A 57671-nucleotide genomic window follows, 5' to 3' on the forward strand; every position below is an offset into this window, starting at 1 on the left:
GCAAGAACAACTGCAGACGGTCTTCAAAACACAGCTATTTCGAATAATACAGCTGCAATTTCAGCAGAAACTTCTGGCAGAACTTCTGCTGACACTGCTCACGATAACGCCATCGCTGCCAATGCAACTGCGATTTCTGCAGAAGCTACAACCGCAAGAGCTGCTGAGTTAGCCAATACCAATGCAATTTCAACAGAAAGCACAACTAGAGCCACTGTTGACACTGCTCACGATAACGCCATCGCTGCCAATGCAACTGCAATTTCAGCAGAAGCAACAACCGCAAGAGCTGCTGAGTTGACTAATGCAACTGCAATTTCAACAGAAGCTACAGCTAGAACAAGTGGAGATGCAACCAATGCAGCTTCAATTTCAGCAGAGACATCTGCTAGAATAACTGGAGATGGTCTTCAAAACACAGCTATTTCGAATAATACAGCTGCAATTTCAGCAGAAGCTACAATCGCGAGAGCTGCTGAGTTAACCAATGCCAATGCAATTTCAACAGAAAGCACAACTAGAGCCACTGCTGACACTGCTCACGATAACGCCATCGCTGCCAATGCAACTGCAATTTCAGCAGAAGCTACAACTGCGAGAGCTGCTGAGTTAGCTAATGCCAATGCAATTTCAACAGAAAGCACAACTAGAGCCACTGCTGACACTGCTCACGATAACGCCATCGCTGCCAATGTAACTGCAATATCTGCAGAAGCTACAATCGCGAGAGCTGCTGAGTTAACCAATGCCAATGCAATTTCAACAGAAAGCACAACTAGAGCCACTGCTGACACTGCTCACGATAACGCCATCGCTGCCAATGCAACTGCAATTTCAGCAGAAGCTACAATCGCGAGAGCTGCTGAGTTAACCAATGCCAATGCAATTTCAACAGAAAGCACAACTAGAGCCACTGCTGACACTGCTCACGATAATGCCATTGCTTCCAATGCAACTGCAATTTCAGCAGAAGCTACAACTGCGAGAGCTGCTGAGTTAGCTAATGCCAATGCAATTTCAACAGAAAGCACAACTAGAGCCACTGCTGACACTGCTCACGATAACGCCATCGCTGCCAATGCAACTGCAATTTCAGCAGAAGCTACAATCGCGAGAGCTGCTGAGTTAACCAATGCCAATGCAATTTCAACAGAAAGCACAACTAGAGCCACTGCTGACACTGCTCACGATAACGCCATCGCTTCCAATGCAACTGCGATTTCTGCAGAAGCTACAACCGCAAGAGCTGCTGAATTGGCCAATGCAACTGCAATTTCAGCAGAAGCAACAACCGCAAGAGCTGCTGAGTTGGCTAATGCAGCTGCAATTTCAGCAGAAGCAACAACGGCAAGAGCTGCTGAGTTGACTAATGCAACTGCAATTTCAACAGAAGGCACAACTAGAGCCACTGCTGACACTGCTCACGATAACGCCATCGCTTCCAATGCAACTGCGATTTCTGCAGAAGCTACAACCGCAAGAGCTGCTGAATTGGCCAATGCAACTGCAATTTCAGCAGAAGCTACAACTGCGAGAGCTGCTGAGTTAGCTAATGCCAATGCAATTTCAACAGAAAGCACAACTAGAGCCACTGCTGACACTGCTCACGATAATGCCCTCGCTTCCAATGCAACTGCAATTTCAGCAGAAGCTACAACTGCGAGAGCTGCTGAGTTAGCCAATGCCAATGCAATTTCAACAGAAAGCACAACTAGAGCCACTGTTGACACTGCTCACGATAACGCCATCGCTGCCAATGCAACTGCGATTTCTGCAGAAGCTACAACCGCAAGAGCTGCTGAATTAGCCAATGCCAATGCAATTTCAACAGAAAGCACAACTAGAGCCACTGCTGACACTGCTCACGATAACGCCATCGCTTCCAATGCAACTGCAATTTCAGCAGAAGCTTTAGCTAGAACAAATGGAGACGCTACCAATGCAGCTGCAATAGCAACAGAAACATCAGCTAGAACAACTGCCGATGGTCTTCAAAATACAGCTATTGGTGCAAACGCTACAGCTATATCAGCAGAAACATCAGCTAGAGCAGCTGCAATTTCAGCAGAAGCTACAGCTAGAACAAATGGAGACGCTACCAATGCAGCTTCAATTTCAGCAGAGACATCAGCTAGAACAGCAGGAGACGCTACCAATGCATCCGCAATTTCAACACTTCAATCAGAGCAAACGACTCAGAATAGTGCCATTGCTTTGAATACTGCTAAAGTTGGAATTTCTCCAGCACAAGAAGCAACAATTGCAGCTACAACAGGAACCAACACGGGTGATAACTCCGCAAACACCACTTATGCAAATGATTATCGCGTTGCTAATTTTGTAGCGGGAACAAATTACTTAGAACCGACTGGTAGTGCAGCTTCTTTAACTTCGTTTCCAACTTTAAATCAAAACACTACGGGTACTGCAGTCAATGTTACAGGTACAGTTGCTGTGGCTAATGGTGGTACAGGATCTACTACGAAAAATTTCGTTGATTTAACAACCACTCAAACAGTTGCTGGAAATAAAACATTAACAGGAAATACAGCTTTAGGTTCTACAAGGTTTACAAATGGTAAAGTAATAGTTAATAGAGGAGCGCCAATAGGTACTAATACAACCGCTTCAGTATCTGATATTTTAGATATTGGTATATTTACTGCTTCTGGAAATAATAATAGTGTAACTATTACAATGCCAACTGCGGCTGCCTTAATTACAGCAATACCAAATGCAACAGTTGGTGATACATTTACATTTTTAATTGTTACTGGTGCAGGAAATACAAGTACTTCAGTTACTCTTTCAGTAAGTACAAGTACAGGCGTTTCATTTTTTGGCGGTACAATTTCAGTAAGCAGTCAAAATGTTAGTAGAGTAGTTTATGGTAGAATTGCAACTGGCTCTACAATCATTTTATATTAATTCAATTTAAATTGTTTAGGTAATATTTAAAATTTAAAAAGATGAAATATATAAAAATAATATTCCTATTAGCCTTATTACCAAAGCTGATGAGTGCCAAAAGCATTATAGATGCCAAAGTGTATATTGAGGCTGGTACGGATGTGTATTTTGAGGACAACAGCCTTACTATTGGAGCCAATGGTATATTGAACTCCAATGGCAAATACAATTAAAAACCATAAACACAACAAATAAGTGATTTAAAAAAATGATACAATGAAAAATATAATCATATTATTTGCAATACTGACCATTGTCAGTAATGCAAATGCGCAAACCATCAGTCGTAAGGTCGTCTCCAATGCCGGAGGGACCTTAACGGGAGGTAGCAGTCAAATCACTTTTAGTATTGGTGAAACGATTATCCCTTCGCTGAATACTGCTACTGTCATGATCACACAAGGGTTTCAACAACCAGGTGAGCAAATTAGGACGGGTAGCGTGCCTACTTCAATATGTGTTGGAAGCAGTTTTAATCTTCAGTATGCCGCCATTGATATTGGCGGAGGCAATACTTTTACGGCGCAATTAAGTAACTCCGCGGGAAGTTTTGCAAGTCCGGTAAACATTGGTACACTGTCTGGCAATGCTTCTGCAGCTGTGATTATTGTAACGATTCCATCCAATGTGATTACTGGTAACGGATACAGGATACGCATAACAAGTAGTTCACCAGCTTTTATTGGTACTAATAACGGTGCTAATATTACCATTAACCCAGCTCCAATAGCGAGCATAAGTTATAGTGGCAGCTCTTATTGCGCAAGTGGTACCGCTTCAGTAACAAGGTCTGGGCAATCGGGAGGTACTTATTCCTCTTCTGCAGGATTGAGTATTAATAGCTTAACTGGGGACATTAATCTTGCAGCTAGTGCAGCAGGTACATATAGTGTAACCTACACTTTCAGCAATGGTACTTGTTCCGGTACAGCAACTGCCAATGTAACTATTGGGATTCCAGCAGTACCTGTTGTGGCAGCACAAAACTTATGCAATTCAGCAACCGTAGCTTTACTACCCAATGATGGTGGGGCATATAAATGGTACACTAAAGCAAAAAACGGCACGGCACTTACCAGTTCTACTGTAATAAGCACGGGGACCTACTATGTAAGCAGTACATTGGGTAGTTGTGAAAGTGAAAGAGTAGCAGTAAGTGTAACAATTAGTCCAAATGTTACAGCAGGAACAGTAAGTGGTACTGCTTCGCTTTGCAAAGGAGCAACAGCAAACTACACAAATAACGGTACTACAGGTGGAAGCTGGAGTAGTACGAATACATCTGTAGCAACGGTGAATGCAAGTACAGGACTTGTAACTGCAGTGAATGCAGGAAATGCACTTATCAGATATACTGTAACTACAGGTTGTGGTAGTCCTGTTACGTCATCATCTGGAACTTTAACGGTAAATGCATTACCGACAGCAAGCATCAGTTATAATGGTAGTCCGTTCTGTAAATCAGGTTCAGTAAATGTAATTAGAATGGGTCAGGCAGGCGGTACATATTCCTCTTCTGCGGGATTGATTATTAATAGTTTGACAGGAAGTATCAATCTTGAAGCCAGTTCAACGGGAACATATTCGGTGACCTACAGTTTCAGTAATGGTACTTGCTCTGGTATAACCACCACCACACTAAAGATTAATAAATGTAATAATAATAGTCGCATAGTAGATGATGTTAATGCTATTACTCAGAATTCATCTTTAGAGGTAACAGTTGGTAAATTTGATGTTATTGCTTATCCTAATCCATCAAGTTATCAATTTACTTTGATGGTTGAAGGGGGCAGTGATGAAAAAGTGGAAGTATTAATTTATGATTCACTTGGAAAAATGGTGAAACACATTGATACTAGTAATGGCAAACAAATTAAGTTTGGAGATGAACTTCCATCAGGTGCTTACATTGCGATAGTCAATCAGGGTATTAACCAAAAAATAATCAGATTGATAAAAGAATAGAGGTTATTTATAAACAAGTTTTAAAAACTCCATTTCAATTTTTATTGGAATGGAGTTTTTTCATTTAGTAACCAATTTTTTGAGAATTCAATTTTGTGAAAAGTAATTATTATAGCTGTCGGGAATGGGATAATCAAATGAAATGTAACCTGATTAGTATTTATTTAAGCAATGATTTAGCATTGAGAGTGTAATAATATAGGGTACTTGCATATATGTAGAAGTTCAAAATAGAAATAATTCGTATCGAAGATAATTCGAATTTGTTTTTGAAGTACCACATCTAAATTATTTTAAAACAGGATAGAATGCAATCATTATTATTGAGAGTTTTCGCAAATAAGGAGTTTGCTAGATCTATTTAAGGAAGATAAAGTAGAGAAAAAGTATTGGATATTCTGCAAAAAAAAACACCCTGAAAACTAATTTTCAGAGTGCCTTAATTTATTTATAAAAAGGTATATTATAAGTATTCTCCGTGTTGAGAAATATCTAAACCTAATTCTTCTTTTTCTTCAGAAACTCTTAAAGGAGTAATTTTATTTACAATAAAGAAAAGGAAATACGATACTGAGAATGCAAATATAGAAACAAGAACAAGCGCTTTTAATTGAATTAAAAATAAAGTAGCGTCACCAAAAATTAAACCTTGGTTATCTCCTACAATCGCATTTACAGATTTTGATGCAAATACACCTGTTAAAAGCATACCTACCATCCCTCCAACACCGTGACAAGCAAATACATCTAAAGCATCATCAATTTTACCTTTAGGAAATTTGCTTACAACAAGATTACTTACAATACTTGCAATAAGACCAATTGCCATTGCATGAGGAATGCTTACGAATCCTGCAGCTGGTGTAATAGCAACCAAACCTACAACAGCCCCGATACAAGCTCCCATTGCAGAAAGTTTGTGTCCAAGAATTTTGTCAAGAAATACCCAACCCATTGCAGCAGCAGCAGCAGCAACTGTTGTAGTTCCTAAAGCTTGAGCAGCAAGACTTCCAGCTCCAACAGCAGATCCAGCATTGAAACCGAACCAACCGAACCATAATAAACCGGTTCCTAATAATACATAAGTAATACGAGCAGGATTTGCTTTTTGTACTTTTCTTTTTCCTAAGAACATAGCTCCGGCAAGAGCAGCCCAACCTGCACTCATATGAACAACTGTTCCTCCGGCAAAATCTAATACTCCCCATCCGAATAATAATCCATCAGGATGCCATGTCATGTGACATAAAGGAGAGTAAACGAATAATATGAATAAAACCATAAATAATAAGTAAGCCCAGAAACGAACACGTTCTGCAAAAGCTCCAGTTATTAAGGCTGGTGTAATAATTGCAAATTTTGCTTGAAATAAAGCGAACAAGATCATTGGAATGGTTGGAGCCAGTTCCCAAGCAGTGTTAGCACTTACCCCTTGAAAAAATAAGTTTGACACAGGATTTCCTATAAATCCACCTATTGATGGTCCAAAACATAATCCAAATCCAACAACAACCCATAGAACAGTTACTATAACCATAGCCATAAAGCTTTGTAGTACTGTACTAATAACATTCTTTTTACCTACCATTCCACCGTAAAAGAATCCAAGTCCTGGAGTCATTAATAATACGAGAGCTGTGGCAACTATCATCCAAGCCGTATCTCCCGTATCTAATTTTAATTCAACAATGTGTGCACCTAATGTTGTAGATTCAACAAAAAGATGAATTGAAAAAATGGATAATACTAGAATTGTGATCATTATCACACTTAAAATAATCTTTCGCATAGTTTTTAGTTTTAAATTTCGATAAAAATATAAAATGATTTCAAACCCCCTATTAAAAAAGAATATAATATTTTATTTTTATTGATTTTTCAGTTTACCCCCCTATATTTTGTGGGTATGTGATAATTCAACATTAAATTTAATAATTTATTAATGTTGTTTTCCTGAAAAACGACCGTTTCTATAAACTATTAAATTTATCATAATATATTAGTAGTCTTTTAATATTATATGGATTATTCGATAATTACATGCAATTATAAACAATTATACCGAGAATTTATCAAAATTAGGAGCAAAAAAAAACACCTTATACTTTTATTGTATCAGGTGTTTCTTTTAACTTTTAAAAATTATTATTTTAAAAGGTGTTGACTTAAAATTTTGTAAACTTCATTGATATTGTTTCCTCCCTTTCCAAATTGTTTAGAGATGGGAGTATCTTCACTTTTTAACCAAATCTTTAATTCAGCATCCATGTCCATAATTCCAGCACTTTCTTTAGAGAACTTTTGGATGCTTGAATAAGGAATTGACATATAATCTACTTTGGTTCCAACCAATTGCTTTTCGACTAAGATTAATCTTTTATTAGTAAATATGAACATATCACGAATAAGCTTATATGCTTTTTCGATTATCTCCCCATCGATTAAAATAGGTTCAAATTCTTTTGAAACATTTTCAATGTTTACCTCTGATGCATTGCCTAAAATGGCATTGAATATTCCCATAATTATTTTTTCTAGTTTGTAAAATTCAAAATTAAATTAAATACTGTGTTATTAGTGCCAATATTTTACTAATTTACGTACAAAATTAAAATGCCTGTTAAATTAAAATATTCTTGAAAACTATAGAAATTATAGTTTGATAGTATTTTTAATGTTTATCGAAAAGGTTTAATAATTATTTTTTATGGAAGAAAAGGTTAAAATAAAATGGGGAATTATAGGTTTAGGCAACATTGCGCAACAATTTGCAGATGATTTAATGTTAGTTCATGATGCTAAAATTGTTGCTGTAGCTTCGCGAAATCCTGAAAAAGCACAACAATTTTCAGAAAAGTATAATTGTGATAAAGCCTATGCAACTTATGACGAAATTTTTGCCGATGATGAAGTAGATATTTTATATATAGCAACACCCCACAATTCCCATGCGGTATTAACAATGAAAGCATTACAAAGCAATAAACATGTGCTTTGTGAAAAGCCCATTGCATTATCTTATAATGATGCTTTTCAGATGATTGAAGCTTCAAAAAAAAGCAATAAATTTTTTATGGAAGCCTTCTGGACCAGGTTTAATCCTGCTGTTCGGGAAGCTTTTCATAAAATTAAAAACGGTGAAATAGGAGACGTCAAATATATAAATGCAGACTTTGCATTTCAAGCTAAAGAACTGGAAGGGAATAGAATGGCGGATTTAAAATTAGGAGGAGGTGCACTTTTAGATATTGGCGTATACCCTCTTTTTTTGTCGTATCTAATATTGGGAGTTCCTGACGAAATTGTTGCCAAAGCTAATTTTCATGATTCGGGAGCAGATTTACAAACGACAATGATTTTGCAATATGATAATGCTCAGGCAGTTTTGCATTCCAGTTTTCTTTCTTCGTCAAATATGAAAGCAACGATTAGTGGCACTAAAGGTAGAATTAATTTGAATTCACCTTGGTTTATGACAGAATCATATACTTTGATTAATGAGAATGAAAAAGTAAAATATAAATTACCTACCAAAGGTAAAGGCTTTACCTATGAAATTGAAGAATGCCATAAATGTATTAAAGAAAACAAAATTGAAAGTACCCTTTGGTCGCATCAAAATAGTTTAGAGCTTATAAAAATAGTTGATAAAGTCAGAAACGAAATAGGATTAGTATATCCTTCTGAAAAAATATAATTAGAAGTTTTAAATGACAGTTGATTTTTTACCTGGATTTTTTAGAATTAATACTTTTTACATTTAAACAAAACAATTTGATATGCTAGTTAAAGTTTTTGGAAGTGCCGTTTTTGGAGTCGAGGCCACAACGATTACCGTCGAAGTAAATATTGATAAAGGTATTGGATATCATTTGGTAGGATTGCCTGATAATGCCATCAAAGAGAGTAGTTATAGAATTGCTGCCGCACTCAAAAATAATGGATATGCAATGCCGGGCAAAAAAATCACAATCAATATGGCTCCGGCTGATTTGCGTAAAGAGGGGTCCGCTTATGATTTGACTTTAACTATTGGAATTCTTGTTGCTTCGGGACAAATTAAAGCAGATGATATTGACAAATACATTATCATGGGAGAGCTTTCTCTTGATGGAGGTTTACAACCCATCCGTGGGGCTTTACCAATAGCAATAAAAGCAAAAGAAGAAGGGTTTAAAGGTTTTTTTCTTCCAAAGCAAAATGTAAAAGAAGCGGCAATTGTTGCCGGTTTAGAGGTTTATGGAGTAGAAAACATACAAGAAGTTATTGATTTTTTGGAAGGGAAAGGCACATTACAACCTACAATCATTGATACCAGAGCAGAGTTTTATAAAGATTTAGATTTCCCAGAATTTGATTTCTCGGATGTTAAGGGACAAGAAAGTATAAAACGGTGTATGGAAATTGCCGCTGCCGGGGGACATAATATTATTTTGATTGGTCCGCCAGGGGCAGGAAAAACAATGCTTGCCAAACGATTGCCCAGTATTTTACCACCGATGACTTTGCGTGAAGCATTAGAAACTACAAAAATCCATAGTGTTGCCGGAAAACTGAAGGAAGTGGGTCTAATGAATCAAAGACCGTTTCGCAGTCCACATCATACTATTTCCAATGTGGCGTTAGTAGGAGGAGGAAGTTACCCGCAACCGGGTGAAATTTCTATGGCGCATAACGGTGTTTTATTCTTGGATGAATTACCGGAATTTAAAAGAGATGTCCTGGAAGTAATGCGCCAACCGTTAGAAGACAGGGAAGTGACTATTTCAAGAGCTAAGTTTACGGTTACTTATCCGTCGTCTTTTATGTTGGTGGCAAGTATGAATCCTAGTCCAAGTGGTTTTTTTAATGATCCCGATTCGCCGCAAACTTCTTCGCCACACGAAATGCAACGGTATTTGAGTAAAATTTCGGGGCCTTTATTAGACCGAATTGACATTCACATTGAAGTTACTCCGGTTCCTTTTGAAAAATTATCAGATGACAGGAAAGCTGAAAGTAGTGTTGATATTCGAAAAAGAGTGACTGCAGCGCGAGAAATTCAAACGGAACGCTTTGAGCAAATGGAGAATATACATTACAATGCACAAATGAATACCAAACACATTAGAGAACACTGCGCGCTGGATGATGTTTCCAAACAATTATTAAAAACCGCTATGGAACGCTTGAATTTATCAGCTAGGGCCTACGATCGTATTTTGAAAGTAGCCAGAACAATAGCTGATTTGGACGCTGCTCCAAAAGTTATTTCCGGACATATTGCAGAAGCCATTCAGTATAGAAGTTTGGATCGTGATGGTTGGTTGGGGTGAATTAGATTTCAGATTTTTGATTAACGATTTTTGATTACAGCTATTTAACCTCTGCAAAATCGATAAGCGGAGAAAAAATAAAAGTATAGAAATAAATAAGTCAAAAAAGAGATTTCGATAGAAATCTCTTTTATTTTTGCCAAATGTTAGAAATTCTGTACCAAGACGAATATATTATTGCAATTAATAAACCAAGTGGCTTATTAGTTCACAAATCATTTTATGCGCGCGATGCAAAAGTTTTTGCTATTCAAGAATTGAGAAATCAAATAGGAGGGCAACACGTTTATCCTATTCATCGGTTAGATCGCAAAACATCAGGTGTCTTGTTATTTGCGTTGGATGCAGCCGTTTTAAAAATTATGAATGATCGTTTTGCCACACGCGAAGTTGAAAAAAAATATTTAGCAATTTTACGGGGTTGGTCACCCGAAGAACTAACGATTGATTATGATTTAACCAATGATGATGGCATTATACAAAATGCAATAACCTACTTTCATCGCTTGCAAAGTACCGAAATTGAGTTAGAATTTAACAATAAACCAACGTCACGATATTGTTTGGTAGAAGCGATTCCTGAAACTGGACGCATGCATCAATTACGAAAACATTTCAAACATATTTTTCATCCCATTTTAGGAAGTCGCCCACATGGTTGTAACAAACAAAATAAATTATGGTTGGAGAATTTTGAACTGAAAGGAATGATGCTTCATGCACATCAGTTAATTTTTAATCATCCAATAACAAATGAACAACTTATTGTGAATGCAAAGATTAACGAAGAGTTTAGCAGAGTAGGTACTATTCTTAAGCTAGATTTGAATGAGTATGAATAAAATACTAGTTTGTAAAGTAATGCTTTAAATTATTTGTTGTATTTGGAAACAACAGTTTTCAATATAAAATGGAGCAGATTTGAGATTTCAGATTTTTGATCAATTCTTGAGACATTTACGAAAAAAGTCGGGAGACTTTTATATCGTTTGCGATTTTTAAGAATATTTAAATTAAAAGCTCAAAGTCTTGAGACTTTGCGGAGCGGGTTTTGTTTTTCAAATGTTTGAATTTTAAGGTCAGTCGGAGACTGAAAAATACATGCTCAAAGTCGGAGACTTTGCGTAGCGGGGTTAATTAATATTTCATATCCATATTTAAGATTTTTTTCGATTACACAAATTGTTGCTGATGGAGTTTTAATTCTTTCTTTCTTTTTAATTGCATTATTACCTAATGCCTTAGCTTTTCTTTTTCAGAGAATATTTGATGTAATCAAAGTTAAACCAAACGGTAAAGAAGAAATAAAAGAGGAAAATAAAAAAAGAGATGTCAGAAATGCTTTTATAATTTTTATTTTAATATTTGTATTTGGAGTCATTTACTTTTTATTCAATATAGCATTAAGAAATAAAGTTGGGGATTTAAATTTTAGTGTATTAGTTGGAGTATTTACTGTTTATTGTATGAATGTAATTTTAAATTTTTGTTACAATGCAAGTAATTTTATAGGTAAAGAATTATTTAAGTTTTGTAACATTTTTTTATTTTTATTTTACATACTAATAGGCATTTATTTTTGCAAACAAATTCATAATACTTTTTTACTTACTGACAATTTAGATAACATAAAAAATATTGAAAATATTCTTGAAGAAAAATATCCAACATCACAACGTGAAATTTTATATTTCAATGATAAATATATTTTTATTAAGATTTATGATAAATCTAAAATTGATTTGGAAACAAAAAAGCCGATAGGAAAAATTCATATTATGGAATTAGAAAAGCTATTTAACGATTAAATAAAATTAAGCTATTCATTTCTAACTAAACCGTCCACTCTGATTTGAACTAAACACATCGAGTTGGATAGCGCAGTTTTGCAAACTATGCCCATAAACGAGAGCAACTTTGTTTTTTCAAAGATTGAAATACAAAGGTCTTTATAAAAGAAATAGTGGTTTATAGCCCCGATAGAAACGAAAATCCTTGTGAGGCTGGCGTTTAGCCCTCACAAGGATTGCAGTGTATAGCGGGAGGTGACTTCCTTAAAAAACGAAATCATACTGCTCCTAAAAGAAGAAAACGTATTTTCTTAGTTGTTATCTATTAGAACGTCGGTCATTATTTTGACTTGGACGTCTTGGACCAAAACTATTATTGCTGGTGCGGTTTGTAGTATCTGTTTTTGGTTTCTTAGGAGTCGAATTCCGTTGTTGTCTTCCTTGCCCTTGCTTAATTGGCTCCGTTGACGCATTAGGATCTGGCTCAAAACCTTTAATGTTTTCTTTGGGTAATTTCAAGCCAACCAATTTCTCTATATCACGTAAAAAAGTGGTTTCGTCCGGACTAACTAACGAAATGGCTTCTCCACTTGCTCCAGCTCTTCCGGTTCTACCTATTCGGTGTACGTAATCTTCGGGGATATTAGGCAATTCAAAATTAATAACATGCGGTAATAATGGAATATCCAAACCTCGAGCGGCAATATCTGTGGCGACCAAAGCAGTTAGGCTTCCGTTTTTAAAACCAGCTAAGGCTTTAGTTCGTGCGCCTTGACCTTTGTTTCCGTGAATAGCTGCTGCTTTAATACCGGCACTAATCATGCTCTCCGTCAACTTATTGGCACCTTGTTTGGTACGCGTAAATACCAAAATCTGTTTCCAGTTGCCTTCCGTAATCAGTTTAATGATCAATTCCGTTTTTTTCTCTTTGGCAACAGGATATACTTTTTGAATAATAGCATCTACCGTCGTGTTTTCCGGTGTCGCTTCAACCTGAACAGGATGGTGCAAAATACCCATTGCCAATTTCTTGATATCTTTTGAAAAGGTTGCCGAAAACAGCAAGTTTTGCCTTTTGGAAGGTAATACTTTCATGATACGTTCAATATCACGTAAAAAACCCATATCGAGCATGCGGTCTGCTTCATCTAAAACCAAGATTTCAACTTTAGACAGCGATACTAAACCTTGATTTTGCAAATCGATTAATCGACCGGGAGTTGCTACCAAAATATCAAGACCCTGACGCAATTGAGCAACTTGTGGATTTTGGTTTACACCTCCAAAAATTACGGCGCTGCGCAAATCCAAAAACTCACTGTATTCTTTTATATTAGCTAATATTTGAGCCGCCAATTCTCGTGTTGGAGTTAATATCAAGGCACGAATAGGTCTGTGACTTAAGTGTTTCCCTTGCGATAATATTTGTAATATGGGTAGCGTGAAACCGGCTGTTTTTCCTGTTCCTGTTTGTGCGGATGCTAATACATCGTGACCCTCTAAAATTGGTGGAATTGCTTTTTGTTGTATTGGAGAAGGTGTTGAATATCCTTTTTTGCTGATCGCTTTTAATAAAGCATCAGATAAGCCTAATGAGTTAAATGACATAAATTGTGTTTATGAAGTAAACACTATTTTTTTAGAGTACTTCTTTAAGTTGGCGCAAAGATACTGCTAATTTTTTCGATGTGCCTTTGATTGCTTGACTTTGCTTAAATAAAAGATAGTACTTCGGTTTAATCCGTTACAAACAATAGTCGAGACGTTAATAATTATGGTAAATTCAAAAGGAGGAGATAGTATCGTTATTCCTTTATAATCAATGAAATATCAATGTTACTTTCTTAACCCATTTTTCAGAACTCTTAAATAGTTCTAAAATCTGCTTATAATGAAGTTTTATAATTAGAATAGCCAGAACAATAGCTGATTTAGATGCTACTCCAAAAGTTATTTCCGGACATATTGCAGAAGCCATTCAGTATGGAAGTTTGGATCGTGATGGTTGGTTGGGATAATTTAGATTTCAGGTAATAGGATAAATTTTCAAGTTTGCACAAAAAAAATCGGGCTTTGTTCCCGATTTTTTTTATCTAATAATAGCTAGAAATGTTTTAATACATGTCTTTGAAAGTATCACCTTGTTTTATATCACCAGTTTCGTATCCTTTTTTAAACCAATACATTCTTTGTTCAGAAGTTCCATGAGTAAATGAATCAGGAACAATTTGTCCTTGCATTTTTGATTGAATTGCATCATCGCCTACAGCATTGGCAGCACTAAGCGCTTCTTCGATATCACCATCTTCCAGGATATTATTTCCTTTTTGATAATGTGCTAATATACCAGCATAAAAATCAGCTTGTAATTCTAGTGCTACTGATAATTTATTGGCTTTAGCTTCACTTTTTCCTTCCTGGGCCTGTCTCATTTTATCTGAAGTTCCTAAAAGATTTTGTACATGGTGTCCTATTTCATGCGCAATTACGTAAGAAATAGCAAAATCACCACCTTCTGCACCAAATTTTGATTTTAATTCTTCAAAAAAATCTAAATCCATATATACTTTTTGATCACTAGGACAATAAAATGGACCTGATGCTGATGAAGCGCCTCCACAAGCGGTTTCTACTGAACCTTTGAATAAAACTAGTTTTGGGTTTATATATTCCTTACCATTTTCAGCAAAAATTTTGCCCCATATGTCTTCATTGTCGGCTAAATTCACTTTAACAAAATTACCCAGTTCTTCCTCTTCTTTGGTTAAAGGAATCCCAGATTCAGTTTGTGTGGATTGATTGCCTTGCAATTGCTCCAAAACAGGAGTTAACAGCTGCGCATTTTCTCCCCCGAAAACATTCAGTAATAAAATTATAATTCCTATTATTCCACCACCAACTGCTACTTTTCCACCGGATAATGTTCTGCGATCTTCTACATTCTCACTTTGTCTTCTGCCTATCCATTTCATAATTTAGAATATTTAATTTTTGTTTTTCAATAGTTGTACTAAATTAAATTATTTTTTAATGCAGTATTGATTTCCAGTATTATTAATCCTTATAAATTGAGGTTGTCCATTTAGAAAGTATTTCTTCAATAATCCCTTTTATTATTGGTTTTGATATGTAATCGTTCATTCCAGCCTCTATGCATTTGTCTTTTTCTTCTTTTTCAGTACCCGCAGTTATTGCAATAATAGGAATATTTAGACCATTTTTTAAATTACGAATTTCTTTCGTTGCTTCATATCCATTCATTATTGGCATTTGGATGTCCATAAAAATAATATCAGGATTTAGAACTTCAAATTGATCAACAGCATCTTTCCCATTAAAAATTTCAGAAATAGTTGCATTTAAATATGAACTTTTAAGAATTGTTTTAAGTAATAACATGTTGATTTTATTGTCTTCAACAATCATTATTTTTATTTTTTTATCGTCTTTTAGAGGTGTTGTTTTTTTATCAAAAGGAGTGTTAATTAGAACTGTATTTCCGGATGTTTGATCACTAATCTCTAAATCTAAATCAAAATAAAAAGTACTACCTACATTAATTTTACTATCCAGTAGTAAATGGCTATTCATTAAACCCAATAATTGGTTTGAAATCGTTAAACCTAAACCTGTTCCACCAAATTTTCTGGTTGTTGAGCTGTCTTCCTGAGAAAAAGCCCTAAAAATTTTCTTTTTATTTTCTTCTAATATTCCCATTCCGGTATCTTTCACTGCAAAGCGAATTTTGGCTCTGGAACCATCCGGTTTTTCAATAACAGAAACATCTAATTTTATAATACCTTTTTCTGTGAATTTTACTGCATTTGCTAAAAGATTTATCAAAATTTGCTTTAATCGAACACTATCAATCCAAAAATATTTAGGAACATCCTTGGCTATATTTAATTCTAAATTTAACTTTTTTTGATTGGATTCATATAATATCAAATCAATGATTTGACTCAATATTTCCTTAGCATCATATTTTTCAATATACAAATCGAGTTTTCCTGCTTCTATTTTTGAGAAATCAAGAATGTCATTTACGATATCTAATAATGAATGTGCGGATTGATTTACGGTAACCATGTACTTTTCCTGAGTTCTTCCAAGATTTGTTTTCATTAATAAATCAGTAAAACCTATTATTCCATTCAAAGGTGTTCTGATTTCATGGCTCATATTAGCAAGAAATTCTGATTTTGCTTTGTTGGCAGCCTCAGCTAATTCTTTTGCTTTTATTACGCTTTCAGTTTGTTTTCTTTCGGTAATATCAATGAAAATACCTTCAATAAATGCAATTTTACCATCTTTATAAATAACATCTCCAAATTCTTCAATCCATACAATTTCTTTATTTTTATGAAGAATTCTATAGCTTAAATGAATTTGACTTCCGTTTTGGATGGCTTGCTGTTGTTTTTGTAACGTTTGTTCTTTATCCTCGGGATAGATTAAGTCTATAAATGACAATCGATTAGTAAGAAAGTCTGATTTTGGGTATCCCGTAAGTTTTTCAATTTCATCATTGATATAAATTTTAGTGGCGTATTTATCATATTTAGATAAATAAACAGTTCCGGGAATGTTATTAGCTAATAATCTAAATTTTTCTTCACTTTCATATATTGCCGTTTCATTAGTAATTCGTTCTATAGAGGCAGCAATGTTTCTTGCCAGAGTTTGTAAAATATTGATTTCATCTTCATTCCAAATTCTTTCATTTTGAGTGTCATCAAACCCTAAAAATCCATGAAATTTGTTTTTTACAAAAATTGGAAAAAGAATTAATGAAGTAACATCTACATGGGATAATTTATTTCTTAAAGATTCATTTTTAATGCTAGGAACTGTGGCTTCAAAAATTTGGTTATTTAAAAGCGGAGTTAGTAATTCTTCAAAAAAATCATGAGGTAAATTTTGAAGCTTTATGTTGTTTTCAGTTAATTTAATATTGTTGATTAGCCATCGATATTTTTGGCTAATTAATCCAGAATTTTGATCATTTTCATAGTAATACGCTCTATGTGATTTTGTAGCTTTCCCCATGATTATAAGAACATCCGAAAAAATAGCATTGATATCTTTACTATTTAAGAATTTTTCGGTGCAAAGCGCCATAGCGGATAATAGTTCACTTTTATATTCTAATTTTTTATCTACTTCAGATCGCATTTGTGATGCAATTGCCAATGATATAATGTCTGATATTGTGCGTGCAAAATTGATGTCTTCATTATCCCAATTTCTCTGGATTCCGGTAGTTTCAAAGCATAAAATACCAATTAAGTCACCATTTGTAAAAATAGGAATATCTAGAGTTGATCTAATGTTATTTTTCGAATAATAGTTTTCGATAAATTCAGATATTTCCCATTTATTATAAATATCTGGGGCTACAATTTGTTTTTTTGTTTTTATAGATTCAAAATAGATTGGAAATTTTTTCTCTTCTAAAATATTTCCGGAACCAAATTCATTGGTGTCCAATAAGTATAAATTTTCGCAACAAATGGTATCTTCAGTATATTTCCAAAAACTGACCCGATTACACTTAGAACTTTTTGCAGCAGCTTCTAATATTAACTTTATGCTAATTTCAAAATTCTCAAAATTGCTAAAATTAGTTGTGGATAATTTTTTAATGATTTTGTTATATTCTTCATTTTTTTCTTGGCGTATTCTATTTTCAGCTTCGATGTTTTTTAAAATAGTTATATCTCTACCTATACCGGAATAGCCAATTATTTTGTTTAAATCATTTCTGCGAATAATTACTTTTTGAGATATCCATACTATTTCGCCATTCTTTTTTAATAATGGGATTTCGATAGTTGGAAAATCAAATTCGTTTTCTTCTAGATTTTGATAAAAATGCATCATTTCAGCAATATAATCTTCTCTTATAAATTCTGAATAATTTCTCGTAAGGATATCTTTCACTTGATAGCCTAAAATTTTAATCGTAAAATCATTGATAAATGTAAAATTACCATCGTCATCTACTTCAAAAATAATATCCGTAGCTGTTTGAATTAAGTTTTTATATTGATTTTGAATCTGAATTTCATTAGTTATATCTTGACCAATTCCTATGATTAAATCTTCTGAAAATTTTGTATCCTTCCATTGAATGTATTTATATTCCCCATTTTTACATTTTAATTTTCTAACATATAATTTTTCGTCAACATAATTTTCGTGATATTTTCCGTTAATATATTCTGGATCTTCAGTAAGTTTCCAAAACTCCAATCCCATTACTTCTTTTGGACTATATCCTAAAATTTCATAAATATTTTCACTACAAAATATAATTTCTCCCTTTTTATTGCTCGCCATTGAGAGTGAATTTCCTTTGTTTACAATTTCATTCGTAAAGCTAAATTTATCTTTTATGTTTAATAAATACAGGTGTCTTATGTAATTAATAACCGTAATTATCAAAGCGTAATTAAATACCATAATAGCGGTATTCAGAGGTACTAATTCAAAAATAAAAATGATAATTAAATAAGTGAAAACAGATACAACGAAAAACCAATACAATTTTATTGATTTTAGAATACTGTAGGAAAAGAAAAAAGTTATTATTAAAGCAATAGCTGGTAAAATATCAGGAGAAGAAAAAATCAAATTCCTACATATAAAACCAAAAGAAATAAAAAAAAGTATCTTGAAAATTAGTTCTAGGTTTCGGAATATATAAGATGATTTTTTACTAATAAAATATATAGTTAAAAAGAACGCACCTAAAGTACAATTTACGATTAATAAACTTTTGTGCCTTACTTTGAAAATTTCAAAAGTGATTTCGAAAAGAGGAATTATAATCCCTAAAAATAAAAGATAAAGTTGGTATTCTTCACTTTTCGACTGCACTGTAGAATAGTTTTCTATATGCTTATTATATAAAATAGATTTAATTCTTGAAAATTTATAAATCGATAAAAAAATTAACAAAAATAAAAATGGAGTAATAATTCTAAATAAATTATTACTTATAGCCGATTTATCAATTAATAAAAAAAGATTGGAAATAATACAATTATTGAACAAGCTTAATAAAGCTATGTCAGGTTTAAAGAATAGTAAAGAACTACAGTATGATACCATAGGGAATTTTTGCTTAGGTTTGAAAGATTGATTTGGGGTCTAGCTTTATAATTTCGAAATATATGAATTTTTTTAAAAAAACACACAACTAAAAATACTTTAATTGTGTTTTTTAAAAGCAATGTTATTTAGCACAATTTATTCAAACTCATTTTCAGAATTGATCCCTATAATTGCAACATAAATGGCATAATACATAGAATACATAAAAGGTATTGTGAAAAATACTCCAATGCAACATCCTATAAACCCAACCATCGATGCTATTGCTGATACAATGATTAATCCCAAAAGTACGAATGGCTGTTTTGATATAATTATGACGCTTGATTTGATGGCCTCAATAGCTTTTAAATTACCAAAAATAATAAAGGGAATTGTTAAAAAAGTAAAAAATGAAATTGTCATTGCAATTAATGATCCAACTATTTTAATTCCTGCATAATCAAGCAATGATGATATGCCTGACGTTACTATCGAAATTAGAATTGTAGAAACTACAAGTTCCTTAAAATAAGGGGCTTTATAATATTCTAAAATTGTAGAAACATGAAATTCTTCATCCTTTTCACCGCAATAGGCCATTTTAATTAATCCGGCAGGGAAAGGACTTAAAAGACAAGATAACACTATTGCTCCAACTACATAAACTAACATGTAAACACCTGAAAAGTTTTCGTTTTTTAAATTTTCTAATGATTTTTCATTTAATATGGATACTCCAAAAGTAAAAATTATTGCCCCAAATATAAGAATAGCTATTAAAACAGAGAAAACAAAAATTATTAAACCGGCATACAGTGCAATTTTTTTATAGTTTTCAAATGCATGATTAAATACATTTCCAAAATCTAATTGGTATCCATTGATTTTAATTTCTTCTATCTTTTCTTTAGTAGTTTTCATCATTTAGTGTATTTGTTTTATTTGTGAATTGAATGTTTAGAGTTTAAAATAGACTTCTTCGAAAGGAATCCTAAAACGGTCTCCATAAATGCCCTTTTCCTCCCGAAGACCACATCCTATAATCATATTTATTTCGGATGAAGGAGGTAAATGTAATATTTTTTTTATTCTTAGCGAATCAAAACCTTCCATAGGGCAAGTATCATAGTTAATTGCTGCCATACTTATCATAAAATTTTGTGCAGCAAGTCCAGCACTTTTATGAGCAACAATGCGCATATCACTTTGTCTTGCTTCTCTGTAAATAGGTTTGAATAATCCGATGATTTTAAAAATAATAAATTTTAGTATTCCAATAATCCCCAGAAAATCAAAGTAAAGCGTTGGAATAATTTTTTGATAATAATTCAATGCAAATTTTTCTCTTTTTGAATAAGAGGATTCTGGTTTATTTCCATATAGCGATATTAAATAATCAATATTTGACTGTACTCTTTTTCTCCATAAATCTTTTCGTGCAACAACTATAACCATTTCTTGTGCTGTTTTTGCTGCATTTTGTCCGAAACTTGCTCCTGCAATTTTTTGTATAATTTCAGGAGAAACGACATGATAAAATTCCCAAAGTTGCATATTACTGCTCGTAGCTGCCAGTGTTGCCAATTGAATGCATTCTTTTACTTTTTGTGTATCAATGGGATCGTTTTTAAAAACCCGAACGGACCGTCTGTATTTAATGGCCTCACTTACCGATTTTTCATTGGTTACAACCATTTTAATAATTTTTTAATTGTTTTTAATTTATCATGGTATGGTGCATAACGCATCGGTAAATCCAACCAGTTTGCTTTTTTTACGATTCCCTTTTCATGCGAAAAAGTGTCAAAACTTAAACTGCCATGATATGCGCCTATTCCGCTATGGCCAACACCTCCAAAAGGTAATCTTTTGTTAGAAAAATGAATTACAGTATCATTGATGCAGCCACCTCCAAAAGAATATTTATGTATGATTTTTTGTGCAAACGAATGATTTTCAGTAAAAATATATAAGGCTAAAGGTTTCTCGTACTTAGAAATTATAGCATTTATTTCGGTCTCATTTTCATACGAAAGAATAGGAAGCAAAGGACCAAAAATCTCTTCTTTCATAATCAGACTGTCCACACTCGATTCATCAATAAGCGTAGGGGAGATGTAACAATTTTCAATTTCAGTTTGACCCCCAAAAACCACTTTGTCCTCCTCAATCATATTGACCAATCGAAGCCAGTTTTTTTGATTTATAATTCGGGCATAATCAGGTGATAGTTTAGGATTTTCGCTGTATGCTTTGGTGATTTCTTCTTTCATGAATTCCAAAAAATGGCTTTTCATGTTTTTTTGAATCAAAATATAATCGGGTGCAATACAGGTTTGACCAGCGTTTATAAATTTTCCCCAAACAATTCTTTTAGCTGCGAGTTTTAAATTGGCAGTTTCATCAATAATACAAGGGTTTTTTCCGCCAAGTTCCAGTGTTACGGGAGTTAAGTTTTCGGCAGCAGCTTTTGCCACAATTTTGCCAACCGGAACGCTTCCTGTAAAAAAGATATAATCCCAGCGTTGAGAAAGCAAATTCTGAGTAATTTCAACTCCGCCTTCTACAACTTCGACATGACTGATTTGGAATGTTTTTGCAATAATTTTTGCAATTATTTCAGCTGTTTTTGGAGTGAGTTCAGAAGGTTTTAAAACTACTTGATTTCCTGCAGCGACAGCTGAAATCAAAGGACAAAGAGCCAGTTGAAACGGATAGTTCCAAGGCGCTATAATTAATACTTTGCCGTAAGGTTCTTTGTAAATATAATCAGTGGAAGGGAAATTGAGAATGGAAGGAAATACTTTTTTTGGTTTAGCCCATTTATATAAATTCTTTATAGTGTCTTTTAATTCAGAAATAACATAATTGGTTTCTGTGAGTACCGCTTCAAAAGCCGGTTTTCTGAAATCATCGTATAAAGCCTGAATAATTTCATTTTCATGAGTAATAATCACATCCAGTAACTTTGTTAAAGTTTCCTTTCTAAATCCTATAGTAGTTTTATAATTCATTAGGCATGCACAATTTATTTAGTGCTATGCAAGTTAATTTTTATAATTTACATAAAGAATTATTCTTTAAAAAAAAAATCATAGTGCGTCCCATATGGAATCAGATGGAGTAGGAGCAGTTATGTTTAAGGCTTCTTTTGTAACAGGATGAATGAATGTTAATTTCCTGGCGTGTAAATGAATGCCGCCATCAGGATTACTGCGGTCAAAACCGTATTTTAAATCCCCTTTTATAGGTGAACCTATAGCAGAAAGTTGGGCTCGGATTTGATGATGCCTACCTGTATGAAGATTAATTTCTAATGCAAAATAATTATTGAGTTCCTTGAATATTTTATAATCTAGACTGGCTAATTTACTTTCAGGAACTTCTTTAATATGCGCTTTGGAAGTATTATTTTTTTCGTTTCTTTTTATATAATGAACGAGATTATCTTCCTCTTTTGAAGGTTTGTTTTTTACGATTGCCCAATACGTTTTTTGAGTTTCTCGATTGCTAAATAATTCATTCATTCGGGTTAAAGCCTTACTTGTTCTGGCAAAAACGACTATTCCAGTTGTTGGTCTATCTAAACGATGGACTACCCCCAGGAAAACTTCACCAGGTTTGTTGAATTTATCTTTGATATATTCTTTGACAACCTCACTCAAAGGTTTATCCCCGGTTTTATCCCCTTGCACAATATCTCCTACACGCTTATTGACCACAATAAGATGGTTGTCTTCGTGAAGAATTTGGAGGTTGTTTTTGTTTGAAATTATTTTGGTAGACACTTTTTATGTTATTTTTTGGAAACTAAATACTGCGGTTGAATACTAATATTGCTCATTAGCATTAGGAAAATCACTCGATTTCACATCAGTAACGTATTGACTGATTGCAGTTGTCATCCCTTCATATAAATTCATGTATCTTCTCAAGAAACGAGGACTGAATTCATTATTCATTCCAAGCATATCGTGAATAACCAAAACTTGTCCATCAACACCGCCACCAGCACCAATACCAATAACTGGAATTGAAATACTTTTGGCTACTTGTTCTGCTAAATAGGCTGGAATTTTTTCAACAACCAAGGCAAAACAGCCTAATTTTTCAAGCAATTTAGCATCTTCCATTAATTTATGCGCTTCTTCTTCTTCCTTGGCACGAACGGTATAGGTTCCAAATTTATAGATGGATTGTGGGGTTAAACCCAAATGTCCCATAACTGGAATTCCAGCATTAAGTATTTTCTTGATAGAATCTTTAATTTCTTTTCCACCTTCCAATTTTACGGCATGTCCACCACTTTCTTTCATGATTCTGATGGCAGAACGCAATGCTTCTTTAGGGTCTGATTGGTAACTTCCAAAAGGTAAATCAACCACAACCAAAGCTCTTTCTATGGCTCTAACTACAGAGGAAGCGTGGTATATCATTTGGTCCAAAGTAATAGGTAAAGTCGTTTCATGTCCAGCCATTACATTCGAAGCCGAATCACCAACAAGGATTACATCGATTCCAGCAGTATCAACAATTTTAGCCATGGTATAATCATAAGCGGTCAGCATGGAAATTTTCTCTCCATTAGCTTTCATTTCAATTAATGACTTTGTTGTAATTCTTTTGTAATCTTTTTTTGCTACAGACATGGATTGTTACTTTTTGCCACAATTTCAAGTGACAGGTTATAAAATGTAAAAGTAGTAAAACAAATTCTTTAGAAACAAAAAAATGGGTCCGAAAAATCGAACCCATTTTTGAGTAATTCTTATAATTTGTATACTAATGCTTCAAATCAGTGAATTCTGAGTCAGCAGCAAACGCTGAATTTGTTTTTTCAACAATTTTTTCTTTTGCTAAAGTAAAATTTGCAGTTTGCTTAATATTTAATGATGACGTTCCAATTGCTACTTTATAAGAACCTGCTTCGGCAATCCAAGCATTTTTGTTTGGAATAAATGAAGCCAAATCTTTTGAATTTAATGTCAATACAATTGTTTGACTTTCTCCAGGTTGTAATAAATTAGTTTTACCAAAAGCTTTTAGTTCTTCTGTAGGTTTGTCAATTGTTTTTGCAGGAGCAGAAAGATATAATTCCACGACTTCTTTACCTGCTATTTTACCGGTATTTTTTACAGTTATGGTAACGTTCATTTTGTCTGCAAATGCGCTTGAACTCAATTTTAAATTAGATACATCAAATGTAGTATAAGATAATCCGTATCCAAATTCATATGATGGTTTTACATGGAATGTATTGAAATAACGGTATCCTACATAAATTCCTTCTTCATAAGTTACACTAGTAGGATTTTCAGCAGGTGTTCCAATCCAGTTTTTAGCGGATGGTGTATCTTCATATTTTACTGGGAAAGTCATTGTTAATTTTCCAGAAGGAGTTACTTTTCCAGAGAAAACATCCGCAACAGAATTTCCACCTTCTTGACCCGGTTGCCAAGGTAAAAGGATAGCATCTACTTTATCTTTCCAGCTTGCTGTTTCGATCACACCACCAATGTTTAAAACTACCACCACTTTTTTGCCTTGAGCATGAAAAGCTGCTGAAACCGTATTGATTAAGTTGATTTCATCTTGAGCCAAATTAAAATCTTCATCTACTTTACGGTCATCACCTTCACCAGCATTTCTTCCAATTGTGATTAATGCCAATTCAGATGTGTTCGCTTTATTTTTAACAATTTCTTGGTTTAATTCTAATTCAGGAAGTCTTTTTGGAGTTGCCAATAAACCTTCTTTTTCACGTCTTTTTGTTTCAATCTCTTTTTGAGTAGCCATAAAAGGTTTGTATAATCCTTCTAATTCTTTGTCAATAGAAAATCCGGAGTTTGTTAAACCGTCAATTAATGAAACAGAATAGGCTTCATTAACATCACCACTACCAGTTCCACCAGAAATAAAATCATAAGAGGTTACACCAAAAACGGCTAATGGAGCTGATTTTAAAGTGAAAGGCAATACATTGTTATTGTTTTTTAATAAAACAACCCCTTCCGCAGCAGCTTGTCTTGTAACTTCTGCATTTTCTTTTAAGTTTGGTTTGTTAGAATATTTGTAATTGCTCATTGCCGGAGATCTCATAACCAATTCTAATACTCTTCTTAAATTGATATTGATTGCTTCTTTAGATAATTTCCCGCTTTTTATATCTTCAGCTATTACTTTTTGTTGCGCAGGTAAACCCGGCATCAATAAATCATTTCCTGCTGTAAGTTGTTTCGCAACATCACTAACAACGTTTTTATCCATAATAGCTCCAAATCCATTGTAACCTCCAAACCAGTCTGTCATCACTAATCCTTTGAATCCCCATTCGTCACGAAGTACAGTAGTCAATAGATCTTTGCGTGCTGATGTGTAAGTACCATTCAGTAAGTTATAAGATGACATTACCGTCCATGGTTGTGATTCTTTAACTGTAATTTCAAATCCTTTTAGGTATATTTCGCGTAACGCTCTTTCGCTGACATGTGCATTAACACCCATTCTGTTTCTTTCCTGATTATTGGCAGCAAAGTGTTTTATTGAAGTTCCTACACCATTAGATTGTATACCATTTACCATTGCAGCTGCAATTTTTCCGGCTATTAATGGATCTTCAGAATAGTATTCAAAATTTCTTCCACACAATGGGTTTCTGTGAATATTCATTCCTGGACCTAATAAAACATCTACTCCGTATTCTTTTACCTCATTACCCATTGCTTTACCAACAGTATTGATAAGTGCTACATTCCAAGTAGAAGCTAGTGCTGTTCCCACAGGGAATGCGGTAGCATAATACGTATTCGAATCCTCATCTCTAATGGATTTAATACGCAAACCTGCAGGACCGTCAGATACAATTACGGAAGGAATTCCTAAACGAGAAATGGCTGTTGTTCCTCCAGCAGAACCAGGAACTTTAGCAGTGTCTTTTTCAGTGGAAAACTGCATTTTAGCCCAGTCAAAACCAGGCATGCCAATTCCAATAAGCATACTCGCTTTTTCGTCATCAGTCATTTGGTTGATTAAATCTTGAATTCGGTCTTGAGTTGAAAGACGGTAATCTTCGTATCGGTCTAACTTTCCATTTTTATTTAAATCAGAAAAGGTAAATCCGTTAACAGTTATTATAGGATTGGGTTTAGTCTCTTTTATTTCTGGGTTTTTTGCCCAAGAAATTCCAGAAATGACAAGCGCTGAAAGAAGCGAAGTCTTTGCGATTTTCGAAATTGAATTGTTCTTCATTTGGTTTTTTTGTAAATAGATTTTTTTATTGCTTCATTATGAAGCAATATTAATTATTTTTTTTAATATTTGCAAAAAAAGACAGTTTATTTTTTGATTATCAGTTTTTAAAGTAAAAATTATAATCAATTTCGTATTTTTGCGATTAATATAAAACTATGGAATTTAATAAAATAATAGAGGGAAAATCAGCTGAATCTTGGGATATATACATTCCAAATTTATCTGTGGATTGTGTTGTTTTTGGATTTCACGACACTACCTTAAAAGTATTGGTTACTAGACTAAAAGAAACAGATCTTTGGGCACTTCCCGGAGGATATGTTTTAAAAACAGAAAATCTTAAAGAGGCGGCCAATAGAATTTTATTTAGTAGAACAGGTGCTGAAAATATTTATTTGCAAGAATTTAAAGTTTTCAGTGATTTGAATCGATCTGATGGAATTTTTGATAATTTTCCGGATACACTATGGAACAAACAGCGCTTTCTATCCGTTGGATTTTATGCCTTAGTCGATTTTCATCATGTAAATTTAGTTATGGATGATTTTTCTGATGCGTGCGAATGGAAATCAATTGATGAATTGCCAGATTTTATGATGGATCACAGAAGTATTTTTGATAAAGCATTAGAAACGCTGCGCAGACAATTAAATCATAAACCTATTGGCTACAGTTTATTGCCTGAAAAATTTACGATGCCCGAACTTCAAAAATTGTATGAAATTATTTTAGCTAAGAAGTTGAATCGCGGTAATTTTTATAGAAAGATGCTGCGTTATGATATTCTCGAAAAATTAGAAGAAAGCAGAAAAGGGGGAGCGCACAAAGCACCTGATTTATATAAATTTGATTTAGAGAAATACCAATTAGCACTTAAAAATGGATTGAATGAAGGTTGGTAAAGGTTTTAAATTGTTGAATGAGTGCATTTGTATCTTCATCATGAAGGCGAATGAAAATTATGTCTTTTCTTTACTGGAATTGTTTTAAGAAATCTTTATAAAATCTTTATACCATCTTCAGATATATTATAAAATACTTACAACATATCATTTAACTTTGTAGTGTTAATAAGAAAGATAGTTGTGAAAAGTATTTTAAACCAAATAAAAAGAGAAAACCAATACTTGATATGTGTGTTGTCTGTAAGTGCAGTTGCTTCATTGTGCTTGTTTACCAGAGATTATTTGGATCATAAAATTGTGGGTTATTTATTATTGGTTGTAGTTTCTTTATTAGCTACATTTTTAGATATTTTGCCAGTATTGTTAAGTGCTGTTTTAAGTGCTTTAATCATGAATTTTTTCTTTTTGAAACCCTATTATACATTTCATATCAGTAATGCCGAAGATTCTTTATTACTGTTTTTGTTCTTCCTAATTGCACTCATCAACGGGGTTTTGACTTATCGAATCAGAAAAGCCGAAAAAATATTGCAAATAAAAGAACTCAGGATAAATACAATGAAGCTATACGATGCCTTATTGGATTCATTATCACATGAATTACGGACTCCGATTTCTACAATTATGGGCTCCATTGATACAATACAAAGTAAAACGTTAACTATTTCCGAGGAGAATAAACAAAAACTATATTCAGAAATCGAAAAAGCATCTTTACGTTTAAATCATCAGGTGGAGAATTTATTGAATATGTCCAGATTAGAATCGGGTGTCATACAACCAAAAATGGATTGGTGTGATTTAAAAGAATTGGTTTATAATGTTTTGGATAGCCTAAAAGAGGATCTGCAATTTCATAAAATCGCAGTTGTTGCCGATGAAAATTTACCTCTTTTCAAATTGGATTACGGTTTGATGGAACAAATTATTTACAACTTAGTTTTTAATGCCTCTCAATACACTCCAAAAGGAGCTAAAATAGAAATCAAAGTACAATACAATCCGGATATTGATTTTGAATATAATCCAGATAAATTAATACCGTGTGTCATCACTATTTCCGATGATGGAAGCGGTTTTCCAGAAGCTGAAATTGATAAAGTCTTTGATAAGTTTTACAGATTGCACAATTCTAAAACGGGAGGAACCGGATTAGGATTGTCTATTGTAAAAGGTTTTGTTGAAGCCCAAAATGGTAAAATAACTTTAGAAAATAAAGAAGAAGGCGGTTCCGCTTTTAAAATATATTTTCCAACATTAGTAATGAATACAGCAGCCATTTCAAATGAATAATTCAGCCGAAATATTAATTATAGACGATGAAATCCAAATTAGGAAACTACTGGAAATTGCTTTAGATTCAAATGGGTATAAAACTATTTTTGCTGTAAATGGAAAGGAAGGGATAGCGCTTGCAGCAAACCATCAGCCAGATTTAATTATCTTGGATTTAGGTTTGCCAGACGAAGATGGACAGGTAGTTTTAAAAAGATTGAGAGAATGGTATAAAAAGCCCATCTTGATTTTAACCGTAAAAAATACCGAAGAAGAAATTGTAAAAGCACTCGATAATGGTGCCAATGATTATTTGGCAAAACCATTCCGAACCCAAGAATTATTGGCTAGAATTCGCACCGCTTTAAGGAATTTAAACCAAGATGAAAATGAACCCATAATTGAGTTTGGAGCAATTTCGATTGATTTTACATCAAGAATCGTGAAGTTAAAAAATGAAATTCTAAAATTAACAACTACTGAATATAATTTGCTTTCCATTTTGGTTAAAAATGAAGGCAGAGTACTCACACATCAGTATTTACTCAAACAAGTTTGGGGGAACAGCTATTCCGACCAGACACAATACCTGCGTGTTTTTGTGGCACAACTTCGCAAAAAAATCGAAGAAGACCCAAACCGGCCTAAATACATCATCACCGAATCTGGAGTTGGATATCGCTTTAATACCAGCTAAAATTCACAATGCTTTGAGTAAATCGCTTTAAGCAATAATCAAAAAATGACAAAAAAATCATCGAATTGTATGTTCTAAACATCACGATCAAGATTTTTATTGTCTAATAATTAATAAGTTATACAATTAAATTTAAATTAAAATGAATAAATCAACTATTCAAAAAGTCAGCGCCGCATCGCTTTTAGTGGCATTAGGGATTATTTATGGAGACATAGGAACCAGTCCGTTGTATGTTATGAAAGCCATTATTGGACAAAGAGAAATCTCTAAATTGCTTGTTTACGGTGGTATTTCCTGTATTTTTTGGACACTAACCTTTCAAACAACTTTCAAATATATTTTCTTGACACTTTCAGCAGATAACCATGGTGAAGGTGGTGTTTTTTCACTTTATGCATTGGTAAAGCGTTTTGGTAAAGGAAAATTGGTAATTCCTACCATTCTAGGAGCCACCACACTTTTGGCAGATGGAATTATTACGCCACCTATTTCCGTGGCTTCTGCAGTTGAAGGTTTGGGAGATGTGGTTCCTGGCATTCCAATACTTCCAATTGTAATCGTAATTTTGTCAGGATTGTTCTTTTTTCAACGATTTGGAACACAAAAAGTTGGTTTCTTTTTTGGACCCGCTATGGTAGTGTGGTTCTCAATGCTTTTTATTTTAGGTTTTGTACAAATACTGGATCATCCTGCTATTTTGACGGCATTAAATCCAATGTATGCCTATCAATTACTAGTTGAATATCCTCACGGATTCTGGTTATTAGGAGCCGTATTTTTATGTACAACGGGAGCCGAGGCACTATATTCGGATTTAGGGCATTGTGGAAAAACGAATATCAGAATCACATGGATTTTTGTCAAAATTGCTTTAGTCGTAAATTATTTAGGTCAAGCATCTTGGCTTATGACTCAAGGAAATACATTTCTTGATGGAAGAAATCCTTTTTATACCATCATGCCACAATGGTTTCTTTTTTCAGGTGTTATTATTGCCACTTTTGCAGCAATCATTGCTTCACAAGCTTTGATAAGCGGTTCCTACACGTTAATAAATGAAGCGATGTCACTTAACTTTTGGCCAAGAGTTGCCATGCGAAATCCAACCAATTTGAAAGGACAAATATACATTCCTTCAGTAAATACAATTCTTTGGGTAGGGTGCATTTTGATGATTTTATATTTTAAAAACTCCTCAAATATGGAAGCGGCTTATGGGTTCTCCATTACTATTGCCATGCTGATGACCACTGTACTTTTAAATTATTATTTGATTTATATAAAAAAAATGAACAGGGTTTTGATAGGCATAATTATTACAATTTTTGGGATTATTGAAATTGCTTTTTTTATTGCCAATATTGTAAAAATCAAAGAACGTTGGATGTTCTTGTTCTTTGAGCTTTTCATTTTTATGACCATGTATACTTGGTTTTTCGCAAGAAAAATTAATAATAAATTTCTAAAGTTCACCAATTTAGCGGAGCATACGCAACAACTTCAGGAATTGAGTAATGACATCAGTATTCCAAAGTATTCAACCCATTTAATTTATCTCTCTAAAGCGGATAGAATTTATGAAGTGGAAGAAAAAATATTAAAATCTATTTTTTCCAAAAAGCCAAAAAGAGCCGATGTCTACTGGTTTTTTCATATCAACAGAACCAATGATCCTTTTACTTTAAATTATGAAGTAATAGAATTGTTAGACGATAAAGTCATCAAAATTGTGCTGAATATTGGTTTTAGAATCCAGCCAAAAGTGGAATTGTATTTCAAAAAAATAGTACAGAATTTAGTCAAAAATAAAGAATTGAATTTGCATATTCGCCCTGACGGTTCTACGAAATACAATGCAGATCCTGATTTTAAATTCATTATTTTGGAGAAATTCCTCTCTGTCGAAAATGAGTTTGCCGTTAAAGATGCCTTACTGTTGAATTCCTATTATATGCTTAAAAACTGGTCACTTTCAGATATTAGAGCATTTGGGCTTGATAAAAGCGATGTGGAAATTGAAGAAATCCCTTTTGTTTACCAACCTATTCAAAAATTAGAATTGGAAAGAAAAAAGATTTAGAATAAGTATTCAGTGTTCAGTCCCAGTTTGCAGTAACTGCAAACTGGGACTGAACACTGAATACTTTCTTAACAATCCGCCATATTCACAGCGATTGCTAAACCACCTTCAGAGGTTTCTTTGTATTTATTGTTCATGTCCTTGGCAGTTTGCCACATGGTGTCAACTACTTTATCTAACGGAACTTTTGCGTTTTTTGGGTCAGTTTCTAATGCTAATTCGGCGGCATTAATTGCTTTTATGGCTCCCATCGTATTTCTTTCGATACAAGGAATTTGGACTAATCCACCAATAGGATCGCACGTTAAACCAAGATGATGTTCCATGGCAATTTCGGCAGCCATTAAAACTTGTTCCGGAGTTCCGCCCATTAATTCGCATAAAGCAGCCGCTGCCATTGATGAGGAAACCCCAATCTCTGCTTGACAGCCACCCATTGCTGCTGAAATAGTAGAACCTTTTTTGAAAATACTCCCTATTTCACTGGCTACCATCAGGAATTGTTTGATTTCTTTTTCACCGGCATTGTGGTTTTCGATAACTAAATAATACATTAAAACAGATGGAATAACACCTGCACTTCCATTCGTTGGAGCGGTAACCACTCGTCCTAAAGCAGCATTTACTTCGTTTACCGCAAGTGCAAAACAGCTTACCCATTTTAATATTTGGCGAAATTTTACTTCCGTTTTTCTAATTTCTTCTAGCCAAGTTTGAGGGGAATTATAATTGGCTAAACCAATGAGGTTTTGATGCATATCAAACGCTCTTCTCCTTACATTTAGTCCGCCGGGTAAAATTCCTTCGGAATGACAACCAATATACATAGACTCCAGCATGGTGTTCCAAATGCGCATTAATTCATGATGAATCATTTCTTCGGATCGCATTGATTTTTCATTCTCATACACGATTTCCGAAATCTTTTTATTTTCTTTCCTGCAGTAGTCCAAAAGTTCAGTTGCCTTATCTATTGGAAAAGGGAAAGCACATTTTATGGCAATTTTTTTCTTGGCATTGATGCGTTCTTCTTTCACAACAAAACCACCGCCGATAGAGTAGAAGGTAGAAATATATTCATCATCATCCGTTATGTAGGCCGTAAAAGTCATGGCATTAGCATGAAAAGGAAGGAAGTTTTTATTAAAAACAATATCTTCTGAAAAATGGAAAGGAATCTGGTGTTCATTACCAAGATTGATTTCATTTTTGCCCTTAATTGATTTTATAATTTTATCGATATTTGAAATAGGAATATATTCAGGATCTTGTCCACTTAAACCTAGCATAATTGCTAAATCAGTGGCGTGCCCTTTACCAGTTAGCGAAAGAGAACCATATAAATCTACTTTTACTCTGTTTACTTTATGGATTAAATTTTCGTTTCTCAATTCACTCAGAAAACGTTCTGCTGCGCGCCAAGGCCCAAGTGTATGAGAACTAGAGGGTCCAACACCGATTTTAAGCATATCAAAAACAGAGATACATTCTTCCATAATTTAGTAGTAGGTTTTATTACTAACAAAGATAATAGAATGTAACAATGAAAAGATTAAAATTGGAGTTTTATTAAATATTTGGTAAAATATTAAGTCATATTCTAATTATTCAATAACGTAAATAAATAATTGGGTAGTTTAGGAGTTTTAATGAGGACTTCTGAAATTTTGGATTTTTGAGCTAATTTGTTAATGAGCTATTGAAAGACATTACGAATTTGAGATCATTTTTTATACAAGATTTAAATGCTTTTTATTCGAAAATTAATTGAAGCTATTTTCTGTTCCAGTTATTAAAAGTGTCGAAATTCCAAATTGAAAAGGATAAATAATTTTTAAGAAAGTGTTAAGTGCTTAAAGACTAATTAAAAAGGATAGCCAATAGCCAAATTAAAAACTAAATTTTCTTTTCTCCAGGTACCGTTCCCAAAATTGATTTGATCTAAAACCCAACGTTGACCCTCCGGCAAATAAGGTTTTCGAATAGGGAAGGCAAAGTCCGTTCTAAGAATTAGAAAAGAAAAGTCAAAACGCAATCCGGCTCCGGTTCCAACGGCCAATTCGTTCATAAATTTTTTAGAAAATTGAGCGCCTGGTTTTTCAGGGTTATCTTTCAGTAGCCATATATTTCCTGCGTCTATGAATAGAGCCCCTTTTACTAAGCCATAGATTTTAGCTCGGTATTCTGTATTTAATTCCAGTTTTATATCCCCAGATTGGTCTGCTAAAAAACTACTGGAGGTGCTAGAGCCATCATAAGTTCCGGGACCTATTGATCGCGCGCGAAATGCTCTTAAACTATTGGTTCCACCAATAAAAAACTGTTTAATAAAGGGTAACTCATCCGAATTTCCGTAGGCAAATCCTGCACCTACAATAATCCTGCTGGCAAGCTGGGAATCAGGTCCTAATTTTAAATAATGTCTAAAATCGTTTTCTGTTTTTATAAATTGGCTGAAAGGAACATCAAACAGTTTGATAGTATCCCCTTTTTGTATGTTTGCTCCTGTAGCTAATCCCGCTATGGTTCCGGCAAGATCTACAGTTCCTTTGTAGTAAAATGTGTTTTTCTTTCTTTTCTGTAAGGTGTTGGTGTACGTAAAAGAATACGTTGGGCCAAAAATTAATTGTTTCTCAATTACTTTCCCCAGAGAAGGATTAGCTAGAATCTGTTCTTGATATAAAGGAGTTACATTTTGCGGACTTGCATAAGTGATTTCGGTAACATTTAATAAATGTTCTTTTTTCTCGCTTGCTTTCCATAAATAACCAAAGGATCCTTTGAATGTTTGTAACGAGTACAATTTGGTTCTGTTTTGAAATTCATAACCTAATGTAGCCTTTGTTTTTGGAACAAAGCCACTAGAAGACCTAAATTTAAATGGGGAAACAAATCTCGGCCAAACTAAATTAGCTTCCGTTCCAAACCGGTATACATTAAATCCATTATTTTGCCCAGAAACTTGTACTTCGACACCGCCAAAAGCAGATATGGTCAGTAATTCAGCACCTCTGAAAGCATTTCTATTGCTCCAGTTTAAATTGAGTTCGGTTCCGGTATAATTAGCAGAATTAGTTTTTGCCAATACTTCCAAACGAAGTGATTTTTTGGGTAATGGCGTAAGATAATAGTACGCATCCAGATAATTTCCTATGGTATCGGAAGGTTTAAACTGATTTTTAACGAATTTGAAAGTGCCCAAATTTACTAATCGATTCAAAGATAAATTATGATTGGTACGGTTGTATAAATCTTCTTTTTTAAAATACAAGGCACGGTCAAAAATTCGTGGTTTGAATAAATTATCCGGATCTATAATGGTGAAATCATTGTATTTTTTGATGGAATTATAATTGGGTTTCAAGCTGTCAGAACCAATGGAATAGTTTGGATAAACAATAATTTTATTGATTTTGAATGGTGTCTCCGCTAGTTTTGGCGTTTCGTCTTTTACTTTTACGATAAGATCTACCTGATGATCAGCAACAGTACTGTCGACTTGTACTTTAAGATAATCGGGGTTGAAGTAGAAAAAACCTTTTTCCTTAAGTCTGGTGTCAATACGGACTCTTTCTTCTTTAATAACATCAAGGCTATATCCGTTATCTTTTTTTAATAAACTTCTGCGTTTGGTATTGCGAACCGCACTAGAGATTATGGAGGAATCTGTGGGGAATTTTACTTCTCTAATTTTATATTGTTTACCAGGTTTTACAATATATTCTGCAGTAGCTTTTTTACCATGTCGAGTTGAATCTGCTGCAGTTTTAGTATTAAAATAGCCACTGTTTTCAGAGAAATTCTGTAAAACACTTTTGCTATATTCTAAATCTACCTGACTGTATAAAACGGGTGGCTCACCTACTTTAGTTTTCAGCCAATACCGCCATCCTTTTTCTTTTTTGGGTGTTCCCGCTAAATTGTAGATATACAATTTTGGTCTCAATCCTAGAAAAGAGGCGTTGGGTTTTGGTCTAAGAATGTCTTTTAGTGCCGTCTTTAACGCTTTTTTTTCCTTTTTAGAGGCTTCGTTTCCTTCCACTTTTACTGTTCCGCCAATGTACAACAGTTCGCCTTCGGGCAAAAATCTTGTATTGCTGCACGAGGTGGCAAACAATGCTAAAAAAAGAAAATATAGTAAATGGGTCTTATTCATCAGATTTCTTTTTTGATTCTTTTTTTAATTTTTTAGCTGCTTTTTGCGCTTTACTTTTACCAAACAATTCCTTGAATTTATTGTAATCCAAAGTGATGATAAAAGCAATTCCTGTTTCTACAACTTCACCTTGAAGAGCCACTTGGTATTTGTTTATTCGATAGGCCCGGATTTTATACCTTCCATCTTTTGAAAGTTGGTAGTCTAAAGAAACATCGCCAGCTATATTATTAGCATTCTGATTGACTTGTTGTGGTCCTTCAATTCCAAAACTACTTCCTACGGTAACTTTCAATCGGTCATTCAGTAATTTTTTAGAAATACCTACATTCAAATCGGTTTTGTTTTCTCGTTGTCCCGTTGTATAATCATCAGAGGTATTCAAATCAAATTTAAGTTCCACACCACTTATTAAATCGCCTGCGAGATCATTGAGTTGCTGCGATAAAATTTTACTGACACTTTCTCTGGCTAATGAAGAAACGTTTGCTCTTCCAGCTTCACTCGCAAATGGATTTTCTCCAATGAAACGATTCAGTAGCAATAAGGCAAAAACCTGTTTATTCAATTCATCAGGCTGCTGACGTAGTTGCGTCAGTTTGGCTTGTGTAGTATTGATAATTTCAGTCGAAACACTATTATTTCCTTCAGGCAAAACGATGTCAAACGAAATGGTAGGTTTCAGCAGTTCACCGGTCATTTTTAATCTGGTTTCAAAAGGAATTCTTTGCTTGTATGTATTTCTAACTTCGGCTGTAACAGTTCCTAATTGGTCATTAACCAAATCAATTGGCGCAGCTTCTGTTTTATAAATTGCTGTAATACTAATGTCGGCCGTGGTTGGTTCTCCCGTCCAAAGAATATAACTTCCCGGTTTGATGTCGAATTTCCTTTTAATGGAATTAAAATTCATTTCATAACTTCCTTCTGATAATTCATATCTGCCAGTCAAAGTTGTTTTTCCCGAAGGATCAATTCCACCGTTCAATTGTGCTTCTCCTTTTAATTTTAGGAAATCTCCGTTTGCTTTGTCAATAATCAGAGATAATTCAGCCTCTTTGTCTATTTCAATATTTACGGAAGCATTGATTCCTTTTATCTCTGATTCATTAGTAAATTCTGCTAGAGCAATATCCCCCATTAATTGTGGATTGTCTTGATCAATAAATTCTACAATTCCTTCTCTATCGGCTATTGATGGATCTGATTGTGGTAAAACAATAGTAAATTTAGTGTCTTTGTTAATTTTAATATTTCCTTCCACAACAGGATTGTCAAAATTGCCTGATATTTTCAAATGATTGTCTAAATACAATTCGCCATAATACATAGCATTGTCTTTGGCTTTAGAATTAATAGCTTTGAAATTATCTGCATCCAAGGCTAAATCAAAACCAAAATTCCTGAAATTGGTACTCTCTATTTTTCCGTTTATGGTTAAATCATTGTCTTTTTCATCTTTTAGAATGAAATTATCGAAAAGAATGGCATCGTTGGTAAATATGATTTTATCATTTGCAGACTTGAAGGTTGAGTTAAGCTTTGTCGCCTTGAAACCAATTTCATTGAATTGTAATTCTCCAATTACTTTGGGCTGAGTTGTAGTTCCTGTAATTTTGAAATTGCCTCTAAAAAAGCCGGTACTTTCTTTTATATTATCCAATGTAAAACCCTGAATACTTTTTAAATTCAGTTTTTCAATAGCCAGATTCATATCAAAACTACTATCAGTTGTTTTGTAATTTCCGTCTAAATTGACTTGGTTCCCCTGACCTGTAATTGAAATAACCGCATCATATCTATTGGTAATTGCATTATTTACTTTTATGCTAACAGTACCGATAGTATCTTTTTTGAACGTAAAATTTTCAATATTTAAATCGGAAGTGAAAAGGGGTATAGTAGTTACATTTTTAACTAATGCATTTCCATTGATTTTTCCGCTCATTTGCAAATCCTTTTTCTCCACCATACTGGTAATGGTTTTGATGTCAAAATCCTTGAAATCAATGGCGATTGGCGCATTCGTTCCTTCAGATTGTGATTGTATTCGGATACTGCTTCCCTCTTTACTCAATTCGAAATTATCAGCGTAAATTCCTTTTTTGCCAAAACGAATTAAATTGTCTTGGGCTATTTTCCAAGATTCATAGTTGAGTAACAGATTGTTTGGATCAAAACTTATTTCATTATTTCCGTCTGTTGCCTGTAAAGTTCCTGCAATCAAGTATCTTTCTACGTTTTTTATATCTTTTAATTGCAACGTGTAATCCAGAATGTTATTTTGCACTTTCCCCGAAATATTGGTGTAAGGCAACTGAATTTGTTTGTTTTGAATATCGTCTACAATCAAACTGTAAACAAGTGCCTTGTCTTGAGTATCCACCTTAAGAACGGCATTCGTGATGGTGTTTTCTCCGTAAATTAATTTAGGAATGGTACCACTTAGAACAATAGAATCGTTAATAGAATTATATCTTCCATTGATGTTAATAGGTTCAAGACTTTTCAACTCAGGAATAAGTTTCAATAGAATTGGACTGTCTTTTATACCAATTTTAAAAGCAAAATGTTGTTTTTCAACAGCGGTTTTTCTTGTATTTGGTTTGCTGTCATAATACTTGGCAATAGAATTAGATAAAGCGGTCGCTATTTTTGATAACTTATATTTTCCATTGACTTCACCATCCATAAACGGGGATTTCAATACTAATGTATTCTTTTCAGGCGTGGATGTTGCGACTACGTTTATTGAATCAATTACAAATTGTTCTTTCGCATTGGCTATTGTTATGCTGTGTGCATTTAAGGTTCCATTGAGATAATCTAAATTTGCGGATTGAATATCAGCATCTACAGGGCCTCTTATTTTCATTGGACCGGCATGCAGATTCAGTTTTTCCAAATCAGCGATATCCACATTCAGTTTTAATTTTCCAGTTGGATATTTATCTCTAAAACTTCCGCTGCTGACTAAATCAAAAGTCAGATTAGGATCTTTTGCCACAGCGGTTGCATTGAAATTTCCACTGCGAATAGCCCCTTTTACGCTCAGATTTTGATACGTATATTTATTGTAATAGGCTTTTTGAATAGTTCCGTTGAAAGAAGCTGTAGCAGTTTTCAGATTGGAACCATTTCCTTTTATATTGGCTTTTAAAGTGACTTTTCCAATGGAATCGTTTTTGATAAATTTTCCTAATTCAAAATTAGTCAGTTCCATTTGAGCATCATATTTATCCTGATTTTTTATGCTGCGGTCATAGGTGCCTTTGATTTTTGCATTTCCAAAACTACTTACCAAATTCAGATTGGTATTAAAATTAGCAATTGTCCCTTTAAAAGTTCCTACGGCACTGAATTTCGAAGGCAATTGAATCGAATTTGGAATCGTTCCCGGAGGTAAAATTCCATTAAAATCCTTTGAACCGGATTGCAAGTCTTTAATATTCAAATCAAAGTAAGCTTTGTTGACATCTGGTAAACCGATTATTCTGCCGCTTGCAGCCACTTTTGTGGTTCCAATGCCACTGATTTCGATGGCCGGAAATACAAAGTTTTTTAATTTCCCGGAAACTTTACCATTGACAAGCAGTATCGCGTTTGGATAGCTCATGAAAGGATTCGTCTTCGATACCATGGGAGCAAAAAGCAAAATATCTTTAACGGCCAATTTACTTTTTTTCAAATTAGCGATAAGACCTAATTCCCCAGGATTTTTAGCCAATGATTCAATGGAAGGATACCCTATGAGAATTTCATCTCTCAATTCAGTTTGAGGTGTTTTTAAATATAATTTTTTAAGCGAGGCATTTCGTCTACCGTAGAAAAATTCAGCATTAAACGCTTGAACATTCAAACCACTTTTTTCTCTGAATGTTAACGAATTGGCATCTCCGGAAATTTTTTCTGGATTGTAATACAAGGCATCAACTTGTACGTTTAATTTAGTGAAATCTAAATGGTTGTAATCGATCCCTTGCTTAGTCGCGGCACTGTTATTATTGTCATAACGGAAGTTAATTCGGTTAAACGTTGTTTTGTTTACTTTTACTTCCCAGTTGTTAGTTTTGTCATTAGATTGATTTTTTACATTTTTTTGGTCTAGTTTTCCAAAAGCCAATCCACCTTCCACACCCGTCAAATCAATACTTTCGATTAAAAGTAATTGATTGTTAAGGTCAATTTTATTAATTTTAGCTAACAGTTTTTTCAAATAGAAATTAGTGGATAACTTGGTTTCGTCACTTTGATAATCGAAATCAATTTTGGATAAATCAATTTCGCCCAACTTTAATTTTAAGATAGCGTCTGGAGCATTTTTTGCAGCAGCAACTTTGGTTTTATTGGATATTTGAACCAAACCTTGTTTTAATTTAAACCTTAAACCATTAATTTTAGCTTTCGGAATTTCAAAGTTCATTTGATCTAAATCAAACGTTTTTATAGCTGTTTCAAAATGATTTAGAGTAGCAACTAAATCATTTTTTGTAACGGCATCGTTATAATTAAATTGTATTCGGTCTAGCTTAATTTCCTCCACAGAAAATTGCATTGGGGGTGAATCGCTCTTTTGTTTCTCTGGTGAAGCAAAAGCTTTGAAGATGTATTCGAAATTAAAAACTGCTTTGGAATCTCTATTTAGATTGGCAGTAATGCCTTCCAGTTCGAGGGAGTTGATTTCTATTTTGTTATTCATCAATTGCAACAAACTAATGTCAGCCGCTAATCGCTCTCCGGCTAAAAGGGTGTCTTTTTTTTTATCTTGAAAATAAACACCTTTGAGTATTATTTTTTCGGGAAACCCAATTTTTAAGGTGTCAATGGAAACTTTGGTTTTAATTTTCTCTTCGAGATAAGTTACTGCTTTTTCTTTGGCAAAATTTTGAACTGAAGGCATTTGAATAGCAAGAAGTAACAATAAAAACAATACGATTATAGTTCCTATTATCCAGAGGAAAATTTTAAAAATTCTTTGTAAGTATTTTTTCAAAAGGTCTTGATTTTAGGTCTAAAAATAGCCAATTTAGACTAGAAAAGCAATTTAAATTCTAAATTGAATTAAACACAAAGATGAAAATTTAAATCAGAAATGCTTTATATAATTTAGATATTAACTTACAAAATTTTTGGATTTAAATATCCGAAAAAAAAATTGAATTGGATAATTGAAAATGAACCAAATTTTGTGTGTATTAGGTTTTGTAAATTGGAATCTCATTAAAATCTTCCGCTTGTTTTTCTTCTAATAAAATTTCTTTTACTGCCATAAGCATCGCTTTATTTGAAGTGAAAAGTTCCCGATTAAAGTTAATCACCGTAGTGATATCAAGATCTTCAATGGATGCGTTTTGTGCTTCTGTGTAAAAATTATTTAAGGCAGCGCTATAATTTTTCTGAATGGAATTAAATAGATGTTGTAGTTCTTCAAAGCTTGCTTTTTTATTCTCAGATAGGAATGCATTCAATTGAAGGTATAGATTTTCGGTTTCTTTTTTATGGTGTATAAAAAAATTGTATTTAATGTCTTTTGACGAATGTCTCAGGTTTGTAATATTGCTGCCTATGTCTTTCACGCTTTTCACGGAATGCATGGAACTGCGTACGGCAGAAATTAGTTGGTTGAGTTCAGCCTGCTTTTCTCCTTCTAATTTTGTTCTCAATTCCAGATAAAAAGCCTGTAATTCGCCCTGTAATTGTTTCAGAAATTCATATTTATCTTCTTCGGTTTTAGAAAAGAAGTTCCTTTTCTCATTGATGGCTTTAAAATCATCATTTTTTAGAATTGATAGCGTATCAATTTTGAATAATTCCAAATTAAAAAGCATCGAATTATGAATGAAGTATTTTGTTTCTCTTCGGAATAAATCAAGCGCAGTTTCTGGTTCATTAATAGAAGCATGGCCTATAAAAGCAACTGTTGACCCATTAGAATTTTTAAAAAAACGTTCTAAAAATTTCGTGAAAAGTTCAAGAAAAGGAAGGAAGATTACAATAGCTAACAGATTTATTAAACTCGAAAAAGTAACCAACCCAATGACTGGATCTTTGATTTTTATAATATCAGTTATCAGTAAAAGAATAGGTCTAAGCAATACAAAAGCAATGGCAGTAATGAAAATATTAAATAATAAATTGCCAAGTGCCACTCGTTTTTTGGAAGCATTTCCGCCAATAGCACTCAATACTATTTTAATAATGGTCCCAGTTTCACTGCCCAGAACGATTGCGGCTGCCATTGGAAACCCTATCGCTCCTGCGTTGAGAGCACTCAATGTAAGCGCCATAGTTACGGAGCTAGATTGAACAACCAGCGTAATCAAAAAACCAATTATCAAAAAAATCACTAATGGCTTCGAAGCATATTGTGAAAAATCAAAATATTGAACCTGTGTTTCCATAGCCGTTTTCATGAAGGAAAGCCCAATAAACATTAAACCAAAGCCCAAAAGAAAATAGGAAACATATTTTATGGTTTTGCGATTCCCAAGAAGGATTAGGAGAAAACCTCCTAAACAAACTGCCGGGTAAGCAATGACTTCTATATTGGTTTTAAAACCAAGTGTTGCCACCAGCCAGCTTGCAAGTGTTGTTCCCAGGTTTGCCCCCAAAATAATGGCCATGGCATTTTTCATGGTGAAAACTCCGGCGCCAACAAATGCCAAAACCATCAACGAAACCATAGAACTACTCTGTAGAATACCAGTTACAATTGTTCCTCCTGCAACCGCACCAATGTTGTTTTTTGTGATTCGCTGCAGAAACAGTTTGAAATTTCTCCCGGAAAGATTTTTTAAGGATTCCTCCACAAGATACATTGCGAAAAGGAACAGTCCCACGCCGGCGGAAAGTTTTAATATTATATTGAGGGTTTCCATAGTTAAAAATAGAAATAAAGATACTTAAAATTAATGATTTAATCTTTTCTTAATGAGGTATTTGTACTTGTTTTTATTCGGGAAAAAGTAAAAATTTTAAGGTTTTAAATAAAAAAACTACAACTTTTTAAAGGTTATAGTTTAGGATTAAAATTATGATTTGTAAAACTAATAATCAGAATAATCAGTTGGGTACAAAAAAGTAATGTCTATGTGTGAAATATTGTTTTTGTATTTTTCCATAGCTATTAATCCTTTCCATTCCGGCGAATCTACAAAGGCTTTCCAATGTGAATCTCTACTTTCTTGATCTGCAAAAGTGGTCATGTACATCAAGTTTGGCATTTTGGCTCCCGAAAGAACTTCGCCATAAAAAACCGCATTAAAGGTAAGGCGGTCAAAAAGTTTAATTTCACCACCGGCATTAAACATATTGACTTTGTTTTTATAAATCGCTTCGCTTGCTGATTCGTAGCTTCTCAATTCATACACTCGATTTGCTCTTGGACAGTTCAAAAAGGGAGTTGACAAAATAGGATGATCTGAAAAAGCTTTTAATAAAATAGATTCGATACGCAAATATGGCGCTTGTTTATAAGAAGCATTTAAATAATCTGCTCCTTTAGCCAAATAGGTTTTGTCTTTGGCCAATTTATCTTCCAATCCCAGAAATTGAGTCATGGATGAAAACGGAATCACTAGCATCACTTTTTTTATTGTGTCGGTAGCGTTTGGTCTTGGTTTGAACACTCCAATATTTTTAATTCCAAGTTTTTTCAGACCCGGAAGAAATGCTTCTTTCAAATATTTTTCAGTAGTTTCAACTTGTTGTTCCGTTTTGAAAATATAGGTTTTAATTTGGTAGAATTCTCTTGATGGCGCTGCAATTTTAGAATCAGACGTTATTGTTTTAAAGCTGGTAATGGCTAAGACGATAACCACTAGGAATAGTAATTTTCCTGTTTTCATATTTTATTTTTGATTTATATTTAATTCTGGTTTAATTAAAAATTATAGCAATATATTTTTAGCTTACAGCAAATGCCACTGCAGCTGCCGAATGAATTATGGTGGTGTCAAAAATAGGAACGGCAATATCCTCTTGTTGAATTAATAATGGAATTTCAGTACAACCCAGAATAATTCCCTCAGCACCATTTTCTATTAATTTATTGATGATACTGATGTAACGCTGTTTCGTTTCGGGGTTAATGATTCCTTTTCCCAGTTCATGGTAAATGGTATCTTGGATAAAATCTCTGTCTTCCGACTCAGGTATACAAGTTTCAATGTTTTCATTACTGAGTTTAGAAGTAAAAAAATCCAGTTCCATTGTAAATTTAGTACCCAAAAGCCCTACTTTGGATAGCTTCAATTTTTTTATTTCTTTTGTAGTTTCAGTGGCGATATGAATTACGGGTATCGACATTTTTTCCTCAATTCGATCGGCTAAAAGATGCATTGTATTAGCACATAAAACAATTGCTTCGGCACCACTTTGTTGTAGGTTTTCACAGGCTTCGAAGAGCATGATAAATGTTGATTCCCAATCATTGTTGTTATTATTTCTTATAATATCTGCATAATTGAAAGAATGGATTATGCATTTGGCAAAATTGATGCCTCCCAGTTTCTCGTTTACTCCTTCATTAATAAGTTTATAATAATCAGCAGTAGAAACCCAGCTAATCCCACCAATAAGTCCCAATGTTTTCATCTCTTTTTATTTTTTTTTGTCGATTTAGAATCCTTTTTTCAAAACCGATCGTAATTCTTGTTGCGTTTATAAAAGTATAAAAAAAAGTATCACTTTTTTGGAATTGCATAAATAGATTCTGCCGGATTTAAGAATCTGATAAAAGCGAATATACGTTGAGATTAAATCAAACAATCGTATTTAGAGCAAGTTGTAAATCGGTACATTTACAAGATGAAATTTAAAGTATACAGTGAATTATCATACAAAGTCTTTTCTCCAACTACCTTTATTTTTAATATACAGGCAGCAAAATCAGCAAGCCAAATAATTATTTCGGAATCTATTATTGTTATTCCCGCCATAAAGTTTGAGGAATTTACTTTGAAAAATTCGGGTACTCGGTTTGTGAAAATGGAGGTAGAGCAAGGCCTATTTTTTACAATAATTTATCAAGCAGAAGTAGAAGTAGAACATACGATTTATGATGAAAAAGTACTTTTGAAATCCATACCAATTATCAACTTGGATAACGAAGTATTGCCTTTTATTTCTCCAAGCAGGCATTGCGAGTCGGATAAATTATCAGAATTTGCCCTAAATGAATTTGGATATTTGCCCAATGAGTATGCTAAAGCAAAAGCCATAAAGGAATGGATTTTCAAGAACGTCGAATACAAATCAGGCGTTACTAATTCCAGTACTTCAGCATGCGATACGTTGCTCGATAAAGTGGGTGTTTGTAAAGATTTTGCCCATTTAGGAATTGCACTGTGCAGAGCGTTAGATATACCGGCACGCTATTTTACAGGATATGCCTATGATCTTAATCCACCGGATTTTCACGCCTGTTTTGAAGCTTATATTGGTGGACAATGGTTGTTTTTTGACTCCACTAAATTAGCTGTTGCTAATGGATTAGTAAAAATAGCGAATGGGAAAGATGCTTCAGAAGTAGCCGTAGCCAGTTACTTTGGGAATGTTAATTGTACGTTCATGAAAATTGAATGCCATCCCACTACAACTGATTTCACACCTTTTAATTCTGAACTTGATACCAAAGCGATTTCGTATGAATGAAATTCGATTGCTTTATTTAAGAAGTTTTTAATCTAAAATTTTTCTGACTGTGATTTGGTTGTCGTCTCCCATTTTCCAGATTTCTCCAAACAGAGTGACGTTTTCTCCCATTTTAAATTCAGGATATTTCTCTCTACTTCCAAGGTTAGGAATACTAATCACAGCAAAATAAATTGCTCCTTCAGTTGTTTTTATTTTGGCAGTATAGCCATCTTTTCCTTTTTCGACAGATTGAACTATTCCGGTGATTTTAGCTTCAGCAATGTTTTTCTTTTTCAGTTCCAATATTTCTCTGACAGTAATTTGTTTTTCTTTTCCCATTTTCCAAACTTCTCCTTTCACAACTATTGTATCTCCAATTTCCGCCTGTTTGAATAATTGAGGATTGCTCAAATTGGGAATACTAATTGTTCCAAAATAAATGCGTCCTTTTGCATTTTCAATTGTCGCAGTGTAGCCATCTTTCCCTTTTTGAATAGCCGAAACTTTCCCACTAACGATAGCTGTTTTTCCTGATGAACATGATACGAAGCTTAATATAATCAGACTTAAAATACTTTTCTTTATTGGGAATATTTTCATGTTTTATGTTTAATTGAACGAGCTTCTAAATTCTAAAGGTGAAACATTGGTTTTACTCTTGAATAATTTGCTAAAAGACTGTGGGTATTCAAAACCCAATTGGTACGCGATTTCACTAACTGATAAAGAAGTTGTGGTCAAAATTTCTTTGGCTTTTTCAATTAATTTATTCTGAATATGCTGTTGCGTACTTTGTCCAGTGAGTGATCGGAGCATATCACTCAAATAATTTGGAGAGACATTCAATTGCTCTGAAATGTATAGAACAGTTGGAAGGCCAAATTCCTGAACTTTGGTACTATTAAAATAATCCAAGAGCAATTTTTCTAAATTACTCAACAAATCATTACTGGCATTTCTACGGGTAATAAACTGTCTGTTATAGAATCGGTTGGAATAATTGAGCAATAATTCAATGTGTGAAAGTATAACGTCCTGACTAAAACCGTCTATTACAGAACAATATTCGGTATCAATATTTTGCATAATGTACCTAACCATTACCTCTTCTCTATCCGAAAGGTGTAACGCTTCATTTACGGCATAGGAGAAAAATCCATAGTCCTTGATGCTTTTTGCCAAGGCATAATTTTGGATAAAATCTGGGTGAACGACTAACCATATTCCTGAAAGCGCTATATCTTCATCAACAACAGTCGAGATTACCTGACCCGGTGAAAAAAAAGTCATTATACCTTCGTCAAAATCATAATAGTTTTGTCCATATTTCAATTTACCTTTAAAATCCTTTTTGGTACAAATCGAATAAAAATTATAAATGAAACTTTTTATACTTTCATCAAAATGACATTTTATTTCACTCAGATTAATGACACTAACCAATGGATGTTTTGGTTTAGGTAATTCCAATAAACGATGCAACTCAGAAATGGAATTGATGATATACGGAGAATTGGTCTTTTTTTTCATGATCCGAATTATTAATTCAGTAGGAAAAGTGAATAATAAAGGCCGCTTTTCCTACTGAATATTATTGTTTTATTGATCGATAGCACCCATATTGGCAGCATCATAACGAGCACCTGTTATGGTTCCTAAAGGGATGATGGTTTCTAAACGGTTTAGGTCTTCAATGCTTAATTTAATTTCGGCAGCAGCATTATTTTCTTCGATATATTTCACTCTTTTTGTTCCCGGAATAGGTAAAATACCTTTTGAAATAATCCAGGAAATGGCTAATTGTGAAGGTGTTATTTCTTTTTCGGTAGCCAATGTCTTTATTTCATTTACCAAGGCAATATTTTTGTAAAATTGTTCGCCTTGAAAACGGGGTAAACTTTTTCTAAAATCAGTATCAGGAAAATCATCAGGGCTTTTGATATCGCCAGAAATGAATCCTCGACCTAATGGGGAGTAAGCCACAAATCCGATTCCAAGATCTTTAAGTGTTTTTAAAATTCCCGTTTCTTCTACGCCACGCTCAAACAAAGAATATTCTGTTTGTACCGCAGTCAAAGGGTGAATAGTATGGGCTTTTTTTATGGTCTCCGATGAAACTTCCGAAAGTCCGATGTGACCAATTTTTCCTTCTTTTACCAATTCAGCCATTGCTGCAACAGTTTCTTCAATAGGCGTGTTTGGGTCTAAACGATGCAAGTAATACAAGTCAATATAATCAGTTCCCAAGTTTTTAAGCGAACGCTCCACGGCTTTTTTTACATAATCCTTTGTGCCGTTGAATTGCCAAGTCAGTTGTTCTTTGTCATCGATTTCATAGCCAAATTTTGTGGCAATGGTATATTGATTTCTGTTTCCTTTAATGGCTTTGGCGACAAGCCTTTCATTTAGTAAAGGGCCGTATAAATCGGCAGTATCCAGGAAGTTGTATCCTAGTTCCAATGAACGGTGTATAGTAGCGATAGATTCAGTTTCATCTGCTTTTCCATAAACATCCATTCCTGCAATTTGGGTCATTCCCATACAACCCAATCCTACTTTTGGAACAAAAAGTCCTTGACTTCCCAGTTCGATTTTTTTATTAGTATTCATACTTTTTTATTTAATTGTGGATTTAAATTAACAATGCAAATGTCCGTACGATACTAAATTTAAAAGTAACTCAATCTCTTATAGTTGTATCCAAAATAAGGAAATTGGGTTTGTCTATTTAAATTCCTTTAAAGGTTTACAAAATCGTTGCTTTTAGGAAAAATACTCAGGGCTTCAATAGCAATTTCGGGAGTAGGAGAGGCTAGTTTTCTCAGTTTAAGATCCATCCAAGCGCCATCGACAGTGATGGTTGCACATAGTTTATTTTCTTCATTGATGAACTCATGTACAATCGACCAGCGGGATGCATCTGCATTTACTTTTGAAGTTTTGGTGTGCATGGAAATTTTATCCGAAAGTTTTATTTCTTTTCTAAACACACATTCTTCCCTAAAAAGGATAGGGCCAAAGCCTTGCGCTTGCATCACCTTCATTGTTAAACCAAGACTTTCCAAAATTTCGATTCGGTGCTGTGCACCAAAATCATAATAGGCACTGTGTCGAACATGAAAATTAGGGTCAAGATCAGACCAACGAAAGGATAATTCTTTGCTAAATGAAGTCATTTTTATGTTATTTTAGAATACTTTCAGGATTAAATTTTAGTAAAGCATATAGATTTAGAAAATCGAAAATACTAATAAAAAGGAATGTTATAACGGTAGGCCTTGTTTTTTAAGGCTTTTTTATGATAATGAAACAAAAGCAATTTGTTAATTTATTGCTTGTTGAAACGAAAAAATTAATGTGGCCTATCTTTTGTATTATAAAAAATAATTATTCAATTCCGGATAATAAAATATATCCTAAGAAAGATGAAAAAAATAATTTCAATGCTACTTATAACAGGTGGTTTGTATGCTCAAGAACAGGTGTTTAACGTTCAGCGGTATTGCATAGACGAGGAACCTTTCAAAAAAGGAGAATGTGATAGAACGGGAAACGAATATTCTTTCGTGTTCTTAGATACCAAAAAGAGCAATGTGGTATTCTTTCTTACTGAAATGAGATTAAAATATAAAATTGTTGACTCCGGTATTTTTCCTCTGGATAGGAATTATACGTTTTATACTTTAGAAAATGAAAATGAACAAGTAGAAATGAGAGTAAACCAGCAGCATACAAAAATTGAATTCCTGTATCCTAATAATCACATTTATTTGACGGTAGGGAAGTCTACTAAGGCAGTAAATTAATGGATTGTGTAAAAACGTAACTTGCAGCAAACTTTTGTTTGCTGCTTTTTTAGCTGGACTGAAATTCGTGTAATTCTTTGACAAATTGTTTCCGTTGGTACCAATCATTATAAACTAAATGATATTTTTCAACTTTGAATTTTCCGAAATCAAAATTCCGATACTTTTCTAAAACTGCAATCAACTTTTCTGTATGACTTATTTCTTTTCGAAATCGTGCTACAGTCGAATGAGCTGTATTAATAGAGTAGCGTTTGTCGATACTTTCCTGTAATCCTGAATTCGTGAAATTTGTTCTTAAGTTGTTTCTTAAATTGTCTAAGGAATTAGAATTAGTAAAACCCTGAAGCATTATAGCAGATGGGGAAGCAGTGACGCCTTGAAAATTAATTACTATATCCTGTATTCCAACAAGACTTTTTTCGATAATTGCAATATAATCGGGAGTCGAAATTGTTGCCAAATCAAATCCATCATAACAAGAAATAATTGATAGTACGGTGATATGAATATCCGAACTGGGATAATAATATTGATCCGGATCGATTTGCTTTAGTTCGTCTAAAAAGTCCTGTATGTTTTTTTTGGTTTGACTATCTGGTCGAATTAATAAAGTAATGCCAAATCTATGGTCTGAAAGCGAATCGATTTGATTGTCAATTTGATAGGTGTTCGTCACAATCTTTTCAATAGATTCGTTGTATAGCGCAGTATAATGCTGTTTTAAATCCATTTGTTAGCTTGTTTTTATGTTATCATGTCCCAAAGCAAGTCAAAAGTGTTATTGATAACGGTGTCTTGTTCGGGTTTTGAAAAGTCTTTAGCAACTAAATATTGATTGACGCTGAAAGTGTGTCCGCAGATGAGTGTAAAAATGAGTTCAACATTCATCAGCTTTATGATTTTGTCCTTTACTCCATTTTCTAAAATAACCATAATTGGTTTAATGTATTTCTGAGTTTCTTCTTCTGCAATTTGTTTTAAGTAAGGTGAAGAGTTGAATTGTTCCATGAAACGGAACTCCGTCTTGTGTTTTAATGCCCAATGAAGTGTAGCAGAATAATAAATTTTCAAGATTCCCAGCAACGATTTTTCGTCTTTAATTATCTCCGAAATGTGTTCATTCAGACGGCTTTTGATGTCAATATATAAGGCTTTGACTAATTCGTCTTTTGTTGGGAAAAAGTAAAACAAGGTGCCGCTGGCAATGCCTGCTTCTTTTGCAATTTTACTAGTGGGTGTATCGTGAAAGCCAAACTCAACAAATAGTTTGAGCGCCGCCGCCAGTAATTTTTCTCTCTTGTCCATTATTCAGATTTTATTTTTAGCAAGGGTAAATCGCAATATTCACTACTAATTGATAGGGTTATTTTACACCTTTCCACCATTGAGAAAATTGTTGTGTGGTATCTTTTAAGTTTACCTTTTCACCAATCATTGGTGTGATGAGGTTTAGGTTTTCTTGTTTGTTATTTTCGGTTATCAATTCCAGAGGTTCATACCAAGGATGATTTCCGAGCGCAAATTTTGAAGAATGGACGGGGAAAATTCGTTTGGCATTTAAGTCTTTTGCTGCTTGCAAAATTTCATCTGGCATCAGGTGAATGTATTTCCAACTCTTATCGTACTGACCGTTTTCTAAAATGGCTAAATCAAATTCACCAAACGTTTCCCCTATTTCGGCAAAGTGTTTATCATACCCACTGTCGCCGCCAAGAAAAATTTGCATGGTTGGTGTTTGTAAAACATACGAGGTCCAAAGCGCCTTGTTTCTAGTTAGTCCACGACCTGAAAAATGTCTTGAAGGAACTGTATGTGCCGTAAAACCTTCGTCCAAAACTATTTTCTCGTTCCAGTCTTTTTCAATGATTTTAGTGGTGTCAAAACCCCAATATTCAAAGTGTTCGCCGGTACCAAGACCGCAGATTATTTTTTTGATTTTAGGTTTTAGTTTTAAAATGGTTTTATAATCCAAATGATCCCAATGGTCGTGCGAAATAAAAAGGTAATCAATTTCGGGAATATCATCCGTTGTATAACGATCCGTTCCTTTGAAAGCTTTTGTTGAAAATGAAAATGGAGAAGCAAGACCACTTAAAACGGGATCAACTAAAATTCGTTTTCCATCAATTTGAATGTAGTAGGAGGAATGCCCAAACCAAACCAAAATATTTTCGTTCAGGTCTACATTCAAAAGGTCTGTTTTTTTGGTTGGAATTTCGTCAACTGGTGTAACGTTCTTATGTTGCCCAAAAAAGAACTCTTTACTAACGGTATAATAGCTTGCCCCTTCCGTCAGGTCAGGCGTGATGCTTTGGTTTTGAAAAGAACCGTTTTTATAATTCGGAGATTGTTTAATTCTTTCCAATCTTTTGCCTGAAGGCAGTTTACCAAATTTTACTTGTTTTAAATAGGATAATGCACTCATTATTAGTAAGATAATTAAATAAATTGAAATAAAGATACCTTATGTTACTGACTAATCAGTCAGTAAATGTAAATCTATTTTTTCAACTGGCAATAGTTTTTCAAAAAAAACATTTTATTGGATTTTTTTTCATTTCGAGTGTAAAATATAAATGCTTTCATAGGCTGCTCCCAAAAAGTTAGACGAATTTACAAATAATTTTGGAGTTGGTTGAAATCAGAAATTTTAGGGTTTTTAAAGTAATTGGCATATAAATTTAATTTGTCATAAAGGATTGCGTCAATTCCCAGTTCTTCGGCAGCAGCGATTTCCGATTCCGGATCATCGCCAATCACTACTACTTCAGAGGTATCATAATTGTAGTAATGTAAGATATTTTTAAAAACATTTTTCTTAGTATCATTGGTCATTACTGTATCTACAATATATATTCCTTTGAAATTTTTTTCTATCCCAAGTTGTTTCACCTTACTGTTTTGTAATTTGGGAAAACCGGAAGTAACCAAAAATTTATCGCACTGGATTTTAGTAACTTCATTGTAATCTGGAAATGGTTCAATCGTTTCATTATAAGTGAGCTCACTCAATAGTTGTAATGCATCTTTGTATAGTGATTGGGTCATTTTATATTGCTTGGCAACCACAGAAAAGGGTTTTCGGTTAATATCTTTTTTTAGGTTTTCCAAATCTCCTTCAAACTCGATTAGATTGATTTCCAGGAGATAATAAAGGTCTGCAAATAGTTTGTCACCAATGGATGGTGTTGAAAATATTGTATTATCTAAATCTAAAATTATCGCTTTTTTCATCTTTTCATTTTTTTTATTAAAAAACATGTGGCGATGGTTTCACCGCCACAATTGTAGTTACCATTTTTCAATTCCAAGAAGTTTTTTACCTAAATCGGAAAGCTCAGCAACAGGCTGTTTACTTTCACGGTTCAAAGGGTCTCCAGGAAAAGCATATCCTTCAGGTACATGTTTGTTTTTCCAGGCATCGATTCTCCATTGAAGCATTTCCTCATTATCTTCATCTGCAGGAATCATAGCAATATACTGCGCCATTCGGACTTTATCTTTGCTATTATTTGGTCTGATGCCGTGCGGTTGTGAGCTGTTAAAAATCAAAAGATCTCCTGCGTCCATTTTAACTTTTACCAATTCAAAACCAGTAGTGTCAGGTTTGAAATGATCACGGTCTTCAGGTTGTGTAAGTTTCCAGGTATCGTAGGTTCTGAACAGTTCAGGGATGCATTGAAAACCACCCATATTTTCGTCATTTTGGTCCGCTAATGCCAATACACCCTGAACATTTTGAGGCTTCGTTTCAGGATCATAATCCCAATGAATAAAACCTTTGTATTCATGCCCTGGACGAATTGGGAAGTTAAGGTTTGCACGGTCGATAGTAACCCACAGTTTTTCAGTTCCCCAAATATCGGCAAAAGCTTGGTGCACTTTTGGAAATTGACGGTTATCCCATAAATGCTGATGGTTGTATATTTCCACCATTCCGGTGTTGTTCAGTTCCGACATTTTCATCGAAAGTGTTGGCTTGTACCATGTTTCAGGATCATTTTGTTTTTTATCTTCATATTCCCATAAATAATTAGCCAATACCTCTGCCTGTTCTCTTGGAACTGCATTTTTTACGACTACATACCCGTTGTGAATCCAAAAAGCCCATTCCTCTTCGGTCAATACGCGCAACTTTTCCCCATTGCTACAGTCGCTTAATTTCACTTTACTGCTAGTTGCTACTGACGGATTTCCGGGAATTTCTTTATGTCCCTTATTTAATCCGTTGTTGGTTGTCATTGTCTTCATTTTTTTGATTCTTTAAAATTGATATAGCAAAGTTCAGGTTAATAGTGGTAGTTGGTGAATTCTAAAATGATGTATATATGCTCTGTGTTGACTATTTTGCTTAATTTTGTGTTTGATAACGGATAAAATGAAGCTATAATGAAAATAAAGAAAGAAGAAATCACGATACAGCCCGGAAAATCATTCCGCATTTTTACCCCTAGTTTGCGTAATTATTTTTTTTGGCATTACCATCCGGAATTCGAATTAGTCTATGTAGAAGCGATTGCAGGAATTCGCCATGTTGGTAAAAACATTTCAAGTTTTGTAGAAAGCGATCTTGTGTTAATTGGCTCCAATGTTCCCCACTTAAATTTTGATTATGGATTGCAAACGGAGTATAAACAAATTGTAGTACAGTTTAAGGAAGATTTTTTCCCCAATACAATTGTGTCCACTGCTGAGTTCGCCGATATTCGTGCGCTCTTTGATAAAGCTTATTTGGGTTTGTCTTTTTATGGCAAAACAAAAGAACAAGTTGTCATCAAGCTAAAAGAAATACAGCATAAGAATAATTTCAATTCTTTACTGGAGCTTTTTGAAATATTAAACATAATGGCTACCTCATCTGAAGTGAATCAATTGAATACGGAGGATACGAGAATTAAGCTGTTTATGAATGACAAAATCAGAATGGGAACCATATATGATTATATTCAGGAGAACTACGACAAAAAGCCTGATGTGAATGCTATTGCATCGAATGTACATTTGAGTACCGCTGCTTTTTGTCGTTATTTTAAAAAGCAGACGAATATGACATTCACTGAATTCGTAAATCAATACCGAATTACACAAGCGAAAACACTACTGCTAAAACACCATAATGTTTCAGAAGTTGTATATGCTGTTGGGTTTGAAAGCATGTCTTATTTTAATAAACTTTTTAAATCATTGGTAGGAGAAACGCCTTCCTCCTTCAAAAAAAGAGTGTTCGCTCAAGTAAATTCGGATAATTAATTTACTGTGTGTCTCTCTCGTGCCGAAAAATCAAATCTTTTTCATTTAAGAAATTGAAATGTTGGTTTGCCCCAATACATGACAGTTAGCTATTTTAAGTAACTAATTTGTTATGGGCCTGAGCGACACCCTCATACTTAATGTTGAAGCAGAGGGCTTTACGATTTTTAATGATTTAGGTTTTTGAAATTTCTTCCAATACTTTTTTCCCGTTTTCATTGTTTGGATCCAGTTCTATGGATTTTTTATAATTTAGAATAGCAAGCTTTTTATCTCCGTTTTTCAAATAGGCTTCTCCCAAACTATCATAGGTATTCCCTGATTTTGGAAATGCTTCTACATTTAGTTTGAAAACTTCTATAGCTTCTTTTACTTTTCCGGTTTGTAATAATTGATATCCTGCGCTATTCATTTCATTTTCATTGATAGCATAGCTATTTGAATTTTTATTTTCTTTAAAATATGTTAATCCAGACACAATTCCTTTTTCCAGAATAACGTCTACGAAAGCAGTAGCCAATGATTTTTTAGGTAAACTGTACGGTTTATTATAAAGGATATTTCTAATCGCTTTATTCATCTCATTTAGATTTGTACCGCCTGTATTATTTAATAAAACCACCAGATTTTTGTCAGACGGAATACGGGAAAGCAACGTGTTGAATCCATTTATTCCACCGCCATGCTCAATAACCATAATGCTTTCATTTTTTTCTCCATTGAAAGCCTTATTGATGAACCATCCGTAACCATAATGTCCTGGCCCTGCAGGGATATAGGAATTAAATAAGAGCTCTTTATTTTTTTTCGAAAGTAACTGTTCTGTGTAAAGCGCTTGATCCCATAGATATAAATCATCTACAGTGGAATACAAAGAACCCGCAGCGTAGGGTATAGATAAATCAAGATAACTGGCATTGCTGTAGTTTTTATCGTTTTTCTCATAACCTGAAGCTCTGTTTTTCAGAATCGTTTCATGGTGATCGAATCCAGTATTATTCATTTTGATTGGCGTAAGAATATTGTCTTGTAAACATTGCTCATAGGTTTTACCGGAGGCTTTCTCTATGATGTAACCCAATAAAAAATAACCGGAATTGCTGTATGCAAATTTTTCGCCTGGTGTAAACTCGAGCGGTAGGTCAGCAAATTTTTTTACAAATGCTTCCGGGCTGTACGGATTGATACTTAAATCTTTCACGAAATTTGGAAACGAAGTATAATTAGGGATTCCAGATGTATGCGTCAGTAAATGATGAATAGTGATTTTATCGCCCGAAACTTTAGGATAATCAGGTAGATACGTTGCAATAGGAGCGTCCAACTTTAATTTTCCTTGCTCGACTAATTGAAGTATCAGCATGGAAGTAAACTGTTTGGTAACGGAGCCCAAGCGGTGTTTGGTATCCGGTTGATTTGGAATATTCCATTCCATGTTTGCCATTCCGAAACCTTTTTTATAAATAACTTTCCCTGCATCAGCGACAAGGATAGAACCGTTAAACTGCCCGTATTCCGAATATAGATTCATTAATTTATCGATTTGTTCTGTTTTGGTTTGCCCAAAGGAAACCGGTATTGTAATTAGCTGGATGAATAGACCAATTAGGATTGTCTTTACTGCAAAATGCTTGGAACGTTGTTTCATGATGATTGTTGGTTTTAGTGATTGATGTTTTTTTTGTTCTTTTTGTCTGTTGTTGCAAATTTTGTTTGTCCGTCACAGGCTAGTGTTTATATTCCGAATAATTAATAAATGTTTTTCCATCGTAAAGATAGAGTCCAGTTTCTCTCGTACCCACCCAAAGATTTCCAGTTTTATCTTCCAAAATTGCCCAAATCCCCTGATTGATTAGTCCATCTTTTATTGTAAAACAAGTGAAAGATTTTCCATCGTAACGGCAAATGCCACCACCGCCACCAAACCAAATATTTTCGTTTTTGTCTTCTATAATTCGCATAACCGAATCACTTAGCAAGCCATTGCTTTTTGCAAAACTTGTAAATGATTTTCCATCATAACGGTAAGCACCGCTCCAATTGCTAAACCAAATATTTCCGTTCTTGTCTTGCAATGCGGGCCAAGCCCAATTGTCGCCATTTGGTTTAAGATTGGTTATAGATTTTCCATCGTAACGAAACACACCCTTATTACCCCGTCCTCCAAACCAAATGTTACCAGCTTTATCTTCTAAAATATATTCCACGTTATTGTTACTGCTCATATAGCCAACTCCATCCTCATTAATTATAAACGGAGTAAAGGATTTGCCATCGTAGATGTAAACACCATCAATTGTTGCGAACCATAGTTTTCCGCTTTTGTCCTGCATGATACTGAATACCTCCTGCGTTTTTTTAAACTTGTTGGGAGGTAGGTTTTTTCGTAAAGGAATCTGGATTTTAGCAAATGTTTTACCATCGTAAAGACAAACTCCCGCTGGAGTACCTATCCAAATTTTACCATCTTTATCTTCTAAAATGGCATTAATATTATTACTGTTTAGTCCATCGGTCAGTAAAAATCGGGTAAAGGTTTTTCCGTCATATTTGTAAAGACCATTTTCTGTGGTGCCAAACCAAAGGTTACCGGCTTTGTCCTGCAGCGCAGATTGTACATTGCCATATTTAGGCGAGCCTATGGTTTTTATAAGTTTGGGATGTGCAACAGATAGTATGTTTGATTCATTTCCCTTTTCTTTTGGTACGTCTTTTTTAGCGGGTCCGTTACAGGCAGTCCCAACAATTAGTATTGTCAGAAAAGCAAAAACTCGCCTTTGTGATAAATATTTTTTCATTGTTCAAATTGGTATTGCCGTTTTTTATCTATTTGTTGGTTTGGGTGTCGATGTGTAATGGTTGCTAAACTGCTGTTATGCCTTCGTGCTTTTATTTTTTTATCATTTTTTTATAATGTGCTTCATAACCTGCAATCTTGAAAAGTTGAGAAAAAGCATCTTTAAAGTCTTGATAGTTAAATTCTTTATAGTCAAAAATATTTTGTCCTAATGAATGTGATTCTCTGTTTATGTATCTGTAAAATGCCTGAAACCTATTATTGTTCAAAGGTTCTTGAAGGAAAAAGTTATTTAAGTCTTTCTTTTCGACAAAATTAAAGAAATATTCAATTATGTTTCTCATGCAGTTAGCTATCAATGCTGGATGTTGCGATTCATCTTTTATTATAAACCAATATGCTTGATAATCATTTTGAATCTCTTCGTAACTCATTGAAGAAAAGGAACTGCCATTTTCGTTTTTTGAAAGACGAAAAAGATTTTGTGTTTCTTTTCTTTCATCATGTTTTGTTTCGGTAATCTCATAAAAAAAATACAAACTGTGTGTTAAGATGAAAACCTGTTCATATTTATATTTCCACTCTACAATTTTCTCTCCCGTTTCTTTATCTTTTTTATTTTCCTTTTTTCCGAAAAATTCATTTTTGATAAGTCTTCCAATATTAAA

At 33.9% G+C, this 57671-nt stretch carries 43 protein-coding genes and 1 pseudogene (1 of these 44 running past the window's edge); 15 read left to right on the plus strand and 29 right to left on the minus strand.

The features are described from left to right. The 3 genes from ACNQGG_RS12400 to ACNQGG_RS12410 form a co-directional block, all read left to right on the plus strand. Positions 1-2928, plus strand: a 2928-nt coding sequence (locus tag ACNQGG_RS12400; RefSeq protein ID WP_417964419.1) for a beta strand repeat-containing protein, incomplete at its 5' end; no start/stop codon positions are given. A 41-nt stretch (positions 2929-2969) separates the two neighbouring features. Beyond that, the gene (locus ACNQGG_RS12405) at positions 2970-3143 is read left to right on the plus strand and encodes a hypothetical protein (RefSeq protein ID WP_417964421.1); all 174 of its coding nucleotides are present in this window, start codon (positions 2970-2972) and stop codon (positions 3141-3143) included. Positions 3144-3186: 43 nt separating this feature from the next. Then, positions 3187-4938: an Ig-like domain-containing protein gene (locus ACNQGG_RS12410; protein ID WP_417964423.1), complete on the plus strand. Its 1752-nt coding sequence runs from the start codon at positions 3187-3189 to the stop codon at positions 4936-4938. A gap of 463 nt (positions 4939-5401) precedes the next feature. Here ACNQGG_RS12410 and ACNQGG_RS12415 read toward each other — a convergent pair whose 3' ends face one another. Both ACNQGG_RS12415 and ACNQGG_RS12420 read right to left on the minus strand, forming a co-directional pair. After that, positions 5402-6727, minus strand: a complete 1326-nt coding sequence (locus tag ACNQGG_RS12415; protein WP_417964425.1) for an ammonium transporter — start codon at positions 6725-6727, stop codon at positions 5402-5404. A 356-nt stretch (positions 6728-7083) separates the two neighbouring features. Next, on the minus strand, positions 7084-7461 hold the full coding sequence (locus ACNQGG_RS12420) for a PH domain-containing protein (RefSeq protein WP_416851504.1): 378 nt from the start codon (positions 7459-7461) through the stop codon (positions 7084-7086). Between the two features lie 184 nt (positions 7462-7645). Between ACNQGG_RS12420 and ACNQGG_RS12425 the strand changes: the two genes are divergently transcribed. The 4 genes from ACNQGG_RS12425 (at position 7646) to ACNQGG_RS12440 (ending at position 12061) form a co-directional block, all read left to right on the plus strand. Then, a complete protein-coding gene (locus tag ACNQGG_RS12425) occupies positions 7646-8635 on the plus strand; it encodes a Gfo/Idh/MocA family protein (protein WP_417964427.1) in 990 nt (329 codons plus the stop codon). 82 nt (positions 8636-8717) lie between these two features. Further along, positions 8718-10253: a YifB family Mg chelatase-like AAA ATPase gene (locus ACNQGG_RS12430; RefSeq protein ID WP_417964429.1), complete on the plus strand. Its 1536-nt coding sequence runs from the start codon at positions 8718-8720 to the stop codon at positions 10251-10253. 143 nt (positions 10254-10396) lie between these two features. Continuing rightward, positions 10397-11095: a pseudouridine synthase gene (locus ACNQGG_RS12435; protein ID WP_417964431.1), complete on the plus strand. Its 699-nt coding sequence runs from the start codon at positions 10397-10399 to the stop codon at positions 11093-11095. A 624-nt stretch (positions 11096-11719) separates the two neighbouring features. Then, entirely contained in the window at positions 11720-12061 is a 342-nt protein-coding gene (locus ACNQGG_RS12440) for a hypothetical protein (RefSeq protein ID WP_417964433.1), read from the plus strand. A 300-nt stretch (positions 12062-12361) separates the two neighbouring features. Here the strand turns inward: ACNQGG_RS12440 and ACNQGG_RS12445 are convergent, their stop codons facing one another. After that, positions 12362-13651, minus strand: a complete 1290-nt coding sequence (locus ACNQGG_RS12445) for a DEAD/DEAH box helicase (RefSeq protein WP_417964435.1) — start codon at positions 13649-13651, stop codon at positions 12362-12364. Positions 13652-13944: 293 nt separating this feature from the next. On the opposite strand from ACNQGG_RS12445, the pseudogene ACNQGG_RS12450 reads away from it, so the two are divergent. Continuing rightward, positions 13945-14061: pseudogene (locus ACNQGG_RS12450) on the plus strand (magnesium chelatase subunit ChlI family protein); the annotation flags it as partial. Positions 14062-14157: 96 nt separating this feature from the next. On the opposite strand, the gene ypfJ reads toward ACNQGG_RS12450, so the two are convergent. The 8 genes from ypfJ to ACNQGG_RS12490 all read right to left on the minus strand — a co-directional run bounded on the left by ypfJ (position 14158) and on the right by ACNQGG_RS12490 (position 26392). Beyond that, complete coding sequence (gene ypfJ, locus ACNQGG_RS12455; protein ID WP_417964437.1) at positions 14158-15015, minus strand: KPN_02809 family neutral zinc metallopeptidase; 858 nt, start codon at positions 15013-15015, stop codon at positions 14158-14160. An 82-nt stretch (positions 15016-15097) separates the two neighbouring features. Continuing rightward, complete coding sequence (locus tag ACNQGG_RS12460; protein ID WP_417964439.1) at positions 15098-18508, minus strand: PAS domain S-box protein; 3411 nt, start codon at positions 18506-18508, stop codon at positions 15098-15100. Between the two features lie 789 nt (positions 18509-19297). Beyond that, complete coding sequence (locus ACNQGG_RS12465) at positions 19298-20068, minus strand: hypothetical protein (protein WP_417964441.1); 771 nt, start codon at positions 20066-20068, stop codon at positions 19298-19300. Between the two features lie 33 nt (positions 20069-20101). Beyond that, complete coding sequence (locus ACNQGG_RS12470; protein WP_417964443.1) at positions 20102-20839, minus strand: nitroreductase family protein; 738 nt, start codon at positions 20837-20839, stop codon at positions 20102-20104. Beyond that, positions 20830-22158, minus strand: coding sequence for an aldehyde dehydrogenase (locus tag ACNQGG_RS12475; protein ID WP_417964445.1), 1329 nt, complete (start codon positions 22156-22158; stop codon positions 20830-20832). Before ACNQGG_RS12475 ends, ACNQGG_RS12470 begins: the two co-directional genes overlap by 10 nt. Before the next feature lie 78 nt (positions 22159-22236). After that, on the minus strand, positions 22237-22932 hold the full coding sequence (locus ACNQGG_RS12480) for an RluA family pseudouridine synthase (protein WP_417964447.1): 696 nt from the start codon (positions 22930-22932) through the stop codon (positions 22237-22239). Between the two features lie 42 nt (positions 22933-22974). Continuing rightward, positions 22975-23793: a 3-methyl-2-oxobutanoate hydroxymethyltransferase gene (gene panB, locus ACNQGG_RS12485; RefSeq protein ID WP_417964448.1), complete on the minus strand. Its 819-nt coding sequence runs from the start codon at positions 23791-23793 to the stop codon at positions 22975-22977. Positions 23794-23926: 133 nt separating this feature from the next. Further along, on the minus strand, positions 23927-26392 hold the full coding sequence (locus ACNQGG_RS12490) for a glycoside hydrolase family 3 N-terminal domain-containing protein (RefSeq protein WP_417964450.1): 2466 nt from the start codon (positions 26390-26392) through the stop codon (positions 23927-23929). Between the two features lie 158 nt (positions 26393-26550). Here ACNQGG_RS12490 and ACNQGG_RS12495 point away from each other — a divergent pair, with 158 nt between their 5' ends. The 4 genes from ACNQGG_RS12495 (at position 26551) to ACNQGG_RS12510 (ending at position 31355) form a co-directional block, all read left to right on the plus strand. Continuing rightward, complete coding sequence (locus ACNQGG_RS12495) at positions 26551-27297, plus strand: NUDIX domain-containing protein (protein WP_417964452.1); 747 nt, start codon at positions 26551-26553, stop codon at positions 27295-27297. 183 nt (positions 27298-27480) lie between these two features. Then, on the plus strand, positions 27481-28593 hold the full coding sequence (locus ACNQGG_RS12500) for a sensor histidine kinase (protein WP_417964454.1): 1113 nt from the start codon (positions 27481-27483) through the stop codon (positions 28591-28593). Next, entirely contained in the window at positions 28586-29272 is a 687-nt protein-coding gene (locus ACNQGG_RS12505) for a response regulator (RefSeq protein ID WP_417964456.1), read from the plus strand. The genes ACNQGG_RS12500 and ACNQGG_RS12505 overlap by 8 nt, the downstream gene beginning before the upstream one ends. Before the next feature lie 142 nt (positions 29273-29414). Further along, positions 29415-31355: a KUP/HAK/KT family potassium transporter gene (locus tag ACNQGG_RS12510; RefSeq protein ID WP_417964458.1), complete on the plus strand. Its 1941-nt coding sequence runs from the start codon at positions 29415-29417 to the stop codon at positions 31353-31355. Positions 31356-31423: 68 nt separating this feature from the next. Here the strand turns inward: ACNQGG_RS12510 and ACNQGG_RS12515 are convergent, their stop codons facing one another. From ACNQGG_RS12515 to ACNQGG_RS12540, 6 genes are all read right to left on the minus strand, one after another. Further along, positions 31424-32851 carry an L-serine ammonia-lyase gene (locus ACNQGG_RS12515; RefSeq protein WP_417964460.1) on the minus strand — a complete coding sequence of 476 codons (1428 nt, stop codon included), beginning with the start codon at positions 32849-32851 and terminating at the stop codon, positions 31424-31426. A gap of 368 nt (positions 32852-33219) precedes the next feature. Next, the gene (gene tamL / locus ACNQGG_RS12520; protein ID WP_417964462.1) at positions 33220-35511 is read right to left on the minus strand and encodes a translocation and assembly module lipoprotein TamL; all 2292 of its coding nucleotides are present in this window, start codon (positions 35509-35511) and stop codon (positions 33220-33222) included. Then, positions 35504-40504 carry a translocation/assembly module TamB domain-containing protein gene (locus ACNQGG_RS12525; protein WP_417964464.1) on the minus strand — a complete coding sequence of 1667 codons (5001 nt, stop codon included), beginning with the start codon at positions 40502-40504 and terminating at the stop codon, positions 35504-35506. The genes tamL and ACNQGG_RS12525 overlap by 8 nt, the downstream gene beginning before the upstream one ends. A gap of 202 nt (positions 40505-40706) precedes the next feature. Next, positions 40707-42389 (minus strand): Na/Pi cotransporter family protein, encoded by a 1683-nt coding sequence (locus ACNQGG_RS12530; RefSeq protein ID WP_417964466.1) that lies wholly within the window; start codon positions 42387-42389, stop codon positions 40707-40709. Between the two features lie 168 nt (positions 42390-42557). Then, complete coding sequence (locus tag ACNQGG_RS12535; RefSeq protein ID WP_417964468.1) at positions 42558-43358, minus strand: NIPSNAP family protein; 801 nt, start codon at positions 43356-43358, stop codon at positions 42558-42560. A 58-nt stretch (positions 43359-43416) separates the two neighbouring features. Beyond that, positions 43417-44106, minus strand: a complete 690-nt coding sequence (locus ACNQGG_RS12540) for an aspartate/glutamate racemase family protein (protein ID WP_417964470.1) — start codon at positions 44104-44106, stop codon at positions 43417-43419. Between the two features lie 213 nt (positions 44107-44319). Between ACNQGG_RS12540 and ACNQGG_RS12545 the strand changes: the two genes are divergently transcribed. Next, positions 44320-45165: a transglutaminase-like domain-containing protein gene (locus ACNQGG_RS12545; protein ID WP_417964472.1), complete on the plus strand. Its 846-nt coding sequence runs from the start codon at positions 44320-44322 to the stop codon at positions 45163-45165. 27 nt (positions 45166-45192) lie between these two features. On the opposite strand, the gene ACNQGG_RS12550 is transcribed toward ACNQGG_RS12545, so the two are convergent. From ACNQGG_RS12550 to ACNQGG_RS12565, 4 genes are all read right to left on the minus strand, one after another. After that, on the minus strand, positions 45193-45747 hold the full coding sequence (locus ACNQGG_RS12550; protein WP_417964474.1) for a hypothetical protein: 555 nt from the start codon (positions 45745-45747) through the stop codon (positions 45193-45195). A 9-nt stretch (positions 45748-45756) separates the two neighbouring features. Next, positions 45757-46677 (minus strand): helix-turn-helix domain-containing protein, encoded by a 921-nt coding sequence (locus ACNQGG_RS12555; protein WP_417964476.1) that lies wholly within the window; start codon positions 46675-46677, stop codon positions 45757-45759. A 69-nt stretch (positions 46678-46746) separates the two neighbouring features. Next, positions 46747-47757 (minus strand): aldo/keto reductase, encoded by a 1011-nt coding sequence (locus ACNQGG_RS12560; protein WP_417964478.1) that lies wholly within the window; start codon positions 47755-47757, stop codon positions 46747-46749. Between the two features lie 128 nt (positions 47758-47885). Beyond that, positions 47886-48323, minus strand: a complete 438-nt coding sequence (locus tag ACNQGG_RS12565) for an acyl-CoA thioesterase (RefSeq protein ID WP_282712533.1) — start codon at positions 48321-48323, stop codon at positions 47886-47888. A 249-nt stretch (positions 48324-48572) separates the two neighbouring features. Here ACNQGG_RS12565 and ACNQGG_RS12570 point away from each other — a divergent pair, with 249 nt between their 5' ends. Beyond that, on the plus strand, positions 48573-48953 hold the full coding sequence (locus ACNQGG_RS12570; RefSeq protein WP_417964480.1) for a hypothetical protein: 381 nt from the start codon (positions 48573-48575) through the stop codon (positions 48951-48953). A 49-nt stretch (positions 48954-49002) separates the two neighbouring features. On the opposite strand, the gene ACNQGG_RS12575 is transcribed toward ACNQGG_RS12570, so the two are convergent. The 5 genes from ACNQGG_RS12575 to ACNQGG_RS12595 form a co-directional block, all read right to left on the minus strand. Further along, on the minus strand, positions 49003-49686 hold the full coding sequence (locus ACNQGG_RS12575; protein ID WP_417964482.1) for a 2'-5' RNA ligase family protein: 684 nt from the start codon (positions 49684-49686) through the stop codon (positions 49003-49005). Between the two features lie 14 nt (positions 49687-49700). Beyond that, on the minus strand, positions 49701-50261 hold the full coding sequence (locus ACNQGG_RS12580; protein ID WP_417964484.1) for a TetR/AcrR family transcriptional regulator: 561 nt from the start codon (positions 50259-50261) through the stop codon (positions 49701-49703). Between the two features lie 58 nt (positions 50262-50319). Next, entirely contained in the window at positions 50320-51381 is a 1062-nt protein-coding gene (locus tag ACNQGG_RS12585; protein ID WP_417964486.1) for an MBL fold metallo-hydrolase, read from the minus strand. 188 nt (positions 51382-51569) lie between these two features. Beyond that, positions 51570-52190, minus strand: coding sequence for an HAD family hydrolase (locus ACNQGG_RS12590; RefSeq protein WP_417964488.1), 621 nt, complete (start codon positions 52188-52190; stop codon positions 51570-51572). A gap of 57 nt (positions 52191-52247) precedes the next feature. After that, positions 52248-53198, minus strand: coding sequence for a phytanoyl-CoA dioxygenase family protein (locus tag ACNQGG_RS12595; protein WP_417964490.1), 951 nt, complete (start codon positions 53196-53198; stop codon positions 52248-52250). Positions 53199-53345: 147 nt separating this feature from the next. Between ACNQGG_RS12595 and ACNQGG_RS12600 the strand changes: the two genes are divergently transcribed. Further along, entirely contained in the window at positions 53346-54206 is an 861-nt protein-coding gene (locus tag ACNQGG_RS12600) for an AraC family transcriptional regulator (protein WP_417964492.1), read from the plus strand. Between the two features lie 175 nt (positions 54207-54381). Here the strand turns inward: ACNQGG_RS12600 and ACNQGG_RS12605 are convergent, their stop codons facing one another. The 3 genes from ACNQGG_RS12605 to ACNQGG_RS12615 all read right to left on the minus strand — a co-directional run. Further along, the gene (locus tag ACNQGG_RS12605; protein ID WP_417964494.1) at positions 54382-55854 is read right to left on the minus strand and encodes a serine hydrolase; all 1473 of its coding nucleotides are present in this window, start codon (positions 55852-55854) and stop codon (positions 54382-54384) included. Positions 55855-55933: 79 nt separating this feature from the next. After that, positions 55934-57004 (minus strand): ligand-binding sensor domain-containing protein, encoded by a 1071-nt coding sequence (locus ACNQGG_RS12610; protein WP_417964496.1) that lies wholly within the window; start codon positions 57002-57004, stop codon positions 55934-55936. 91 nt (positions 57005-57095) lie between these two features. After that, positions 57096-57671, minus strand: the final stretch of a protein-coding gene (locus ACNQGG_RS12615; RefSeq protein WP_417964498.1) for an AAA family ATPase. It continues 1647 nt past the right edge of the window; only the last 576 of its 2223 coding nucleotides appear in the window; its start codon lies off the right edge, out of view; the stop codon is at positions 57096-57098.

This window comes from Flavobacterium esculini, from assembly GCF_048284325.1.
In the GTDB taxonomy this organism is placed as follows: domain Bacteria; phylum Bacteroidota; class Bacteroidia; order Flavobacteriales; family Flavobacteriaceae; genus Flavobacterium.

Excerpts from the sequence above, each read along its gene's own strand:
- ACNQGG_RS12580 (WP_417964484.1), bottom strand. The coding sequence starts at position 50,261 with ATGGACAAGAGAGAAAAATTACTGGCGGCGGCGCTCAAACTATTTGTT.
- ACNQGG_RS12530 (WP_417964466.1), bottom strand. The coding sequence starts at position 42,389 with ATGGAAACCCTCAATATAATATTAAAACTTTCCGCCGGCGTGGGACTG.
- ypfJ (WP_417964437.1), bottom strand. The coding sequence starts at position 15,015 with ATGAAATGGATAGGCAGAAGACAAAGTGAGAATGTAGAAGATCGCAGA.
- ACNQGG_RS12550 (WP_417964474.1), bottom strand. The coding sequence starts at position 45,747 with ATGAAAATATTCCCAATAAAGAAAAGTATTTTAAGTCTGATTATATTA.
- ACNQGG_RS12475 (WP_417964445.1), bottom strand. The coding sequence starts at position 22,158 with ATGAATTATAAAACTACTATAGGATTTAGAAAGGAAACTTTAACAAAG.
- ACNQGG_RS12420 (WP_416851504.1), bottom strand. The coding sequence starts at position 7,461 with ATGGGAATATTCAATGCCATTTTAGGCAATGCATCAGAGGTAAACATT.
- ACNQGG_RS12595 (WP_417964490.1), bottom strand. The coding sequence starts at position 53,198 with ATGACAACCAACAACGGATTAAATAAGGGACATAAAGAAATTCCCGGA.
- ACNQGG_RS12490 (WP_417964450.1), bottom strand. The coding sequence starts at position 26,392 with ATGAAGAACAATTCAATTTCGAAAATCGCAAAGACTTCGCTTCTTTCA.
- ACNQGG_RS12410 (WP_417964423.1), top strand. The coding sequence starts at position 3,187 with ATGAAAAATATAATCATATTATTTGCAATACTGACCATTGTCAGTAAT.
- ACNQGG_RS12575 (WP_417964482.1), bottom strand. The coding sequence starts at position 49,686 with ATGGATTTAAAACAGCATTATACTGCGCTATACAACGAATCTATTGAA.
- ACNQGG_RS12425 (WP_417964427.1), top strand. The coding sequence starts at position 7,646 with ATGGAAGAAAAGGTTAAAATAAAATGGGGAATTATAGGTTTAGGCAAC.
- ACNQGG_RS12405 (WP_417964421.1), top strand. The coding sequence starts at position 2,970 with ATGAAATATATAAAAATAATATTCCTATTAGCCTTATTACCAAAGCTG.
- ACNQGG_RS12445 (WP_417964435.1), bottom strand. The coding sequence starts at position 13,651 with ATGTCATTTAACTCATTAGGCTTATCTGATGCTTTATTAAAAGCGATC.
- ACNQGG_RS12495 (WP_417964452.1), top strand. The coding sequence starts at position 26,551 with ATGGAATTTAATAAAATAATAGAGGGAAAATCAGCTGAATCTTGGGAT.
- ACNQGG_RS12415 (WP_417964425.1), bottom strand. The coding sequence starts at position 6,727 with ATGCGAAAGATTATTTTAAGTGTGATAATGATCACAATTCTAGTATTA.
- ACNQGG_RS12610 (WP_417964496.1), bottom strand. The coding sequence starts at position 57,004 with ATGAAAAAATATTTATCACAAAGGCGAGTTTTTGCTTTTCTGACAATA.
- ACNQGG_RS12600 (WP_417964492.1), top strand. The coding sequence starts at position 53,346 with ATGAAAATAAAGAAAGAAGAAATCACGATACAGCCCGGAAAATCATTC.
- ACNQGG_RS12505 (WP_417964456.1), top strand. The coding sequence starts at position 28,586 with ATGAATAATTCAGCCGAAATATTAATTATAGACGATGAAATCCAAATT.
- ACNQGG_RS12515 (WP_417964460.1), bottom strand. The coding sequence starts at position 32,851 with ATGGAAGAATGTATCTCTGTTTTTGATATGCTTAAAATCGGTGTTGGA.
- ACNQGG_RS12460 (WP_417964439.1), bottom strand. The coding sequence starts at position 18,508 with ATGGTATTTAATTACGCTTTGATAATTACGGTTATTAATTACATAAGA.
- ACNQGG_RS12590 (WP_417964488.1), bottom strand. The coding sequence starts at position 52,190 with ATGAAAAAAGCGATAATTTTAGATTTAGATAATACAATATTTTCAACA.
- ACNQGG_RS12470 (WP_417964443.1), bottom strand. The coding sequence starts at position 20,839 with ATGGTTGTAACCAATGAAAAATCGGTAAGTGAGGCCATTAAATACAGA.
- ACNQGG_RS12570 (WP_417964480.1), top strand. The coding sequence starts at position 48,573 with ATGAAAAAAATAATTTCAATGCTACTTATAACAGGTGGTTTGTATGCT.
- ACNQGG_RS12555 (WP_417964476.1), bottom strand. The coding sequence starts at position 46,677 with ATGAAAAAAAAGACCAATTCTCCGTATATCATCAATTCCATTTCTGAG.
- ACNQGG_RS12430 (WP_417964429.1), top strand. The coding sequence starts at position 8,718 with ATGCTAGTTAAAGTTTTTGGAAGTGCCGTTTTTGGAGTCGAGGCCACA.
- ACNQGG_RS12565 (WP_282712533.1), bottom strand. The coding sequence starts at position 48,323 with ATGACTTCATTTAGCAAAGAATTATCCTTTCGTTGGTCTGATCTTGAC.
- ACNQGG_RS12465 (WP_417964441.1), bottom strand. The coding sequence starts at position 20,068 with ATGATGAAAACTACTAAAGAAAAGATAGAAGAAATTAAAATCAATGGA.
- panB (WP_417964448.1), bottom strand. The coding sequence starts at position 23,793 with ATGTCTGTAGCAAAAAAAGATTACAAAAGAATTACAACAAAGTCATTA.
- ACNQGG_RS12540 (WP_417964470.1), bottom strand. The coding sequence starts at position 44,106 with ATGAAAACATTGGGACTTATTGGTGGGATTAGCTGGGTTTCTACTGCT.
- ACNQGG_RS12510 (WP_417964458.1), top strand. The coding sequence starts at position 29,415 with ATGAATAAATCAACTATTCAAAAAGTCAGCGCCGCATCGCTTTTAGTG.
- ACNQGG_RS12585 (WP_417964486.1), bottom strand. The coding sequence starts at position 51,381 with ATGAGTGCATTATCCTATTTAAAACAAGTAAAATTTGGTAAACTGCCT.
- ACNQGG_RS12560 (WP_417964478.1), bottom strand. The coding sequence starts at position 47,757 with ATGAATACTAATAAAAAAATCGAACTGGGAAGTCAAGGACTTTTTGTT.
- ACNQGG_RS12535 (WP_417964468.1), bottom strand. The coding sequence starts at position 43,358 with ATGAAAACAGGAAAATTACTATTCCTAGTGGTTATCGTCTTAGCCATT.
- ACNQGG_RS12435 (WP_417964431.1), top strand. The coding sequence starts at position 10,397 with ATGTTAGAAATTCTGTACCAAGACGAATATATTATTGCAATTAATAAA.
- ACNQGG_RS12545 (WP_417964472.1), top strand. The coding sequence starts at position 44,320 with ATGAAATTTAAAGTATACAGTGAATTATCATACAAAGTCTTTTCTCCA.
- tamL (WP_417964462.1), bottom strand. The coding sequence starts at position 35,511 with ATGAATAAGACCCATTTACTATATTTTCTTTTTTTAGCATTGTTTGCC.
- ACNQGG_RS12440 (WP_417964433.1), top strand. The coding sequence starts at position 11,720 with ATGAATGTAATTTTAAATTTTTGTTACAATGCAAGTAATTTTATAGGT.
- ACNQGG_RS12605 (WP_417964494.1), bottom strand. The coding sequence starts at position 55,854 with ATGAAACAACGTTCCAAGCATTTTGCAGTAAAGACAATCCTAATTGGT.